The 53614-nt window shown below is 72.2% G+C and carries 54 protein-coding genes, 1 other RNA gene and 4 pseudogenes (2 of these 59 only partly in view); 22 read left to right on the top strand and 37 right to left on the bottom strand.

The window, feature by feature from the left end; all coding sequences use genetic code 11:
• The 3 genes from O1G22_RS29805 to O1G22_RS29795 form a co-directional block, all read right to left on the bottom strand.
• Positions 1 to 744, bottom strand: the 5' portion of a protein-coding gene (locus O1G22_RS29805; RefSeq protein ID WP_270084139.1) for an endonuclease/exonuclease/phosphatase family protein. Its footprint begins 306 nt before the window's first position; the window shows 744 of its 1050 coding nt (coding positions 1-744); it begins with the start codon at positions 742 to 744; the stop codon falls past the left edge of the window.
• Between the two features lie 187 nt (positions 745 to 931).
• Positions 932 to 1468, bottom strand: coding sequence for a TetR/AcrR family transcriptional regulator (locus O1G22_RS29800; RefSeq protein ID WP_263636089.1), 537 nt, complete (start codon positions 1466 to 1468; stop codon positions 932 to 934).
• A 268-nt stretch (positions 1469 to 1736) separates the two neighbouring features.
• A complete protein-coding gene (locus O1G22_RS29795; RefSeq protein ID WP_270084138.1) occupies positions 1737 to 3323 on the bottom strand; it encodes an MFS transporter in 1587 nt (528 codons plus the stop codon).
• Positions 3324 to 3522: 199 nt separating this feature from the next.
• Between O1G22_RS29795 and panB the strand changes: the two genes are divergently transcribed.
• The 3 genes from panB (at position 3523) to O1G22_RS29780 (ending at position 6458) form a co-directional block, all read left to right on the top strand.
• Positions 3523 to 4389 (top strand): 3-methyl-2-oxobutanoate hydroxymethyltransferase, encoded by an 867-nt coding sequence (gene panB, locus O1G22_RS29790; RefSeq protein WP_270084137.1) that lies wholly within the window; start codon positions 3523 to 3525, stop codon positions 4387 to 4389.
• 222 nt (positions 4390 to 4611) lie between these two features.
• Positions 4612 to 5637, top strand: a complete 1026-nt coding sequence (locus tag O1G22_RS29785; protein ID WP_270084136.1) for an ATP-binding cassette domain-containing protein — start codon at positions 4612 to 4614, stop codon at positions 5635 to 5637.
• Complete coding sequence (locus O1G22_RS29780; protein ID WP_270084135.1) at positions 5634 to 6458, top strand: ABC transporter permease; 825 nt, start codon at positions 5634 to 5636, stop codon at positions 6456 to 6458. Before O1G22_RS29785 ends, O1G22_RS29780 begins: the two co-directional genes overlap by 4 nt.
• Positions 6459 to 6468: 10 nt before the next feature.
• Here O1G22_RS29780 and O1G22_RS29775 read toward each other — a convergent pair whose 3' ends face one another.
• Positions 6469 to 9732 carry an ATP-binding protein gene (locus O1G22_RS29775; protein ID WP_270084134.1) on the bottom strand — a complete coding sequence of 1088 codons (3264 nt, stop codon included), beginning with the start codon at positions 9730 to 9732 and terminating at the stop codon, positions 6469 to 6471.
• A gap of 130 nt (positions 9733 to 9862) precedes the next feature.
• Between O1G22_RS29775 and O1G22_RS29770 the strand changes: the two genes are divergently transcribed.
• Entirely contained in the window at positions 9863 to 10663 is an 801-nt protein-coding gene (locus O1G22_RS29770) for a site-2 protease family protein (RefSeq protein ID WP_270084133.1), read from the top strand.
• Here O1G22_RS29770 and O1G22_RS29765 read toward each other — a convergent pair.
• Both O1G22_RS29765 and npdG read right to left on the bottom strand, forming a co-directional pair.
• Complete coding sequence (locus tag O1G22_RS29765) at positions 10653 to 10907, bottom strand: hypothetical protein (RefSeq protein WP_270084132.1); 255 nt, start codon at positions 10905 to 10907, stop codon at positions 10653 to 10655. The two genes, O1G22_RS29770 and O1G22_RS29765, sit on opposite strands and share 11 nt — an antisense overlap.
• Before the next feature lie 4 nt (positions 10908 to 10911).
• Complete coding sequence (gene npdG / locus O1G22_RS29760) at positions 10912 to 11628, bottom strand: NADPH-dependent F420 reductase (RefSeq protein WP_270084131.1); 717 nt, start codon at positions 11626 to 11628, stop codon at positions 10912 to 10914.
• Positions 11629 to 11738: 110 nt separating this feature from the next.
• On the opposite strand from npdG, the gene O1G22_RS29755 reads away from it, so the two are divergent.
• Positions 11739 to 12335: a hypothetical protein gene (locus O1G22_RS29755; RefSeq protein WP_270084130.1), complete on the top strand. Its 597-nt coding sequence runs from the start codon at positions 11739 to 11741 to the stop codon at positions 12333 to 12335.
• A gap of 173 nt (positions 12336 to 12508) precedes the next feature.
• A pseudogene (locus O1G22_RS29750) lies at positions 12509 to 13117 on the top strand (MFS transporter); the annotation flags it as partial.
• Here the strand turns inward: O1G22_RS29750 and O1G22_RS29745 are convergent.
• Positions 13118 to 13351, bottom strand: a complete 234-nt coding sequence (locus O1G22_RS29745; protein WP_225097102.1) for a hypothetical protein — start codon at positions 13349 to 13351, stop codon at positions 13118 to 13120. It abuts the pseudogene before it with no gap.
• Between the two features lie 58 nt (positions 13352 to 13409).
• Here O1G22_RS29745 and map point away from each other — a divergent pair, with 58 nt between their 5' ends.
• Both map and O1G22_RS29735 read left to right on the top strand, forming a co-directional pair.
• Entirely contained in the window at positions 13410 to 14267 is an 858-nt protein-coding gene (gene map, locus O1G22_RS29740; RefSeq protein WP_225097101.1) for a type I methionyl aminopeptidase, read from the top strand.
• 89 nt (positions 14268 to 14356) lie between these two features.
• Positions 14357 to 15004: a biliverdin-producing heme oxygenase gene (locus tag O1G22_RS29735; RefSeq protein ID WP_270084129.1), complete on the top strand. Its 648-nt coding sequence runs from the start codon at positions 14357 to 14359 to the stop codon at positions 15002 to 15004.
• 37 nt (positions 15005 to 15041) lie between these two features.
• On the opposite strand, the gene O1G22_RS29730 is transcribed toward O1G22_RS29735, so the two are convergent.
• Together O1G22_RS29730 and O1G22_RS29725 are read right to left on the bottom strand one after the other, a co-directional pair.
• Positions 15042 to 15698, bottom strand: coding sequence for a PhzF family phenazine biosynthesis protein (locus O1G22_RS29730; RefSeq protein ID WP_270084128.1), 657 nt, complete (start codon positions 15696 to 15698; stop codon positions 15042 to 15044).
• On the bottom strand, positions 15691 to 16590 hold the full coding sequence (locus tag O1G22_RS29725) for a hypothetical protein (RefSeq protein WP_270084127.1): 900 nt from the start codon (positions 16588 to 16590) through the stop codon (positions 15691 to 15693). The genes O1G22_RS29730 and O1G22_RS29725 overlap by 8 nt, the downstream gene beginning before the upstream one ends.
• A 28-nt stretch (positions 16591 to 16618) precedes the next feature.
• Between O1G22_RS29725 and O1G22_RS29720 the strand changes: the two are divergent.
• Positions 16619 to 16726: pseudogene (locus tag O1G22_RS29720) on the top strand (iron transporter); the annotation flags it as partial.
• The gene (locus O1G22_RS29715) at positions 16686 to 17702 is read left to right on the top strand and encodes an SCO2278 family lipoprotein (RefSeq protein ID WP_270084126.1); all 1017 of its coding nucleotides are present in this window, start codon (positions 16686 to 16688) and stop codon (positions 17700 to 17702) included. The pseudogene O1G22_RS29720 and the gene O1G22_RS29715, both read left to right, overlap by 41 nt.
• Before the next feature lie 157 nt (positions 17703 to 17859).
• On the opposite strand, the gene O1G22_RS29710 is transcribed toward O1G22_RS29715, so the two are convergent.
• The 5 genes from O1G22_RS29710 to O1G22_RS29690 form a co-directional block, all read right to left on the bottom strand.
• On the bottom strand, positions 17860 to 18591 hold the full coding sequence (locus O1G22_RS29710) for a bifunctional DNA primase/polymerase (RefSeq protein WP_270084125.1): 732 nt from the start codon (positions 18589 to 18591) through the stop codon (positions 17860 to 17862).
• 77 nt (positions 18592 to 18668) lie between these two features.
• A complete protein-coding gene (locus O1G22_RS29705; RefSeq protein ID WP_270084124.1) occupies positions 18669 to 19298 on the bottom strand; it encodes a TetR/AcrR family transcriptional regulator in 630 nt (209 codons plus the stop codon).
• A 27-nt stretch (positions 19299 to 19325) separates the two neighbouring features.
• Positions 19326 to 20324 (bottom strand): small ribosomal subunit Rsm22 family protein, encoded by a 999-nt coding sequence (locus O1G22_RS29700; RefSeq protein WP_270084123.1) that lies wholly within the window; start codon positions 20322 to 20324, stop codon positions 19326 to 19328.
• Between the two features lie 93 nt (positions 20325 to 20417).
• Positions 20418 to 21599, bottom strand: a complete 1182-nt coding sequence (locus O1G22_RS29695; RefSeq protein WP_270084122.1) for a serine hydrolase domain-containing protein — start codon at positions 21597 to 21599, stop codon at positions 20418 to 20420.
• Positions 21539 to 22843, bottom strand: a complete 1305-nt coding sequence (locus O1G22_RS29690; protein ID WP_270084121.1) for a multidrug effflux MFS transporter — start codon at positions 22841 to 22843, stop codon at positions 21539 to 21541. Before O1G22_RS29690 ends, O1G22_RS29695 begins: the two co-directional genes overlap by 61 nt.
• Positions 22844 to 22928: 85 nt before the next feature.
• On the opposite strand from O1G22_RS29690, the gene O1G22_RS29685 reads away from it, so the two are divergent.
• Together O1G22_RS29685 and O1G22_RS29680 are read left to right on the top strand one after the other, a co-directional pair.
• Positions 22929 to 23969: a Gfo/Idh/MocA family protein gene (locus tag O1G22_RS29685; protein ID WP_270084120.1), complete on the top strand. Its 1041-nt coding sequence runs from the start codon at positions 22929 to 22931 to the stop codon at positions 23967 to 23969.
• A gap of 56 nt (positions 23970 to 24025) precedes the next feature.
• Positions 24026 to 24784, top strand: a complete 759-nt coding sequence (locus tag O1G22_RS29680; RefSeq protein ID WP_270084119.1) for an SDR family oxidoreductase — start codon at positions 24026 to 24028, stop codon at positions 24782 to 24784.
• A gap of 226 nt (positions 24785 to 25010) precedes the next feature.
• Here O1G22_RS29680 and O1G22_RS29675 read toward each other — a convergent pair whose 3' ends face one another.
• The 3 genes from O1G22_RS29675 to O1G22_RS29665 all read right to left on the bottom strand — a co-directional run bounded on the left by O1G22_RS29675 (position 25011) and on the right by O1G22_RS29665 (position 27889).
• Positions 25011 to 26240 (bottom strand): D-alanyl-D-alanine carboxypeptidase family protein, encoded by a 1230-nt coding sequence (locus tag O1G22_RS29675; RefSeq protein WP_270084118.1) that lies wholly within the window; start codon positions 26238 to 26240, stop codon positions 25011 to 25013.
• 266 nt (positions 26241 to 26506) lie between these two features.
• Positions 26507 to 27493: an aldo/keto reductase gene (locus O1G22_RS29670; protein WP_270084117.1), complete on the bottom strand. Its 987-nt coding sequence runs from the start codon at positions 27491 to 27493 to the stop codon at positions 26507 to 26509.
• 69 nt (positions 27494 to 27562) lie between these two features.
• Positions 27563 to 27889 carry a nuclear transport factor 2-like protein gene (locus O1G22_RS29665; RefSeq protein WP_225097087.1) on the bottom strand — a complete coding sequence of 109 codons (327 nt, stop codon included), beginning with the start codon at positions 27887 to 27889 and terminating at the stop codon, positions 27563 to 27565.
• Between the two features lie 127 nt (positions 27890 to 28016).
• Here O1G22_RS29665 and O1G22_RS29660 point away from each other — a divergent pair, with 127 nt between their 5' ends.
• Positions 28017 to 28562 carry a DoxX family membrane protein gene (locus O1G22_RS29660; protein WP_270084116.1) on the top strand — a complete coding sequence of 182 codons (546 nt, stop codon included), beginning with the start codon at positions 28017 to 28019 and terminating at the stop codon, positions 28560 to 28562.
• A gap of 34 nt (positions 28563 to 28596) precedes the next feature.
• On the opposite strand, the gene O1G22_RS29655 is transcribed toward O1G22_RS29660, so the two are convergent.
• The 3 genes and pseudogenes from O1G22_RS29655 to O1G22_RS29645 all read right to left on the bottom strand — a co-directional run.
• Positions 28597 to 28791, bottom strand: a complete 195-nt coding sequence (locus O1G22_RS29655) for a DUF397 domain-containing protein (protein ID WP_270084115.1) — start codon at positions 28789 to 28791, stop codon at positions 28597 to 28599.
• The gene (locus O1G22_RS29650; protein WP_270086588.1) at positions 28788 to 29444 is read right to left on the bottom strand and encodes a DUF5753 domain-containing protein; all 657 of its coding nucleotides are present in this window, start codon (positions 29442 to 29444) and stop codon (positions 28788 to 28790) included. The genes O1G22_RS29655 and O1G22_RS29650 overlap by 4 nt, the downstream gene beginning before the upstream one ends.
• Before the next feature lie 24 nt (positions 29445 to 29468).
• Positions 29469 to 29639 (bottom strand): annotated as a pseudogene (locus tag O1G22_RS29645) (helix-turn-helix domain-containing protein); the annotation flags it as partial.
• Between O1G22_RS29645 and O1G22_RS29640 the strand changes: the two are divergent.
• A complete protein-coding gene (locus O1G22_RS29640) occupies positions 29597 to 29761 on the top strand; it encodes an ATP-binding protein (RefSeq protein ID WP_333492496.1) in 165 nt (54 codons plus the stop codon). The pseudogene O1G22_RS29645 and the gene O1G22_RS29640 overlap by 43 nt on opposite strands.
• Before the next feature lie 470 nt (positions 29762 to 30231).
• On the opposite strand, the gene O1G22_RS29635 is transcribed toward O1G22_RS29640, so the two are convergent.
• The 10 genes and pseudogenes from O1G22_RS29635 to O1G22_RS29585 all read right to left on the bottom strand — a co-directional run bounded on the left by O1G22_RS29635 (position 30232) and on the right by O1G22_RS29585 (position 39105).
• Positions 30232 to 30768, bottom strand: a complete 537-nt coding sequence (locus O1G22_RS29635) for a hypothetical protein (protein WP_270084114.1) — start codon at positions 30766 to 30768, stop codon at positions 30232 to 30234.
• Complete coding sequence (locus O1G22_RS29630) at positions 30746 to 32032, bottom strand: WXG100 family type VII secretion target (protein ID WP_270084113.1); 1287 nt, start codon at positions 32030 to 32032, stop codon at positions 30746 to 30748. Before O1G22_RS29630 ends, O1G22_RS29635 begins: the two co-directional genes overlap by 23 nt.
• Positions 32032 to 32334, bottom strand: a complete 303-nt coding sequence (locus O1G22_RS29625; RefSeq protein ID WP_270084112.1) for a DUF6317 family protein — start codon at positions 32332 to 32334, stop codon at positions 32032 to 32034. The genes O1G22_RS29630 and O1G22_RS29625 overlap by 1 nt, the downstream gene beginning before the upstream one ends.
• Positions 32334 to 32615, bottom strand: a complete 282-nt coding sequence (locus O1G22_RS29620; protein WP_270084111.1) for an SAV_915 family protein — start codon at positions 32613 to 32615, stop codon at positions 32334 to 32336. Before O1G22_RS29620 ends, O1G22_RS29625 begins: the two co-directional genes overlap by 1 nt.
• Positions 32616 to 33306: 691 nt before the next feature.
• The gene (locus O1G22_RS29615; protein WP_270084110.1) at positions 33307 to 34896 is read right to left on the bottom strand and encodes a S8 family serine peptidase; all 1590 of its coding nucleotides are present in this window, start codon (positions 34894 to 34896) and stop codon (positions 33307 to 33309) included.
• A gap of 296 nt (positions 34897 to 35192) precedes the next feature.
• Positions 35193 to 35660: a hypothetical protein gene (locus tag O1G22_RS29610; RefSeq protein WP_270084109.1), complete on the bottom strand. Its 468-nt coding sequence runs from the start codon at positions 35658 to 35660 to the stop codon at positions 35193 to 35195.
• Positions 35661 to 36173: 513 nt separating this feature from the next.
• Positions 36174 to 36576, bottom strand: an RNA gene (gene rnpB / locus O1G22_RS29605) — RNase P RNA component class A.
• A 118-nt stretch (positions 36577 to 36694) separates the two neighbouring features.
• Positions 36695 to 37411 (bottom strand): annotated as a pseudogene (locus O1G22_RS44925) (DMT family transporter); the annotation flags it as partial.
• 85 nt (positions 37412 to 37496) lie between these two features.
• Positions 37497 to 38318, bottom strand: coding sequence for an AraC family transcriptional regulator (locus O1G22_RS29590; RefSeq protein ID WP_270084106.1), 822 nt, complete (start codon positions 38316 to 38318; stop codon positions 37497 to 37499).
• Between the two features lie 145 nt (positions 38319 to 38463).
• The gene (locus tag O1G22_RS29585; RefSeq protein ID WP_270084105.1) at positions 38464 to 39105 is read right to left on the bottom strand and encodes a TetR/AcrR family transcriptional regulator; all 642 of its coding nucleotides are present in this window, start codon (positions 39103 to 39105) and stop codon (positions 38464 to 38466) included.
• Between the two features lie 121 nt (positions 39106 to 39226).
• On the opposite strand from O1G22_RS29585, the gene O1G22_RS29580 reads away from it, so the two are divergent.
• Positions 39227 to 39796, top strand: a complete 570-nt coding sequence (locus O1G22_RS29580) for a hypothetical protein (RefSeq protein ID WP_270084104.1) — start codon at positions 39227 to 39229, stop codon at positions 39794 to 39796.
• On the opposite strand, the gene O1G22_RS29575 is transcribed toward O1G22_RS29580, so the two are convergent.
• On the bottom strand, positions 39783 to 41228 hold the full coding sequence (locus O1G22_RS29575) for an RNB domain-containing ribonuclease (protein WP_270084103.1): 1446 nt from the start codon (positions 41226 to 41228) through the stop codon (positions 39783 to 39785). The genes O1G22_RS29580 and O1G22_RS29575 overlap by 14 nt on opposite strands.
• A 152-nt stretch (positions 41229 to 41380) precedes the next feature.
• On the opposite strand from O1G22_RS29575, the gene yaaA reads away from it, so the two are divergent.
• Together yaaA and eda are read left to right on the top strand one after the other, a co-directional pair.
• On the top strand, positions 41381 to 42163 hold the full coding sequence (gene yaaA, locus O1G22_RS29570) for a peroxide stress protein YaaA (RefSeq protein ID WP_270084102.1): 783 nt from the start codon (positions 41381 to 41383) through the stop codon (positions 42161 to 42163).
• Between the two features lie 84 nt (positions 42164 to 42247).
• Positions 42248 to 42919: a bifunctional 4-hydroxy-2-oxoglutarate aldolase/2-dehydro-3-deoxy-phosphogluconate aldolase gene (gene eda / locus O1G22_RS29565; protein ID WP_270084101.1), complete on the top strand. Its 672-nt coding sequence runs from the start codon at positions 42248 to 42250 to the stop codon at positions 42917 to 42919.
• On the opposite strand, the gene O1G22_RS29560 is transcribed toward eda, so the two are convergent.
• The 3 genes from O1G22_RS29560 to O1G22_RS29550 are packed head-to-tail and all read right to left on the bottom strand — an operon-like array spanning position 42891 to position 45819.
• On the bottom strand, positions 42891 to 44201 hold the full coding sequence (locus O1G22_RS29560; protein WP_270084100.1) for a bifunctional RNase H/acid phosphatase: 1311 nt from the start codon (positions 44199 to 44201) through the stop codon (positions 42891 to 42893). The genes eda and O1G22_RS29560 overlap by 29 nt on opposite strands.
• 21 nt (positions 44202 to 44222) lie before the next feature.
• A complete protein-coding gene (locus O1G22_RS29555) occupies positions 44223 to 44966 on the bottom strand; it encodes a zinc ribbon domain-containing protein (RefSeq protein WP_333492487.1) in 744 nt (247 codons plus the stop codon).
• 13 nt (positions 44967 to 44979) lie between these two features.
• On the bottom strand, positions 44980 to 45819 hold the full coding sequence (locus O1G22_RS29550; protein ID WP_270084098.1) for a Nif3-like dinuclear metal center hexameric protein: 840 nt from the start codon (positions 45817 to 45819) through the stop codon (positions 44980 to 44982).
• Between the two features lie 187 nt (positions 45820 to 46006).
• Between O1G22_RS29550 and O1G22_RS29545 the strand changes: the two genes are divergently transcribed.
• Positions 46007 to 47272: a hypothetical protein gene (locus O1G22_RS29545; RefSeq protein WP_270084097.1), complete on the top strand. Its 1266-nt coding sequence runs from the start codon at positions 46007 to 46009 to the stop codon at positions 47270 to 47272.
• Positions 47273 to 47368: 96 nt separating this feature from the next.
• Positions 47369 to 47527 (top strand): hypothetical protein, encoded by a 159-nt coding sequence (locus tag O1G22_RS29540; RefSeq protein ID WP_225097062.1) that lies wholly within the window; start codon positions 47369 to 47371, stop codon positions 47525 to 47527.
• A 51-nt stretch (positions 47528 to 47578) separates the two neighbouring features.
• Here the strand turns inward: O1G22_RS29540 and O1G22_RS29535 are convergent, their stop codons facing one another.
• Genes O1G22_RS29535 through O1G22_RS29525 form a run of 3 tightly spaced genes read right to left on the bottom strand, consistent with a single transcriptional unit; the run spans position 47579 to position 50513 of the window.
• Positions 47579 to 48523, bottom strand: a complete 945-nt coding sequence (locus O1G22_RS29535) for a 3-oxoacyl-ACP reductase (protein WP_270084096.1) — start codon at positions 48521 to 48523, stop codon at positions 47579 to 47581.
• A 21-nt stretch (positions 48524 to 48544) separates the two neighbouring features.
• The gene (locus O1G22_RS29530) at positions 48545 to 49621 is read right to left on the bottom strand and encodes a Zn-dependent alcohol dehydrogenase (protein WP_270084095.1); all 1077 of its coding nucleotides are present in this window, start codon (positions 49619 to 49621) and stop codon (positions 48545 to 48547) included.
• Between the two features lie 31 nt (positions 49622 to 49652).
• Positions 49653 to 50513, bottom strand: coding sequence for a MaoC/PaaZ C-terminal domain-containing protein (locus tag O1G22_RS29525; RefSeq protein ID WP_270084094.1), 861 nt, complete (start codon positions 50511 to 50513; stop codon positions 49653 to 49655).
• 240 nt (positions 50514 to 50753) lie between these two features.
• Between O1G22_RS29525 and O1G22_RS29520 the strand changes: the two genes are divergently transcribed.
• The 3 genes in view from O1G22_RS29520 to O1G22_RS29510 are tightly spaced (at most 17 nt apart) and all read left to right on the top strand, a layout consistent with a single transcriptional unit that may run on beyond the window.
• Positions 50754 to 51713 (top strand): ABC transporter ATP-binding protein, encoded by a 960-nt coding sequence (locus tag O1G22_RS29520; protein ID WP_270084093.1) that lies wholly within the window; start codon positions 50754 to 50756, stop codon positions 51711 to 51713.
• A complete protein-coding gene (locus O1G22_RS29515; RefSeq protein ID WP_270084092.1) occupies positions 51713 to 52429 on the top strand; it encodes an ABC transporter permease in 717 nt (238 codons plus the stop codon). The genes O1G22_RS29520 and O1G22_RS29515 overlap by 1 nt, the downstream gene beginning before the upstream one ends.
• Before the next feature lie 17 nt (positions 52430 to 52446).
• Positions 52447 to 53614, top strand: the 5' portion of a protein-coding gene (locus O1G22_RS29510; RefSeq protein ID WP_270084091.1) for a sensor histidine kinase. 119 nt of this gene lie beyond the right edge of the window; the window shows 1168 of its 1287 coding nt (coding positions 1-1168); the start codon lies at positions 52447 to 52449; the stop codon falls past the right edge of the window.

Here is a 53614-nt window from a genome sequence, read left to right as displayed (position 1 = left end):
CCGCTGGCGGGCGGTGAAGCCCGCCGCCATCTTCACCCGCACCGAGGGCAGGTGGGCGACGTACACCGCGATCGGGCCCTTCGGGGTCGCCACGGTGGCGCGCATCGCCCGTTCCCAGCCGAGCTTGATGTCGACGGCGTGCACGTCGCTCATCGGGTACGTGCTCCACAGCCCGACCGTGCCGACGACCGCGTGGTACCGGTACGTCGGCGCGAGCGCCTTCTCGTAGACGGGTACGGCGGTGTTCGGGATCTCCTCCAGGGCGAGCACGTCGGCGCCGGAGGAGGCGACCGCGCGGGCGGTCGCCGACGGGTCGGGGTTGTCGGCGTTGACGTTGTGGGTCGCCACCATCAGGTCGCCGCCCGTTCCCGTGCGGTCGAAGAGCAGACCCCCGAAGAGGTTCAGCCACACGATCACCGGGAGGAGGATCGCGAGGAGCGCGGTCGCCGACTTCCGGATCAGGGCGCAGAGCAGCAGCAGCGGGACGATCAGGCCCAGCCAGGGCAGGAAGGTCTCCGTGAGGCTGCCGAGGTTGCCCACCTGGTTGGGGATGCGCGAGTGCAGCAGCATCACCAGGGCCAGGAGGAGGGCGAGGACCGCCAGGACGATGCCCCGGCGCCAGATGCGCGGGTCGCCGCGCCAGCCGGAGAACAGGCGCTGTGCCAGGCGTCGGAGCCGGGATCCCGGTCGCTTCGGCCCCTTGCCGTCGCCCACCGTCTCCGAAACGTACGCCTGCTGCGCCATACCGCCTGCCTCACTGCCTGCCGTGCACCGTCGTCCCCCCGTGCCGCTGTCGACCCTAGGGGATGATCGGCTCCGTTCCCGCCGTCCCATGACGGCCGTACGGAAGTCGAGGACGAACGGCGCGGGGCTGCGAGTTCCGTTCAGCCGTGCGACCCCTGAGGTCTGTGACGAAACGCGCACATGGATGCTACGAGGCTGTCGAGCTGACGGGTCGTAGGCAGGTGAGGACCGTGTCGACGATCTCCTCCGCGAGGCCCTCGGGCAGCTCACCGTCGGGGCGCAGGATGCTGCGGACGAGCATGGGGCCGACGAACAGGTCGTTGGCCAGCTCCAGATCGATGTCCGGCCGGAGTTCGCCGCTGTCCCGCCCCCGCCGCAGCACCTCGATGACGAGGTCGCGGCGGGGGGCGATGACGCCGGCGTGGTACGCCGCCCAGACCTTGGGGCTGGATTTCATCTGGGCGTACACGTTGTGCAGGATCGCGGAGGAGCGGCTGGCGAGGCCGCGCACGCGCAGGGACTCCAGCAGGACGACGAGGTCGTCGCGCAGGCTGGTGCCGGGGAGTTCGGGGTCGGGGGGTTCGGCGGCGCGTACGACGTCGACGAACAGTTCCTCCTTGCCGCTCCAGCGGCGGTAGATGGTGGCCTTGCCGACGCCGGCCGTGCGTGCGACGCGCTCGATGGAGAGCTCGGCGAGGGGGACGCCGTCCTCCAGGAGCTTCATCACGCCTTCGAGGATGGCGCGTTCCACGGCCTCGCTGCGGGGCCTGCCCCGCACGGCACCGCAGGGTCGCGTCCGGCCGCCGACGCCGGTGTCGATGCCGGTGTCGGTGCTGGTGTCGATGCCGGTGTCGGTGTCGATGCCGGTGTCGGTGTCGATGCCGGTGTCGGCAGGGGTCACGTCGTTTCCGTCCTCTCACTGTGCTGCGGCGATTGTGCCGCAGCACCCCTCCTTCCCCCCTCGACGACCGCTGGACGACCGCTGGTCCGGGTCAGTCTCCGACCGCGACCAACTCCGGCTCCTTCCGACCCTCCTGACCCGCCGTCGGCCGGCCCGGCAGGAACAGGGCGGTCACCACGGCGCCGATCAGCGCGATGCCCGCACCGCACAGGGCGGTGACGTGCATGGCGTGCAGGAACGCGTGGTCGGCGGGGGCGACCAGGGCCTGGCCCCGCGGGCCGAGCTTGCCGGCGATGCCGAGGGTGGCCTCGATGGACTCGCCGGCCTTGTCGCGCAGGGCGGGCGGCAGCAGGCCGAGCTTGTCCTCGATGCCGCTCCGGTACGACGCGGCGAGCACCGAGCCGAGCACGGCGATGCCGAGGGCGCCGCCGACCTGGCGGAAGGTGTTGCTCAGCGCGGAGGCGGAGCCGGCCTTCTCGCGGGGCAGGGCCTGCATGATGACGACCGAGGTCGGCGTCATGATGTGCGCCATACCGGTGCCCATGAGGAAGAACACGACCTCCAGCAGCCAGATGGGCGTGTCGGCCTCGAAGCCGGCGAACGCGGCGAGCGTCGCGGCGATCAGCACCATGCCGGCCGTGGTGGTGGCACGGTTGCCGAACCGCTCGACGAGCAGCCGGGCGCGCGGTGCGAAGATCAGCTGCGCGGCGGCGAGCGGCAGCAACAGCACGCCGGATTCCAGCGGCGAGTAGCCGCGCACGCTCTGGGTGTAGAAGACGCCGAAGAACGTGACGCCCATGAGTGCGAAGAACGAGAGCGCGATGGCGCCCATGGCGGCCGAGAAGATCTTGTTCTTGAAGTAGGTGACGTCCAGGGACGGGTGGTCGCTGCGCTTCTCGAAGACGACGAAGGCGACGAGGACGGCGAGACCGGCGCCGATGGTCGCCAGCACCTTCGCGTCCGTGAAGTCGGCCAGCTCGCCGCCCTTGATCACGCCGTAGACCAGCAGGACGAGACCGACGACGGACAGGAGCACGCCGACCGGATCGAGGCGGCCGGGCTTCGGGTCGCGGGAGTCGGGCACCAGCCAGGTCATCAGGATCAGCGCGACGATCACGATCGGCACGTTCACGAAGAAGACCGAGCCCCACCAGAAGTGGTCGAGCAGGGCGCCGCCGGTGATCGGCCCGACGGCGATGGCGAGGCCGACACCGCCGGCCCAGATGCCGATGGCCTTGGGCTGCTCCTCGCGCTCGAAGACGTTCATCAGCACGGCGAGGGTGGAGGGCATGACGAAGGCGGCACCGAGGGCCATCAGGGCGCGGAAGGCGATCAGCTGGCCCGGGGAGCCGGACTCGGCGGCCAGGGCGGAGCCGATGCCGAACACGGCGATGCCGCTGATCAGCACCTTCTTGCGGCCGAGGCGGTCGCCGACGAGGCCGGCGGTGAAGAGCAGGCCGGCGAAGACGAGGGTGTAGGCGTTGATCGCCCACTCGATCTGGCCCTGACTGGCGCCGAGGCCGGTGGGCGCCGGGCTGGAGATGGTCTTGATCGCGACGTTCAGGATCGAGTTGTCGAGCACCACGATGAGCAGGCTCAGCATCAGCACACCGAGGATCGCCCACCGGCGCCGGTGCACCGCTTCCGGTATCCGGGAGGCAGGGACGGGACTTGTCATGTGTTCGAGGCTACGAGCATTTCGATACGGAACGGTCTCGTATCTAATTTCTTTACCAAGGCCTTACATGGCGGGACCGCAGCCGTTCTCGACGGGATCACAGGGGGTCCCCCTGGCCGTGCCCGGCACGAAGTGCCACCATGGAGACGATCCGGGGACGCCGTAAGGGCGCCACGAGATGACTGAAGGAGCCGTTGCAATGACGCAGCTTTCGGCTGCCCAGACGAGGCCCACCGACGGCAGCAAGGCGCTGTACGGGGGCAAGGGCACACGCCGTATCACTGTGCGCGACATCGCCCTCGCCAAGGAACGCGGCGAGAAGTGGCCCATGCTCACCGCTTACGACGCGATGACCGCGTCCGTCTTCGACGAGGCCGGGATCCCGGTGATCCTGGTCGGCGACTCGGCGGGCAACTGCCACCTGGGGTACGAGACGACCGTACCCGTCACGCTGGACGAGATGACCATGCTGTCCGCCGCCGTCGTGCGCGGCACCCAGCGCGCCCTGATCGTGGGCGACCTCCCCTTCGGCTCGTACCAGGAGGGCCCGGTGCAGGCGCTGCGCTCGGCGACCCGGCTGGTGAAGGAGGCCGGGGTCGGCGCGGTCAAGCTGGAGGGCGGCGAGCGCTCGCACGAGCAGATCCGGCTGCTGGTGGAGTCCGGCATCCCGGTGATGGCGCACATCGGGCTGACCCCGCAGTCCGTGAACGCGATGGGCTACCGCGTGCAGGGGCGCGGCGAGGAGGCGGCGCAGCAGCTGCTGCGGGACGCCAAGGCGGTGCAGGACGCGGGTGCGTTCGCCGTCGTGCTGGAGCTGGTTCCGGCGGAGCTGGCGGCCGAGGTGACGCGGGTGCTGCACATCCCGACGGTCGGTATCGGCGCCGGGCCCGAGACGGACGCGCAGGTCCTGGTCTGGACGGACATGCTGGGGCTGACCTCCGGGCGGGTCCCGAAGTTCGTCAAGAAGTACGCCGATCTGCGTGAGGTCATGTCGAACGCGGTGAAGGAGTTCGCGGAGGACGTCGTCGGCGGAACGTTCCCGCTGGAGGAGCACTCCGTCCACTAGGCGTCGCCACTGAGCCACTGCGGAAACACCCCGGGCAGCCCGCCGATCTTCCCCCGTCGGCGGGCTGCCCCCCTTTGCGCCTGAACCGGAGCCGCTCTCGCGGAGGTGGTTGCCCGCCGTCGTGGTTCCTCAATCGATGGTTGCGGTGGTCGTCGGGAGGTTGTCGGTGGCTGTCGGTGGTCTGTCGGTGGATTGTCGGCAGGCCCTGGCACCGTCTCTGCCATGACACGAATCGATGACAACCCCGTCGGCGAGAGCCGCGCAGTGACGGTGCGGGGGCTGGTCAAGCACTACGGCGAGACCAAGGCGCTGGACGGCGTCGACCTGGATGTGCGCGAGGGCACCGTGATGGGCGTGCTCGGGCCGAACGGCGCCGGCAAGACCACCCTCGTACGGATCCTGTCCACCCTGATCACCCCCGACGCCGGCCGGGCCACCGTGGCCGGCTACGACGTCGTACGCCAGCCCCGGCAGCTGCGCCGGGTCATAGGGCTCACCGGGCAGTACGCCTCCGTCGACGAGAAGCTGCCCGGCTGGGAGAACCTGTACATGATCGGGCGGCTGCTCGACCTCCCCCGCAAGGACGCCCGCGCACGGGCCGACGAGCTGCTGGAGCGGTTCTCCCTCACCGAGGCGGCCAAGCGGCCGGCAAGCACGTACTCCGGCGGTATGCGACGGCGGCTGGACCTCGCCGCGTCCATGATCGGCCGGCCGGCCGTTCTCTACCTCGACGAGCCGACCACCGGGCTGGACCCCCGCACCCGCAACGAGGTGTGGGACGAGGTCAAGGCCATGGTCGGCGACGGAGTCACCGTGCTGCTCACCACCCAGTACATGGAGGAGGCCGAACAGCTCGCCTCCGAGCTCACCGTGGTGGACCGGGGCAAGGTCATCGCGGGCGGCGGGATCGAGGAGCTGAAGGCCAAGGTCGGCGGTCGTACCCTGCGCGTGCGGCCCCTCGACCCGGCCGAGCTGCGGCCGCTCGCCGCCATGCTGGACGAGCTCGGTATCACCGGGCTCGCCACCACCACCGTGGACCCCGAGACCGGCTCGCTGCTGGTGCCGGTCCTCAGCGACGAGCAGCTGACCGCCGTGGTCGGCGCGGTCACCGCGCGCGGCATCACGATCTCCTCCATCACCACCGAACTGCCCAGCCTGGACGAGGTGTTCCTGTCCCTCACCGGCCACCGGGCCGGCACCCCGCAGCAGACCACGCCCGCCGACTCCCGCGAGGAGGTCGCCGTATGAGCGCCACGACCATGACGATCTCCCTGACCACCGACGCCGACGTACGGATCCCGCTGCGCGGGCATCTGCGGCACACCGGCGCGCTCATCCGCCGCAATCTGCTCTGGATCCGCCAGGACCCGGAGTCGATGTTCGACGCGCTGTTCATGCCGATCGTCTTCACGCTGCTGTTCGTGTACGTCTTCGGCGGCTCGATCGGCCAGGCGCTGGGCGGCGGCCAGGACCAGTACGTGCAGTACGTCATCCCCGGCATGCTGGCGATGATGAGCATGACCCTGTCCCAGGGGGTCGGCACCGGGTTCAGCCAGGACTTCAACAGCGGTGTGATGGACCGGTTCCGCACCCTGCCGATCGGACGCGGCTCGGTGCTGTTCGCGAAGATCGCCGTGGAGCTGGGGCGGATGCTGTTCGCCACGGTCATCCTGATGGTCGTCTCCGCCCTGGTGGGCTTCCACATCCACCACTGGGCCGGACTGTTCGCGACCGTGGGCCTGTCCGCGCTGTTCGCCTCCTCGATCATGTGGGTGTTCCTCACCCTCGGCGTGATGCTGAAGAACGCGCAGTCGGTGCAGGGCGTGGGCTTCCTCGTGCTGTTCCCGCTGCAGTTCGGCTCCTCGATCTTCGCGCCGACGAACTCGATGCCCGGCTGGCTGCGGCACTTCACCGACTACAACCCGCTGTCCACGCTCGCGGACGCGGCCCGCGGGCTGATGATCGGCGGCCCGGTGGCCCACGATCTGTGGGTGACCGTGGGCTGGTCGGTGGCGATCACGGCGGTCATGGGACCGATCGCCATCCACAAGTTCCGTACGAAGAGCTGACGCCCGCGCGTCACACGAGGGCGGTGGCCTCCGCGAGGGAGAGGCCACCGCCCTCGGCGTACGCGGCCGCGTACGCGGCCGCGTCGAGCCGCTCGCGGATCCGGGCCTCGGTCAGATCGTGCACCCGGCGCTCCACGCCGGAGACGACATGGCCGGGCGGCGTCACGGCGTCGGCGGCGCCCAGACAGCGGGCCCCGGCCACGGCACCCGCCTCGCCGCGCTCGGCCAGGGCCATCGCGGCGACGGTGAGGCAAACGGAGGGCAGGTGCGGGCTGATGGCCTCGGACAGCGGGTCCATGGCCAGCCGCAGCGCCTGGCGGACGCGGGCCAGGGCCGGGTCCGCCAGCCGGTCGAGGGCGTCCAGCCAGGCCTCCTGGACGAGGATCATCGCGTCGAAGACCACGAAGTGCGCGATCTTGAACTCCTCGCGCAGCAGCCGGAGTTGCTCGCGCGCCTCGCCGGTGCGGCCGTCCAGGCCGAGCCAGCAGGCGAGGAACAGCCGGGCGAAGGGCATGGCCTCGTTGAGGGCGCCGTCCTGACTGGCGATGACGTCGCGGAGCATCTGCTCGCCGCGCTCCAGTTCGCCCTGCTCCATGAGCACGCTGCCGAGCCGGGCACGCAGGATGGCCATCTGGGCGCGGGCGCCGAGGCGTTCGGCGTACGCGATGGCGGCCTGGTAGTCGGCGGCGGCGGCAGCGTAGGCGCCCTTGCGCTCATGGGCCTCGCCGCGCGCGGACAGCGCCTCGGCGGTGCCCCACGCGTCACCGAGGCGGCGGTAGATCTCCAGCGCCTCGTCGGCGTCGCGAGAGGCGTCGCCCGCCCAGGCGGTGCGGTTGGCGAGGAGGCCCGCGCGCATCTGGAGGGCGCAGGCCAGCTCCCACTCGAAACCGGGGGTGTTCCGGCAGGTCTCCACGGTGGCATCGATGATCGTGCGCAGCCGGTCCATGCCGCCGGTCAGCATCTCGGCGAAGAACCACAGCATGCCCGGGGCCCGGCAGGTCTGCGGCAGGCCGGGCTCGTACACCTCGCTGATGACCCGCAGCTTGGCCTGCGCCTCGGGGGTCTGCCAGGCCTCCAACTCGGTCTCCATGCAGGCGAGATGGGCCAGATGGACACCGCGCCGGGCCTCGGCGAGGACCTCGCCGCCGTACGGAGGCGGGGCGTCGGTGCAGCGCTCCGGCACCGGTCGGGCCGGGCGGGCCGGCGCGGCGAACGGGTCGGGGCCGAGCGCCATGACCTCCCGGCACCAGTTGCGGGTCTCGATGCGCTGGTCGCGCATCTGCCAGAACCACAGCAGGGACAGCACCAGGCACAGCGCCTCCTGCTCGTCGCCGAGGGTCACGGCGTGCCGCAGGGCGGTGCGCAGGTTCTCGTACTCCAGCTGGAACCGGTCGATGGCGGTGCGCTGTTCGGGGCCGCGCAGCAACGGGTCGGTGGCGCGGGCGAGTTCGCGGTAGTACGTCAGATGGGCGCGCTCCGCCTCGCTCCGGCGCCCGGACTCGGCGAGCCGTTCGGCGGCGTACTCGGCGACGGTCTCCAGCAGCCGGTAGCGCATCTCCCCGTCGCTCGAAGGGACGGCCACGACAAGGGACTTGTCGACCAGCGAGCCGAGCGCGTCGAGCGCGAACGGGCCGCAGACGGCCTCGGCGGCGGCCAGGTCGCAGCCGCCCGCGAACACCGACAGCCGGGCGAGGACATCGCGTTCGTCCGCGTCCAGCAGATCCCAGGACCAGTCCACGACGGCCCGCAGGGTCTGCTGGCGGGGCAGGACGGTACGGCTGCCGGAGGTGAGCAGCCGGAAGCGGTCGTCCAGCCGGGCCGCTATCTGCCCGGGGGTGAGCATGCGCAGCCGGGCCGCGGCCAGCTCGATCGCGAGGGGCAGCCCGTCGAGCCGCCGGCAGATCTCGGCGCAGCCTTCCGGATCGTCCTCGGTACGGAACCCGGGCCGGGCCGCCGCGCCCCGCTCGGCCAGCAGCCGCAGCGCGACCGGCTCCGGCAGCGGCTCCACCGGCCGCAGCAGCTCCCCCGGCACACCGAGGGGTTCGCGGCTGGTGGCGAGGACGACCAGCCCCGGGCAGCGGGACAGCAACCGGTCCACCAGTTCGGCCGCGGCCTCCACGACGTGCTCGCAGTTGTCGAGGATGATCAGCATCCGGCGCCGGGCGCAGTGCTCCAGGAGCCGCTCCAGGGGTTCGTCGTGCCGGTCGGCGACCGCGCGCATGCCCTCGACGCCGGCGCCGTGCAGCACGGTCTCGCGGGCACCTATGGCGGTGACGACGGCCTGCGGTACGGCCTCGGGGTCGTCCACGGGGGCCAGCTCGGCCAGCCACACCCCGTCCCGGACGGTGTGCCGGACCGCCTCGGCGGCCTCCAGGGACAGCCGGGTCTTGCCGGCGCCGCCCGGCCCGAGCAGGGTGACCAGCCGGGCCCGCGCGAGATCGGCGCCGATGGCCTCGATGTCGGCTTCCCGGCCCACGAAGGAGGTGAGCCGGGCGGGCAGGTTGCCCACGGCGGGCCGGGGCTCCGGTTTCGGGGGCTCCGGGGCTTCGGCGGTCAGCAACTCGGCGTGCAGGGCGCGCAGTTCGGGTCCGGGGTCGGTGCCGAGCCGGTCCGCGAGGAGGCGTCGTACGTCCTCGTGGGCGGCGAGCGCCTGGGCGGGGCGGCCGGTGTCGCGCAGGGCGCGCAGCCGCAGTGCCTGGAGCGGTTCGTCCAGCGGGTGCTCGTCGCACAGCGCGGTCAGCTCGGGCAGCGCCTGCTCGGCGTGGCCGAGGGCGAGGGCGGCCGTGTGCCGGGCGCGCAGCGCGTCCAGCCGACGGGTCTCCCAGCGGGCCGCCTCGGCGGAGTGATCGGGCAGGTCGGCGAGGGCGGGGCCGTGCCACAGGGCGAGCGCGTCGTCCAGGACGGCGGCGGCCTTGGCCGGGTCGCCGTCGGCGAGGGCCGCGAGGCCCTCGCCGGTCAGCCGGTCGAACCGGGTGAGGTCGACGTCGTCGGGCGCGGCGGTGAGCCGGTAGCCGCCGTCGGCGGAGACGACGGCGTCCGCGCCGAGGGTACGGCGCAGCCGGCCGACCAGCGCCTGGAGCGCCCCGGCGGCGTCGGCGGGCGGGTCGGCACCCCACACCTCGTCCACGAGCACGCCCACGGGCACGGCCCGCCCGGCCCGGAGCGCCAGCACACTCAGCAGGGCACGCAACCGCGCCCCGCCGACCGGGACGGGCGTACCGTCGGAGCGGAGTGCCTGGGTGGAGCCGAGAAGCGAAAAGCGCACGGGGTCCATTGTCTCCGGGGACGGCCGGGTGCCGCTCCTGGGTTCCGGACGGAACCTCTGGCCGTCCGCGGGACGTTTCCCTCACATCACCGGTACGGTCGACCCCGGCCCACCCGAGACACCAGCAGGAGCCCTGCCCATGACCACCGCCACCACCCGCCGCGGCGACCACGCCGTCAGTCCCGTGTTCCTCGGGATCCTGGCCGTGACGGCGGTGACCGGATGGGCCACCTGGACCGGGTTCGCGACGCAGCGGGGCGTGGCGATCTTCCTGTTCGTGACGGCGGCCTGGGTCGTCTCACTGTGTCTGCACGAGTACGCGCACGCGCGCACGGCCCTGCACGGCGGGGACATCACGGTGGGCGCCAAGGGCTATCTCACGCTGAACCCGCTGAAGTACACGCACGCGCAGCTGAGCATCCTGCTCCCGGTGCTCTTCCTGATCATGGGCGGGATCGGTCTGCCCGGCGGCGCGGTGTTCATCGAGCGCGACCGGATCCGGGGCCGCTGGAAGCACAGCCTGATCTCGGCGGCGGGCCCGCTGACGAACGTGCTGTTCGCGGCCGTGTGCACCGCCCCGTTCTGGCTGCACGCGCTGGACGGGGTGCCCGCGGACTTCCGGTTCGCGCTGGCGTTCCTGGGTCTGCTCCAGGTGACGGCGGCGATCCTGAACTTCCTGCCGGTGCCGGGCCTGGACGGCTACGGCGTCATCGAGCCGTGGCTGTCGTACCAGGTGAAGCGGCAGGTGGCGCCGTTCGCGCCGTTCGGGCTGCTGTTCGTGTTCGCGCTGCTGTGGGTGCCGTCGGTCAACCATGTGTTCTTCGACGCGATCGACGCGATCCTGCGCGCCCTGGGCGTCGACGACTACTCCAGCTATTGCGGCCAGGAGCTGTACCGCTTCTGGCGCGGCACCCCGGAGATCTGCGCGGTCAGCCCGTGACGGACTCGCCCTGCCCGGCGGCCCGCGCCTGCCGGCCACGCTTGGTGTAGTACCAGGCCATGTTGGACGACAGGCCCGCCAGCAGCACCCAGACGATCCCCAGCCAGCTGCCCTGGACGAAGGAGACGACGGCGGCGGCCACGGCGAGGGCGCAGACGACCAGGGCGTACAGGGCGAGTCGGGGCATCGGAGTCGCTTTCGGGTGCTGTGGGGGACACTGCTGGCGCCCACCAGTGTCCCCCATCCGCTCACACGTCGGTCAGGCGGAGCCCGGCGTGTGCCTTGTAGCGGCGGTTGACGGAGATCAGGTTCGCGACGAGCGACTCGACCTGGTGGGCGTTGCGCAGCCGCCCGGCGAAGATGCCGCGCATGCCGGGGATGCGCCCGGCGAGGGCCTGCACGATCTCCACGTCGGCCCGCTGCTCGCCGAGCACCATGACGTCGGTGTCGATCTCGTCGATCTCGGGGTCCTGGAGCAGGACGGCGGACAGGTGGTGGAAGGCGGCGGTGACCCGGGAGTCCGGCAGCAGGGCGGCGGCCTGCTCGGCGGCGCTGCCCTCCTCGGGCTTGAGGGCGTAGGCGCCCTTCTTGTCGAAGCCGAGCGGGTTGACGCAGTCGACGACGAGCTTGCCGGACAGGTCCTCGCGCAGGGCCGTCAGCGTGTCACCGTGGCCGTCCCACGGTACGGCGACGATCACGATGTCGCTGCGGCGCGCGGTCTCGGCGTTGTCGGCGCCCTCGACGCCGTGCCCGAGTTCCCCGGCGGCGGCCTGCGCCCGCTCGGCGGACCGGGAACCGATGATCACCTTCTGGCCGGCCCGGGCGAGGCGGTAGGCGAGGCCCTTGCCCTGCGGGCCGGTGCCGCCGAGGACACCGACGACGTACCCGGAGACGTCGGGCAGGTCCCAGGGGTCCTTGGCGGGGGCCTTGTCGGAAGAGGGGCCGGAAGAGGTCGTAGAGGTCATGGGCCCGACTCTACGTCCCGGATGAACTGATGGATGTCATGTCCCCGGGGCGGGCGAATTCCGGGTGAACCGGGCGTCAAAGGTGGCCGGTTGCGGCAGGATGCGGGCGCATGGACGCCGTACGGGTCGCGTTGCTGCGCGAAGTGCTCGCCGGGACGGAGTGGCTGGGGGCCACCCGGAGGTTCGCGGGGGTGCTGCGCGGATCGGTGGTGGCGCACGGGGGCGGGCTGCTGCTGGTGGGCACGCCGGAGTACGAGCCGTGGCACCTGGCGGCGCATCTGGTGGACGAGGCCGCGTGGTCGGGTACGCCGGAGCTGGCGCCGACGCTCGTACGGCACCGGGTGCGCCCCTCGGACCCGCCCCACCTGGCCGTCGGACCCGGCCGGATCGAGGCGGCACGGCGCGGTGAGACGCTGCTGGTCGTGGCGCCCGAGGAGCCCGCGCCGCTGCTGGAGCACGTGCACGCGGCTCGGCGGGCCGGGGTGACGGTGCTGGCGCTGGGCGCGGACGGGGGCGAGCTGGCCGCGATGGCCCATGAGTCGCTGGCGGTGCCGGAGGGGGCGGAGTTGGACCTGGACACGGTCCAGCACCTGGTCGGCGCGGCAGCGGGCGAGAACGGCGGCTCGCCGAGGGCTCGGCGGGGCTTCCGTGACCGCTTGTCCCGCCTGGCGGAAGCCCTGACGGCACCGCCCCCGGCCCCTTGGTGACGCGCCCGCCACCCGGCCCGGCCGAACTGCGCCCGCCCACCCGGCTCGGCCGAGGCTCGACCGAACGGCCCGAGACGGCGCGGGCGGGCGGGTGCGACGACGACGGGCCACGGCACCCGGCCGCTCCGTCGAGCCCCGCCCCACCGCTGCCTAGCTGAGCGGACCTGGTGAAGTCCACTGCGGAGCTCCTCGGGACCTACGTCGTGGACCTCGGGGCGATGTCCCTGGCCATGCCGCTCGCCGTGCTGCCGTTCCTCGCGGACGAACTGCACGCCGACTGGGCGCTCGGCCTGATGTACGCGTCCGTACCGGCCGGCTCCCTCCTCGTGAGCCTGACCAGCGGCTGGGCCTCCCGGGTGCACCGGCACGGGCTGATGGTGGTGCTGGCGGCGACGGGCTGGGGCCTGGCGGTCGCGGCGGCCGGGCTGTGCGGGAACGTGTGGCTGGTGCTGCTCTTCCTGACCGTCGGCGGCGGCTTCGACATGGTCTCCGGGATCTTCCGGGCCGCCATGTGGAACCAGACGATCCCGGACGAGCTGCGCGGCCGGCTCGCCGGGATCGAGCTGCTGTCGTACTCGGTCGGCCCTCGGCTCGGCCAGGTCCGGGCGGGCGGTCTCGCCGCCTGGGCGGGCCTGCGGACCTCGGTCGTCGCCGGCGGCCTGGCCTGCGCGGGCGCCGTCGGCCTGCTCACGCTCTGCCTGCCGGGCCTCATGACGTACGACGCCCGGACCAACGAGCACGCGGTACGCATGCGCGAGCGGCGCACGGCCGTACAGGCGTGATCACTCGTCGTCGGCGCTCCCCCGCGCGGACGCGTCGTGCCAGCGCGGGTCGTTCTCCCACTGGAGGTTGCGCTCGGCGGCGGTCTCCATCGCGTGCTCGGCCTCCTGCCGGGAGGCGTACGGCCCGAAGCGGTCCTTGGCCGGGCACTCCGGGCCCTCCTCGACCTTCTTGTGCTCCAGGCAGTAGTACCACTCACCCGGCTTGCCGACGGTGCGCTTCTTGAACAGGGCCATGAACAGCTCCTCTCGCCAACGACATGCTCCCCCATATCCGCTCGATAGACTCGCTGGCATGTCTGGCCAGTCGCTGCTCGTCCCAGGGGAGCTGTCCCCCACCCGTTCGGTGCCCGGAAACATCCGCCGGCCCGAGTACGTCGGCAAGCCCGCACCGGCGCCGTACACCGGGCCGGAGGTGCAGAGCCCCGAGACCGTCGAGGCGATGCGGATCGCCGGCCGCATCGCCGCGCAGGCGATGGAGGAGGCCGCGAAGATCATCGCGCCCGGGGTCACCACGGACCAGCTGGACAAGGTCGCGCACGACTACATGTGCGACCACGGCGCCTACCCGTCCACGCTGGGCTACCGCGGCTTCCCCAAGTCGCTGTGCACGTCGGTCAACGAGGTCATCTGCCACGGCATCCCGGACTCGACGGTCCTGAACGACGGCGACATCGTCAACCTGGACGTGACGGCGTACATCGGCGGGGTGCACGGCGACAACAACGCCACGTACCTGGTCGGGGACGTCGACGAGGAGAGCCGGCTGCTGGTGGAGCGCACCCGCGAGGCCCTGAACCGCGCGATCAAGGCGGTCAGGCCGGGCCGGCAGATCAACATCATCGGCCGGGTCATCGAGTCGTACGCCAAGCGCTTCGGCTACGGGGTGGTGCGGGACTTCACCGGCCACGGGATCAGCTCCTCCTTCCACTCCGGGCTGATCATCCCGCACTACGACAGCCCGCACGCGACGACGGTCATGCAGCCCGGCATGACGTTCACGATCGAGCCGATGCTGACGCTCGGCACGTACGAGTACGACGTGTGGGACGACGGCTGGACGGTCGTGACGAAGGACCGCAAGCGGACGGCCCAGTTCGAGCACACGCTGGTGGTCACGGACACGGGCGCGGACATCCTGACCCTGCCGTGAGCGCTGCGGGAGCCCGTCCTCTGCGGAGGGCGGGCTCTCTCTTGTAGAATTTTACCGACAGCCTGTCGGCAACGTTGGGCGGTGGCTTCATGGACTCGTTCTCGGCCCTCATCCGTACCGCATCCCACGAGCAGCACGCCGAGGCGGAGACCTCGACGTTCATGACCGATCTGCTCGGCGGCCGGCTGGGCGTGGCGGCGTACGCGCGCTACACCGAGCAGCTGTGGTTCGTGTACGAGGCACTGGAGAGCGGTGCCGGGCGGCTGGCGGCCGATCCGGTGGCCGGCCCCTTCATCCGGCCGGAGCTGCTGCGCCTCCCGGCGCTGGAGCGGGACCTGGCGCATCTGCGGGGCGCCGGCTGGCGGGCGGGGCTGAGCGCCCTGCCGGCGACCCGGGCGTACGCGGACCGGGTCCGCGCGTGCGCCGAGCGCTGGCCGGGTGGCTACGTCGCCCACCACTACACCCGCTATCTGGGCGACCTGTCCGGCGGCCAGATCATCCGGGACCGGGCGGAGCGGACGTGGGGCTTCGCGAGGAAGGGCGACGGGGTTCGGTTCTACGTCTTCGAGGGGCTCTCCAACCCGGCCGCGTTCAAGCGGAGTTACCGCGAACTGCTGGACGCGATAGCCGTTGACGACCTGGAGAAGCAGCGGATGGTCGCCGAGTGCAAGCGGGCGTTCGCCCTGAACACGGCGGTGTTCAGGGCGCTGGGTGAGGAGTTTCCGCTGAGTGCCTAGGGGGCCCGCGACGCCGGGATGATCCAAACGACACCCGCTAGCGCTCCGGCTGGCGTTCCAGGTACACCCGTCCGCCGATCTCCACCCAGCCGTGCGGCTGGGGGGCGGTGAGGATCTGGGAGCCCTTGCCCTGGGTGATGTTCAGGGCGCGGCCCAGCTGGTCGGTGAGCAGGAGTGCGGCGGCGCCGGTGGCCTCGTCCTCGTCGATGCCGTCGTCGCGGCCGGGGAAGGCACGGGCGCGGATCCGGCCGGCCGCCTCGTCCTCCCAGGCCCAGGCGTAGATCCACTCGCCGGGCAGGGGGACGTCCAGGGCGTCGACCTCGGCGGCGGTGGCGTACTGCCGCAGGGTGCGCGGCGGCGCCCACTCCGCCCGCGCCTCGATCCAGCTGAACTCGCCGTCCAGCCGGACTCCGACGACTCCGGCGGGGGTGACCAGTTCGGGCACGTCGAGCAGCCAGGCGGTGCCGACGCAGGGGTGACCGGCGAAGGGCAGCCGCAGGGTGGGGGTGTAGATGTCGATGACGCCGCGCTCGGGGTCGTCCACGAACACGGTCTCGCTGAAGCCGAGCTTGGCCGCCAGCTCCTGCCGGTCGCTCCGCTCGGGCAGCACCGAGCCGTCGCGGACGACACCGAGTTCATTGCCGTAGCCGCCGTTCGGTCCGCAGAAGACACGGAGTACGTCGTAGTCAGTCACCGGGGAATTGAAACATCGCGGCACGGGCGAGCGCGCGCCAGGCGGGGGCACCGCCGGGCAGGGGGTGGGTGCCGGTGGACACGGAGGCGTACGGCAGCTCGGCGAGCGTGTCACCGTGGGCCCGCTCCAGGAGGTCCCGCTGCCGTTCGGTCCCCGGCCCCGGGGGAAGGGCGGCGAGCCGCTTCATGTGGTGCTCGTACGCCTCCTCGATCTTCTCGGCCCCGCGCCACTGCTCGTCGGCCGCGGGCAACCGGGTCAGCACCACACAGTCCGGCCTGCGCCCCTCCGCCAGCGCCGCCACCGCCCGGTCGTGGCCGTCCAGGAGGAGCCAGCCGTCGAGGAAGGTCACCCACCACAGCAGGACAGGGGCGACCGTGCCCTCGCGGACGAGTCTGCGCTGCGCCTTGACCCGGCCGGAGTCGGACGGCGAGAGCGGGCGCAGGGGGACGACACCGTGCCAGCCGCCGCCGCAGTACAACCCGAGTTCGCCGCCCGGCCACTCCCGCACCAGATCCTCCTCCCAGATGCCGGGTGGGAATCCGGTGCGCAGGGCCAGCTCCCAGCGGCCGTCGCGCAGCGGTGTCCCGGTCGCCTCCTCCAGCCAACGGGCGTACTGGTGTGGCCAGTTGAGGGAGGACGACCGCTGCTGCGCCGCCGACAGGGGCGGCAGGGGCGAGCGGTAGCCGTCGAGGCGGTGCAGACGCAGCTCGGGGCAGCACGGGGCGCCGTCGGCGAACGAGCGGCCGAGCAGCAGCGGGCGCCCGGACTGCCGCAGCAGCAGCATCCTGCCGTCGTCCGCCGTCTCGAAGCGGAGCGACGGCGGCTCCGGCCGGTCCCTGATGTCCAGCACCAGCCGGCCGGCCCCCAGCAGCTCCCTGCGCGCGTTCCCCATGCCGGCCAGCGTCCCACGAACCGCGGACCCGGCACCCGCGGTGTTCTTCGCCCCGGTAGGGTTCGCCTCCGGGAAGGGGAAGGTGAAGGGACCCGATGAGCAGGGATCGCAGCCCGCGCAGGCTCCGCAGGCGTGACCGTGACGCGGTCGTGACGGCGCGCCGGAACGGACTCATGGCGGCCTCGCTGACCGCTTTGGCGCTGATGACGAGCGGGTGCGTGGTGGTGCACGGGGAGCGGGAGGTGCTCCCCGCCGCCACCCGTGCCGAGGCCGCCAAGGCGGTCACCGCGTTCACGACCGCGTACAACAAGGCCGACAAGGCCTTCGACAGCTCCCTGGACGCGCCCTACGTCACCGGCCCGTTCGGCGACATCGACGCCGCCCGGCTCAAGGCGGGGCACACCAACAGCCCGTCGGGCAACCCCGATCACGTGCCGCTGAAGCTGACGGACGTGCGGATCACCATCCCCAAGAAGGCGGGCTGGCCGCGCTGGTTCGTCGCCGACGCCCGGGGCAACAAGGCGGGCAACGCGCGCTGGCTGCTGGTGTTCACACGGGGCGGTCTGAACGAGCCGTGGCAGGTGGCGTATCTGACGCTGGTCGCGCCGGGCTCCGTACCGCGGTTCACGACCGACAAGGACGGCTGGGCCGAAGCCGTGCCGGCGAACTCGGCTCAGCTCGCCGTGGCGCCCGGCAGGCTGAGCGCGGACTACGTGTCGTACCTCCAGAAGGGCGGGAAGACCTTCGCCGACGGCTCGTACACGAGCGTCGAGCGCGCGAACCGCGCCCAGCGGGCCCGCAAGCCGGGTCTGGTCACCCAGTTCATCGACAAGCCGCTGACCGGCGGCGACTACCAGCCACTGGCGCTGCGGACGGCGGACGGCGGGGCGCTGGTGTTCTTCACCACGCACCACTACGAGAAGCGGACCGTCGCCGCGGGCACCACGATGCCGGCCCAGAACAAGGACGTGCAGGCCCTGACCCAGGGCGAGGTGAAGCAGTCCCTGACGCTGGAGTTCATGTCCAACGAGGTCGCCCTGGACCCGGCAGGCAGCGGCGCGGTGTCCATGCTGGGCCGGGTGCCGGGACTGACGTCGGCGCAGGGCGAGTAGAAGCGCCCCGAAGGGGCGCGGGGCTGTGCTCGACAGCGGCTTCGCCGCGATGGGGTCCCCCGGGTTCGAGCGAAGCCGAGAACACTTGGGGGAGCGACCAGCCACGACTGCGCAGCAGCCGATCGACGGCCCGTCGCGGCTGTTCCCAGCGGAGCGCCTAGTGTCGCGACGGCCAGGCGGCCGCGTGGTGTTCGGTGCCGGCGTGGCGGGCGCAGGCGTCGGTGAGGACCTCCAGGAGGCTGAGCGGGTCCGGCAGCGGCTGCTCCGGGCCGCGCACCCAGCGCACCTGCCGGTCGTCGTCGCCGGGCAGCCGGGCGGGCGGTACGAGCACGTAGGAGCCCCGGCAGTGCCAGCGCAGGCCGGGGTGCTCGTCCATGGTCTCGGGGTGGCAGTCCAGCTCGCAGGGCCACCACTCGTCCTCGTCCTCGGGGGTGCCGCGGGTGAGGGTGAAGAACAGCATGCGGCCGTCGCCGCTCTCGGCGACCGGGCCGACCTCGACACCGGCGCCGAGCAGCCGCTCCAGGGCCTCCCGGCCGGCCTCCAGGGGCACGTCGAGGACGTCGTGGGTCATCCCGGTGGCGGTGATGAAGTTGGCCTGCGGCTGGTGCCGGGCCCAGCGCTCGATCTGGGCGCGGTCGGTGGTGGACTGCGTCTGCCAGGCGAACGACACCGGGTGCCGGGCCGGGGTGGGACAGCCGACGCGGTCGCAGGAACAGCCGTAGCCGGGGGCGGGGTGCGCGGCGGGGGCGAGCGGCAGGCCCGCGGCGGCGGCGGCGAGCAGCAGGGCCTCACGGCCGTCGGTGCCGACGGCCTCCTTGGGGCGGCGTCCCCGCAGCCACTGGGAGAGTCTGCCCTGCCGGCCGGACCGGCCGCCGAACGTCGCGCTCATCTATCCCCTCGCCTCGGTGGTCGCCGCGATGGTGTCGCCTCGGTGGTGTGCGGACAGCATGCCTTATCGTCCCATCTTCATCGGCTTCGGGGTGTCTGGGGTCCGATTCCGTGCAGGGCGTAGTCGACCAGGGTGTCCGTGTAGTCGTACGAGATCGGTCCGGTCCGCTGCAGCCAGCGCTGGGCGAGCGGGGAGACGAACAGCTCCAGGGCGATGCGGGGATCGACGTCGGGCCGTACGGCCCCGGCGTCCTGCGCGGCCCGGAGCCGGTCGACGTACAGCTGGAGCTGGGGTTCGAGAAGCTTGGTGACGAACTCGCGGCCGAGCGGTTCGTTGACCACGCCCTCGGCGGTCAGGGCGCGGGCCGGTACCTCGAAGCGGGGGTCGAGGAGTTCGTCCACCGTGGCCCGCAGCACCGCCTTGAGGTCGGCGGCGAGGTCGCCCGTGTCCGGGATGGCGTACGGCTCCTGCCCGGCTTCCTCGGCCGTGCGCGTGGCCAGGTCGAGGAACGCCTCCAGCAGGACGGCGGCCTTGGACGGCCACCACCGGTAGATCGTCTGCTTGCCGACGCCGGCCCGGGCGGCGATCCCCTCGACCGTGGTCTTCGGGTACCCGACCTCGCCGACCAGGGCGAGGGCGGCGTCGTAGATCGCACGGCGCGACTTCTCGCTGCGCCGGGTGGCGTCGGGGGCGGGGTTCTTGGCCATGGCCAAGACGCTAACAAGGCCGGACGGTCACTCGGACACGTCGCCGGGCGGCCACCGGTCCCCCCACTCCGCGTCCCGTGCCGCCTTGTACAGCTCACCGTGGCGCTTGGTGACCGTCGTGCGGGTCAGCCGCTCGTCCGCCTCGCACAGATCGAGCAGCACCTGGCCCTTGCGGATCTGGGGGCGGCGGACGACCCGGGCGGGGGCCGGGGCGGCGGGCAGGCGGGTGGCGGCGACGTAGGAGAACTTCTCGTCCTCGTACGGCAGCGTGCCGCCCTTGATCCGGCGGTGCAGGGAGGAGCGGCTCACCCGGGCGGAGAAGTGGCACCAGTCCTTGCCGGGCTCGATGGGGCAGCCGGCGCTGTGCGGGCAGGGCGCGACGATGTGCAGGCCGGCGCGGATCAGGCGGTCGCGGGCCTCGATGACGCGGGCGTAGCCGGCCGGGGTGCCGGCCTCCACGATCACCACGGCCTGCGCGGCGGCGGCAGCGGCGTCGACGAGGGCGGCCCGGTCGGGCTCGGCGAGTTCGTTGAGGACGTACGACACGGTGACGAGGTCGGTGGCGTCCAGGGTGAGGTCGGCGCCGATCCGGGCGCGCTGCCAGCGGGCGCCGCGCAGGGCGGGGTTGGCGGCGGCGATCTCACGGCCGAGGGCGAGGGCGGGCTCGGCCCAGTCCAGCACGGTGACGGCGCGCTCGCCGGGCCAGGTCGCGGTGACGGCCCAGGTCGCGGCGCCGGTGCCACCGCCGACGTCGACATGGCTGCCGGGGGTCCAGTCGTCGGGGGCGGCCGCCGCGAACGCCGCCAGCGCCGCGTGGACGGCCTCGAAGGTGGCGGGCATGCGGTAGGCGGCGTAGGCGGCGACGTCGGCGCGGTCGCGGAGGATCGGCGCGTGGGTCGGGGTCTCGCCCCGGTAGTTGGCGATCAGCCGTTCCACGGCTCCGGCGGCCTGGGTGGGCGGGAGCCCGGCGAGGACGTCGTCCAGGGCGGCGCGCAGGGTGTGGGCCGGGGTCATGGGGTCGTTCACCCGCTGATTCTACGGTGGTGCGCAGATCACCGGTGGTGCGCAGATCACCGGTGGTGCGCAGATCACCGGTGGTGCTCGGATCAACGGTGGTGCTCAGATCACCGCCCTTGCCAGCCAGGTGGCGAGCGCCGCCCGTGGCTCGCTGTCCGGCGGGCGTCTTCTCGGATGGACCGTGTTCGCCAGCAGCACCAGGAAGGTGTCCGTCGCCGGGTCCAGGACCAGGGAGGTGCCGGTGAAGCCCGTGTGGCCCGCCGCGCCCTTGCCCGACAGTTCGCCCATGAACCAGGGCTGGTCCACGGCGAAGCCCAGGCCGGGCGGGGTCAGGAGCAGTTCGACGAAGTCGGGGCCGAGGATGCGGGCGGGGCCGTAGGAACCGCCGGCGAGCAGGGTGCGGCAGAAGACCGCGAGGTCGCCGGCGGTGGAGAACAGGCCCGCGTGTCCGGCGACGCCGCCGAGCGCCCACGCGTTCTCGTCGTGGACCACGCCCCGCAGCATTCCGCGGTCCGCCTTGGCCCACGGCCGCCGCTGGTCCTCGGTGGCCGCCGCGCCGGGGCAGGGGCCGAAGGCGGTCGCGGTCATGCCGAGGGGGCGGGTGATGCCGTCCGCGATCAGGACGCCGAGGCCGCGGCCGGTGATGCGCTCCAGCACGGACTGGAGCAGGAGCATGTTCAGGTCGGAGTAGACGTATCTGCCGGGCTCGGTCGTCGGGGCCTCGGCGCGCAAGCGGGACAGCCGGCTCGCGTCGTAGGGGGAGTCGTACAGCGGGAGTTCGGGGCGCAGTCCGGAGGTGTGGGTGAGGAGCTGGCGGACGGTGATGCCGTGGGCGGCCGCCGCGTGGAAGTCGGGCAGGTAGTCGCCGACCTTGGCGTCCATGCCGAGGGTGCCGCGCTCGATCTGCTGCACGGCCGCGACGGACGTGAACAGCTTGGTGAGGGAGGCCAGGTCGAAGGGGGTGTCCGTGGTCATCGGGACCCGGGCCTCGGGCGGCAGTTCCACACCGGTGTCGGTCCCGGGGTCGTAGGCGGCGTAGCGCACCGCCCAGCCGGTGGCCTCGGCCACGGCGATCACGGGTCCGCGGCCGGCGAGCACGACGGCGCCGGCCGCCCAGGGGCGGTCGCCGGAGGTGAGGGCGTGCAGCTCGCCGACCAGGTGCGCGATGGCGGCCGGGTCGAGTCCGGCCCGTTCCGGTGTGTCGGCGCGCAGTCTCGGTGCGCTCAGTGCTCGTCTCCCTCCGACCCCGCACGGGTGTTCCCCCGTGTGTTCCAGGGACGGCACATTCCCACGAAGCAGGCCGCCGCGACCAGTGCTCCCGCCAGTTGGACGAGCGCCATGGGTACGGCGGTGCGTTCGCCGGCGACGCCGACGAGCGGTGAGGCGACCGCGCCGACGAGGAAGGAGGTGGTGCCGAGGAGCGCGGAGGCGGAGCCGGCGGCGTGCCGGGTGCGCAGCAGGGCGAGGGACTGGGTGTTGGGCAGGGTGATGCCCATGGCCGTCATCAGGACGAAGAGGGCGGCGGCCGTGGGGGCCAGCCCAAGGTCTCCGAACGCTCCCGTCGACATCAGCAGCAGGGCCGTCGCGGCGAGCACGATCACCGTCAGGCCGCAGGCCAGCACCTTCTCCAGGGCGACCCGGCCGACCAGCACCTTGCCGTTGAGCTGCCCGGCGGCGACGAGGCCGACCGAGTTGAGGCCGAACAGCAGGCTGAAGGTCTGCGGGGAGGCGCCGTAGATCTCCTGGATGACGAAGGGCGACGCCGATATGTAGGCGAACAGCGCGGCGAAGGCGAAGCCGCCGGCCAGCATGTAGCCGGTGAAGGGCAGGTCGGCGAGGAGGGCGCGCAGGGCCCGCAGTGACTCCGCCGCTCCCCCGCTCTGCCGCTCCTCGGGCGCGAGCGTCTCCGGCAGCCGCAGCCAGACGAGTGCGGCGAGCAGCGCGCCGACCACGGTGAGGACTACGAACACGCCCCGCCAGTCGGTCACCCGCAGGATCTGTCCGCCGATCAGCGGGGCCACGATGGGCGCGGCCCCGGAGATCAGCATCAGGGTGGAGAAGAAGCGGGCCATGGCGTCGCCGTCGTACAGGTCGCGTACGACGGCTCGGGCGATGACGATGCCGGCCGCGCCCGCGAGGCCCTGGGCGAGACGGAAGGCGACGAGGGTCTCGACGTTCGGCGCGAGGGCGCACAGGGCGGTCGCGACGACGTAGACGGCGAGGCCGGTGAGGAGCGGGCGGCGCCGTCCCCAGCGGTCGCTCAGGGGGCCGACGACCAGCTGCCCGAGGGCCATGCCGGCCAGGCAGGCGGTGAGGGTGAGCTGGACGGTGGCGGCGGGGGCGTGCAGGGACCGGGTGACCTCGGGCAGCGAGGGGAGGTACATGTCCATCGCGAGCGGGGGTGTCGCGGTGAGGCCGCCGAGCACGAAGGTGACGAGCAGGCCGGTGCGGCGGGTGGCGGCGGAGGGGGGTGCGGGGGTGGTCGTGTGCTCCGTTTCCCGTGTGGATGCCTTCGCGCGCTCGACCATGCGTCCCTCCCTCTCCTGCAGAACCGGCACCTATGCTCTCAGCTCGTACACACTGCCGGGGCACACATGACCGAGGGGCGGGGCGATGGTGGAGCGGAAGGTGCGCTGGGGGATTCTCGCGACGGGCGGGATCGCGGCGGCGTTCGCGGCGGATCTGGTCGATCTTCCGGATGCGGAGCTCGCGGCGGTGGCCTCGCGCAGCACGGAGTCGGCGGAGGCGTTCGCCGAGCGGTTCGGGGCCGCGCGGGCGTACGGCGACTGGGCGTCGCTGGCGGCGGACCCGGACATCGATGTCGTGTACGTCGCCACCCCGCACACCGCGCACCGGGCGGCCGCCGGTCTCTGTCTGGAGGCGGGGCGGAACGTGCTGTGCGAGAAGCCGTTCACGCTGAACCTGCGCGAGACGCGGGAGCTCGTCGCGCTGGCACGGGAGCACGACCGCTTCCTGATGGAGGCGATGTGGATGTACTGCAATCCGCTGGTCCGGCGGCTGAAGGCGCTGGTGGACGACGGGGCGATCGGTGAGGTCCGCACCGTGCAGGCCGACTTCGGGCTGGCCGGTCCCTTCCCGTCGGCGCACCGGCTGCGGGACCCGGCGCTCGGCGGCGGCGCGCTGCTGGACCTGGGCGTGTACCCGGTGTCGTTCGCGCAGCTGCTGCTGGGCGAGCCGGACTCGGTCACGGCGAGCGCGCGGCTCTCGGCGGAGGGCGTCGACCTGCAGACGGGCGCACTGCTGTCGTGGGAGAGCGGGGCGCTGGCGTCGCTGCACTGTTCGATCGTCGGCGGTACGGCGGCCACGGCGTCGGTGACCGGCTCGCGCGGCCGGATCGACGTGCCGTCGGGCTTCTTCCACCCCGACCGGTTCGTGCTGCACCGCGACGGCCGTGCCCCCGACGAGTTCACCGCCGACCCGGCCGACGGGCCGCGCACCAGCCTGCGGCACGAGGCGGTCGAGGTGATGCGGGCGCTGCGGGCGGGCGAGAAGGAGTCGCCGCTGGTGCCGCTGGAGGGCTCGCTCGCGGTGATGCGGACGCTGGACGCGGTGCGGGAGCGGATCGGGGTGCGGTATCCGGGCGAGGAGCCGCTGGGGGGACCGGCGGGGGAACCTGCGACGGCCACCGTATAACCGTATGGCGGACATGGTATTCCGCATGGCGGACTTCCCGCCTACGCTGCGGAGCCATGACCGACAGGGAATCGAAGATCGCGGTGGTGACCGGCGCCGGCTCCGGCATCGGGCGGGCCGTCGCCGTGGAGCTGCTGAACGCCGGCTGGTCGGTGGCGCTGGCCGGCCGGCGCACCGGGACGCTGGAGGAGACGGCGGCGCTGGTGCCGGGGGGCGCCGCGCTCGCCGTGCCCGCCGACGTGTCCCGGCCCGAGGACGTGACGGGGCTGTTCGCGGCCACGGTGGAGCGGTTCGGGCGGGTGGACCTGCTGTTCAACAACGCGGGGACCTTCGGGCCCGGCGGGGTCCCGGTCGAGGAACTCCCCTACGACGCCTGGCGGCACGTGGTGGACACCAACCTCAACGGGGCGTTCCTGTGCGCGCAGGCGGCGTACCGGCAGATGAAGGAGCAGGATCCGCAGGGCGGACGGATCATCAACAACGGCTCGATCTCGGCCCACACGCCCCGCCCGCACTCGGTGGCCTATACGGCGACCAAGCACGCGCTGACCGGGCTGACCAAGTCGCTGTCGCTGGACGGGCGGCCGTACCGTATCGCGGTCGGGCAGATCGACATCGGTAACGCGGTCACGGACATGACGGCCCGGATGCAGACGGGCGCACTCCAGGCGAACGGGGAGGTAGCCCCGGAACCGGTGATGGATGTGGCCGATGTGGCGCGGACCGTGCGGCACATGGCCGAGCTGCCGCTGGAGGCGAACGTGCAGTTCGCGACGGTACTGGCGACGGCGATGCCCTACATCGGGCGGGGCTGAACCCCCTGGCAGAAGCGGAATTTGAACATCCGCGGTATTGCGGCCCGTCGAGGACATGTGCTCAACTTTCCTCCACGAAAGCTTCACACATGGAGCACGGGGGTTCCATAGCCATACCGAGGGGGGAAGGCGGCGGCCGTTCCACCGGACCGGAGTTGGGGGTGGACCTCGCGCAGGACGCGGGGTACACGCCGGTCGGTGGAACGGCCGCCGCACTGTCCGGTGTTCAGCGCCGGTGCCGGCCGCCCGGTTCGTTCGGCTCCGCCGCCGCCTCGGCCATCGCCGCCGCCGCGACGGCCCTGCGTCTCCGCTTCACCACCAGGAAGCCCGCCGCCGCCAGCAGCAGCGCCGTACCCCCGGCGCCCTCCACCAGCCGGCCGGTCGACGGGCCGCCGGACGAGCCGGAGCCGTCGGCCGCCGCCCGGTCCCCCTTGCTCCCCGATGCCGGACTCACCTTGGCGCCGCCCTCGCTGAGCGGGTCGACCAGCGTGCCCACGGCCTGTGCCGAACGCCCGGGCCCGAAGCCCCAGTCGAGCAGCGCGGCGGTCTGCTCGTAGACGGCGTTGCTGCCCTCGGCCGGGTGCATGACGGTCACCAGCAGGGTGCGTCCGCCCCGGGTGGCGGCGCCGGTGAAGGTGTTGCCGGCATTGCTGGTGTAGCCGTTCTTGACACCGATCAGGCCGTCGTATGTCTTCAGGCCCCATGCCCCGGTCAGCAGGCGGTCGGTGTTCTGGATCTGGAAGGTCTTCTTGCCGCCCGCCGGGAAGTCCGCGGTCCGCGTGCCGCAGTAGCCGCGGAAGTCGGCGTCCTTCAGCCCGTGCCGGGCGAAGAGCGTGAGGTCGTACGCCGAGGAGATCTGGCCCGGGTGGTCGAAGCCGTCGGGGCTGACCACATGGGTGTCCAGGGCCTGCAGGTCCGCGGCCTTGGCCTGCATCTCGGCGACCGTCTTGGCGACGCCGCCGTTCATGTGGGACAGCACGTGCACGGCGTCGTTGCCGGAGCGCAGGAACACGCCCTGCCACAGCTGCTCGACGGTGTAGGTGAGGCCGGGCTTGATGCCGACCAGGCTGGAGCCGGCCGGAATGTCGGCGAGGTCGGCGTCCTTGACCGTGTACCGCTGGGTGCGGTCGAACTTCTTCAGCACGGTGTCCGCGAACAGCATCTTCAGCGTGGACGCGGGCGCGAGCCGCCGGTGCGCGTTGAACGAGGCGAGCACCTCGCCGCTGTCGCAGTCGGCGATCAGCCACGAGCGGGCGGTGAGCTTCGCGGGCAGTCCGGAGGCACCGCGCACCTGGACGCCGGCACCGGCCAACCGCTCGCCCCCGACGACGGCGGGCTCGGCCGCGGCGGCCGGGGCGACCGTGGAGAGGGAAACGGCCGCAGCCGTGGACACGGGAAGGGCGGCGGCCGTCAGACCGAGGGCGGCACGCCGGCTGATCCGGGAACATTCACGCACTCCGGGACCGTACACCGGGCCCAGCTGCGGCTTCCGCGCGCCGGGACCGGGACGGCCGGGAATTTTGCCGCGTTATGAAAATCCGATGAGTCAGCGTCCCTTCCTGGACCCCGAAGGGCCCGACCACGAGGGGGCCCGACCGCGAGGGGGCCCGACCGCGAGGGGGCTCGACCACGAGCGGGCTCGACCACGAGCGGGCTCGACCACGAGCGGGCCCGACCACGAGCGGGCCCGACCACGAGCGGGCCCGACCGCGAGCGGGCCGCTCAGCGCCCGAGCAGGCGCTCGACCTCGCTCAACTGCCCGGCGGTGAGCGGCCCCTTCGCGAGGGCACCGGCGTTCTCCTCGGCCTGGGCGACCGAGCGGAACCCGGGGATGGGGACCGTGCGCGGACTGCGGGCCCACAGCCAGGCCAGGGCGCCCTGGGCGAGGGTGCGGCCGTCGCTCGTGAGGATGTCCCGCAGGGCGTCGATCCGGGCCAGCCATGCCTGGTCGGCGCCGGAGCCGTCCGCGTCGTACCCCGGCAGCCAGGCCGGCGGCCTGCTCCGGATGTCCCCGGCCGCGAGCGCGCCGCGCCGCTTCCCGGCCAGCAGCCCCATGGCCAGCGGGCTCCGGTTGATGCTCGCGAGCCCCCGCTCCTCGCACAGCGCCAGCATGCCGGGAGCGTCCTGCAGCACGTTGAGCGCGTGCTGGACGGCCGCGCAGTGCTCGCCTTCGGCGAAGACGGCGGCGCGGGCGGGGTCGTCGGTGCTCCAGGCGTAGGCGCGGATGAGCCCCTCTCGCACGAACTCCTCGCAGGTGTCCCGGAGTTCGGCCGCTCGCTCCGGGTCGGCGTCGGAGAGGTGGAACTGGTAGAGGTCGATGTGCTCCGTGCCCAGCCGGCGCAGCGAGGCGGTCAGCGCGCGGCGGGCGTGGGCCGGGGTGTCGTCCTGGCCGTCGGCGGTGCGGGTGCGCTCGTCGAAGAGGTTGCCCCACTTGGTGGCGACGACGACGTCGTCCCGCCGCTTGCCCAGTGCCCGGCCGAGGATCCGTTCGCTGTGCCCGGTGCCGTAGCAGTCGGCGGTGTCGAAGAAGGTGACGCCGAGGTCGAGGGCGCGGTGAACGGCCCGTACGGACTCGTCGTCGTCCACCTTCCCCCAGCCGAGCGGCTGCCCGTCCGCGGACTGCCACTCCCCGCCGATGGCCCAGCACCCGAAGCCGAGCGCGCTGACCTCGATGTGGCTGCGTCCCAGTGTCCTGCTCGTGGTCTCCATGCCCGAGGACGCTAGGAGTTGAAGCGCACACGAGGACAAGGGCCGGTGCGGCCCGGATTCACGCGGGATTCACGCCTGCCCGGTGTCGAAGCGGGAGATCCGCCCGTCCTCCTCGACGGTGAAGCGCCATGCGGTACGCATCTCGCCCCAGGTGTCGTTGCGGTAGTCGGCGACCAGTTGCCGGCCGCCGTCGGACTCGCTCTGGACGTCCATGTGGCCATGGGAGGAGAAGATCTCCCGCTCGATCCAGTCGGCGAGGTCGCGGTCGGAGCCGTCGTCGGACATCGTCGCGCCGGGGGCGAGGAGCCGCATGAAGCCCTCGCGGTCGTGGGAGTTGACGGCGTTGACGAAGGCCCGCACGGCCGGATCGCTGAGTTTGGCTGGTTTGATCGTCATGGCGCCAGGCTCACACCGCTCCCCCGGACCCGCCACCCGAACGCCCTCCCCGACGCGCCCACCGGGGTGAAACCTGCGACGGTGGACGGGCTGGAGGAACCCGTCCACCCATCTGCCGGGAGTCGCCGTGAACTGTTTCGACCGACGTGATCTGGGCCTGCTGCTGCTCCGGCTGGGCACGGGCGGGGTGCTCGCCGCGCATGGCGCGCAGAAGCTGTTCGGCTGGTTCGGCGGGCACGGGCTGGAGGGCACCGGCCAGTTCATGGAGTCCGTCGGCTACACGCCGGGCAAGGCGAGCGCGACGGCGGCGGGCCTCGCGGAGGCGGGCGGCGGCACCCTGCTGGCGCTGGGCCTGGCGACCCCGGCGGCGGGCGCGGCGGCGGCCGGCGCGATGGCGGGGGCGGCCGCGGTCCATGTGCCGAGCGGCTTCTTCGCCCAGTCGGGTGGCTACGAGTACGCGGCGAGCCTGGGCCTCGCGGCAGCCGGCCTCGCCGTCACCGGCCCGGGCCGCCTCTCCCTCGACCACGCCCTCGGCCACATCTTCGACCGCGGCTGGATGGTCCCGGCAGCCCTCGGGGCCACGGCAGCGGCCACGGCCCTGGTGGTGGGGGCACGGAACTGCCGGGTACGGGCGAGGACGGAGGGGGAGCAGGAGGCGTTGTTCGAGGAGTAGCCGGGGTTTGGCTGTACTTCCGCAGACGTGACCGTCAGCGGGTGACGGCGAACCGCACGAAGGCGGTCCACTCCGAGGCCCCGAAGGCCAGTTGAGCGCAGGCCGGGGCCTTGGAGTCGCGGACGCGGATGGTGCCGGGCGTTACGGCGGCCTCAAGGCATTCGCCGCCCTCGTTGCCGCTGTAGCTGCTCTTGAACCAGGCGAGTCGCTCGGGCTCCGGGCTGCTCATCGTTCCCCCAGCAAGTTCTCGATCAGGGCGAGGGACTCCCGCATGGTGAGCGCCTGAGCCCTGAGGCTGCCGTACCTTGCGGCCAGGATACGTACTTCCTCGGGATCCGTGATCAGCCGACTGGAGCTCTGCGCCTCGGTGTATCCGAGCTGTGGCTTCCCCTTGGGCGTGAGCAGGATGAAGGAGCCACCCATCCCCGCATGCTCGCTGCGATCAGTCGGCATCACTTGCAGTTCCACATTGCGCAGCCGTCCGAGCTTGAGGAGCTGCTCCAACTGCTCCCCGTGCACCTCCCGTCCGCCAAGAGGACGCCGCAGCACCGTCTCCTCGATGACTGAGGTAATCATGGGCGGAGGCCAGCCGGTAAGGATTTCCTGGCGGCTCATCCGAGACGCGACCCTCTGCTCGATGGTCTCCTCGTCCAGCAGCGGCTTACGCATCTCGTACAGGGCACGGATCCGCCCTTCGGTCTGCAGCAGACCGGGGACGTCGTGGTTGTTGTAGAAATTGATCTCAACGGCATCCCGCTCCAGCCGCGCGTAATCCTTGAACCACGCCGGATGCCGGACTCTCGCCTTCGCCTTGGCCTTCTCGATGTCCTCGATCGTCGCCTTCAACAACCCACCTGCGCCCAGAAGTTCATCCACCGCCACCAGAAGCTCAGGTTGCGGGTTACGCCTCCCCCGCTCCACGGAGGAGATGAGATCCTCGCTGTACCGGAGCCGGTCCCCCAGCTCCTTCTGTGTGAGCCCGGCCCGCTCCCGCAGGGCTCGCCGTCGACGCCCCGGACACGCTCCGTATCGAGGTGGCGGATCCCCGGGGCGACCGCCCGCTCCAGCCCCGTACACCCGCCCCCACTGCCGAATCCGGCCGCGGCCTCCTCCTCGTGGACGCGCTGGCGGCCGACTGGGGCAGCGCCCCGTACCCGCCCTCCGGCAAGACCGTCTGGGCATGTCTCCCACTGCCCTGACGGCGAATGCGAGACAGTCCGTCCGCAGGCGGACACATGGCGTGGACACCTCCCGGGGAGGCGGAAAGTATTCTTCGCGCGCGGCAGCGGGAACCCTGGTGACGGCTGGGACGGGCCGGGACGGTCTCCGGCCCTGCGCCCTGAAGGCCCAGGGGGCGCTCCCCGCCGTGGGGCCCGCGTTCGGTTCGGGGCTTGAGAGCGACGGGGCGCGCACGTCGTCGTGTTCCCGACGGGTGCTCTTGCAGCCAGCGTCGCGCGCCGACTTCGCTGGGGTATTCACGGACGGTGAGCACGGCGACCATCCAGCCGACGGCGAACGCGGCCAGCGCCGGGAGAACGGGTGCCGCGAGTACCACAAGACCGCGGCCGACGAGGGCCAGCCCCGTGGAGCGGCGGACTTCAGTAGCGTGCGCCGCGCTCGTACCAGCTGGTGCCGAGACCTTGCAGCGCCGGGATCTGGGCGGGTCTCGTCATGATCCGGACTGGTGCTTCTCCAGCCAACGGCGAGCGCCTGCTTCGGCGGCGGATTCCCGAACCGTCAGAACAGCAAGGAACTCGCCGATTGCGTAGGCGACCAGTGCCGGCAGGACCGGTGCTGCAAGCAGGACAAGACCGCGGCCGGCGAAGGTCAGTCCCACGTTACGACGAGCCCGGTCGCGTTTGGCCTGACGGGTCTGCTCAGGCGTGGGCGGGTTCAAGAGGGCCTCACGGTGACGGCGGCGCTGAGCCACCCACCCCCAGACGACCGTCACGCAGGATGCCGCGGCCAGCACCGAATTCCACACAGTTCGCGCAGTTGACGACATACCACTGACGAACCCCACGTAGACGCCGAGCAAGAACCAGAAGGCGAACACCAGAACGGCGAGCCAGAGAATCCCTGAGAGCACCCGGCGCAGCCAGTAGCGTGCGCCACGTTCGTACCACGTGGTGCCGAGCCCCGGCAGCGAGGGGATCTGGACGGAGGAGGCGGGAACGGGCGCCTCAGAGGAAGCTTGTGACACCATGCCAGACACTCTTTCCGAAACCCTTGACGTCGTTTCCATATCGCTTGGCGTCGCCCCACGTGTCTGACATGACGTTGCCGGTGCCGTGCAGAAGACCGCCGACCACGCCGTGGTCGTGGATGTCCTCGCTCCAGTGCTCGTGGAAGGCGTGGTCGAAGACGCTGGTAACACCAACGATCACCCCCGTGCCCACCACGCAGACACCGACGGCACCCTCCACTGGCAGCAACGCTGTGATGCCCGCGCCGACGGCCAGACCGCCGAGCGCGACGCCGCCGTCCACGACGACGGAGTGCTGCCAGGACCAGCCCTTGTCGTGATCGTCCTTCGCCTCCAGCAGGCCACATGCTCCTGCCGCGGCAACGTCCAGGACGGGGACTTCCTTAAGAAAGTCCGGAAGTTTCTCGACACCCTCTCCGAGACGCAACGCATGGGCCGCGTCGACCATCTTGATGTTCAGCGCGCGGTCGTACGGCAGCTTGTCGCCGCCGTGGTCGGCGGCCAGGATGTCGTCCTCCAGCGTCTTGACCTTGCTCACCGCGTCGTCGTAGGCGCTCTTGGCAGGAAGATCGTCAGGCATCTTGCGGCCCTGTTGCTGAAACACCCTGCGTTCAGCTTTGAGTTCCTTCTTGGCAGCCTGCGCCTCGGCCCTGGCCGCGTCAATCTCGGCGCGGGCATTCTTGCCGCCGACCCTGGTGTCCTCGGCAGCGGAGGCGTACAGGCCGCGCAGGAAATCCGCAATGGTGACCTTGTCGCCCGTAGGTACCGATGAGTCCTTCTTCGTGACCTGCAGGTACAACCCTTGCAACTTGTCCGCTGCCACCAGCCGGGCATGCTGCGCGGTGTGCTGGATCTCGGTGCAGGCCGCCTCGTACTCCTTCAGTGCGGCGGCCGTCTCGGGGTCGGAGGTGACGATCGGCGCGACGACGCCCTTGTCGGCCATCGGAAGGCCCTGGCGCGTGGCGACGTGCTCGGCGTTCTTCAGGGCGGTGTCACAGGTGGAAAGGGCGTCGGCGAGGTCGCCGAGTATCTTGCCCGCGTCGTACACGAGGGTGGCGAACGCGCCGGCCGTGATCGCGTCGGCGGTCCACTGCGCACGGAAGGTGCTCGCGGCATCGCCCTTCCAGCTCGCGTCGGTGGCCAGTTTGTCGACGACGCTGGTGAGCGGCTTCACCACGCCGTCCAGCTTGTCCTTGGCGTTCTTGTACGAGTCGGACATCGCACGCAGCGTGCCGATGTCGCCGCCGACCCAGCTGTCGGCCATCAGCCTTTCTCCAGGTCCAGGTCGTCGAACAGCCCATGCACGTCGATGTCGTGCCGGTGGAAGGAGTCCCGCGCGTATCCGACCTTGTCCCCGTGCTCGTCCAGCTTGTCCGCCAGGCCGATGTGCAGCCCGAGGATGAGGTCGGCGACCTCCTTGATCGCGTGGTCCAGTCCCGGATCGCCGCCACTGCCTATGGGCGGCGCCACGTCGCTGTGCAGCTTGCGCCAGTCGGTGGCCTGGTCGTGGAACGTCTTCGCCATCGTGCTGAGGTCGTCGTAGATCACCTTGAAGTCGGCCGACATCAGCGCACCTCCTGCGCATAGGCGGCAGCGTCGTCCGGCTGCCAGTTGTGCTGTCCGGGGACGACTCGCGGGTCGAGGAGGACACCGACGCCCTGTTCGCGGACACCCTCGGAGAGCGGGCCGATTGACGTGGCGACCCACGGCTGCGACTCCCCGAGCGCCTCCACCAACTTTTCCAGCGTGGTGAAAGCGAAGGCCACGGTGCCGTGTGAGGGGTGGGCGAAGAGCTCGTAGACGATGAACGGCACACGGGCCAGGCGGCCCCTGGCGCCCGTCGTCACCACAGACCTTGGATGGGCCGGGACGAACACCGGCGTGTGATAAGCCAGAACACCTGGCTTCGGCCCCGGACGGTCGTCTGCGTTCCGCCGCCCGGACGGCGCCTCCTCAACGAAGTCCAGCAGACGCGAACGCTGCGGCTCGGGTGCCGTTTCTGAAGGAGCGGTCGGACCCGGCTCGACGTAGTCGAACAGACGTGAGCGTATCGGCGCTCCCACCGCCGTCACCTCTTCCCCATGGTTCCCCGTGGATGCTGGAGCCCGACCACACTAGCCAGCGGACGCCGGGGCAAATCCCCTCATGTCAGGTCACTGATCAGGGAACACACGGAATCCCTACTGCGGTTTGGCGATACGCCGATCAGACCTTGACCTGATGATGAACCAGCGCGGAATGGTCCGAGAGCGCGCGGAGGACGACCGGCAAAGCCTGGCTCGCTGCCTTGTCGACCCATCGGCATAGCCACCGACTCGGCGGCATCGTTCGTCTTGCAGATGCCCCTTGCCACCGCGATGCAGGGTGACGGTGCGGCAGGCAGGAGACGGACCACAGCTCTGATGGACGGCACACTCGCCGAGCGCGCCCGTCCGCACGGATCCGGCGGCCGGGAGACAGTGGTGACAGCACGGCCGAAGTCGATCGGCACCCGCTCCCTCGGGGCGGATGCCGATCCGTGTGCGTGGCCGTGAGGGGCTAACCGGCCATGGACGGGGCGTAAGGCGCCAGGGCCGGGGCGAGCTGGATTCCTGGGGCCAGGCCGAGGGCGACGAGTGCGTCGGGCAGGCCGCGGCCGACGCGTGCCGCCTCCAGCGTGCCGTGTGCGGCCAGTGGGCGGCAGCTGGCGGCGACGATCTCGAACAGGTGCTGGACCCTGCCCGGTCCGCGAGGCAGCAGTTGGCCGTGGAAGTCCTCGTGGTGGGCGAGAACGAGGGCAGCCAGCCCGGCGACGTGGGCCGAGGCCGTGCCGGTGCCGTCGAGCGCCGTGTACCCGCCCTGCGACGCGCAGGACAGGACCGCAACACCGGGTGCGGCCGCATCGACTCCGGGGCCGTGGCAGCTGAAGGGTGCGGCGAACAGTCCTTCTGGGCTCAACTGCGGCCCCGTGTGGGTGGCTTGGGAGGTGTCCAGCGGGTAGGTGCCGAAGGCTCCCAGCGCACCCACCGTGAACACGGTGGGCAGCGAACCCGGGAAGGCGACCGGCCCGCCGGTATCGCCCGCCGGCGCGACGCAGGCGATGCCCGCCCCGTAGGCGTCGGCGAGCTTTCGTGACACGAGCGCCGAAGAGTACGGGGCCGCCACCGCGATGTGGGCGATGTCGACCTCGCGATCGATGCAGTGGTCCAGCGCGGCGATCAGGTCACTGAAATGCCCGTCGGGCATCACCTGGCAGACGTCGATCTCGGCGTCGACCGCGATGCCGATGACGCCCTTGCCGGTGTCCGCTCCGGCGATGATGCCCGCCGCATGGGTACCGTTGCCCAGCGTGTCGTGCGCCCAGCCCCCGTCCGTGCCGCGCACCACGTCGACGCCCGAGCGCACCCGTTCCTTCAGATCGGGATGTTCGGCACTGACACCCGATCCGATGGCCGCGATCCTGATGCCGAACGCGCGGAAGGTGGGGGGCAGCCGGTCCAGCCGCATCGCCTGCTGACCCCAGCCGTACTGCTGGCGCTGCTCCAGTTCCGGGTACACCTGGCCGAGCGGGGCGAGAGTGACGAGGTTCTCCTGGGTTGCCGAGAGGTCGGGGCGGGAGATCCAGCGGTCCGTGTAACCGCCCGCGGGCCGCACGTACAGGGACTCGATCGACTCCGCCGTCTCCGTCGCGAGCGTGACGGTGACCGTCCCGTCGGTCCCGGTGATGCCCTGGGCCGGCCAGGTCGCACCGATCAGGAACACCCCTGCGCCGGCCAGCGGTTCGCCGTCCGGGCCGCAGACGCGCAGCGCGATCTCCACGGGTTCTTCCAGGGGCATGACCAGCCCCGGGTCACGCAGCGGCAGCATCCCCGTCGTGGGCACGGAGGCGGGCCCGGTCCCGGCCAGCGGCAGGTCCGGCTCGATGTGCACGTGCAGTGACCGCATCGCCGGCACCTGGTCCTCGGCCGCCTCGACGACCACGACGTCCGGGCAGGAGGGATACAGTCCGGCGGCCTTCAGCTTCTCCGACGGCCGGAGCCTGCGGACCACCGTGACCTCGGGCATCTGCTCCAACCGGTCGCACACCGCGTCCATGCCCATCTCGGGCAACCCCGGTGGCAGCAGGTGCTGCGGCAGCGGCGTGACCATGTACCGCCCCCGGCGCGCCTGCACCGTGATCGGTGACGGTGCGCCCGCCTTGCGTGGTTGTGCTTCCCTGTCCTCGGGTCCCGGCCCACCGGCCCCCGATCCCTCTGATCCGCTCTCGCGGTTGTTTCGGGGTTTGCTCCCGGGCCTTTCCTTGACCATTACGTCCACCTTCACCACGTCCGCATGTCTACGTCGTCCACTGCTCCTGATCCGGTGCCGGGCGGCTCGCGCTTCCGCGGTGATGCGGTGTGCCCAGGACCGAGTCCTGGGCACACCGCATCACGTGCCGCCGGATGTCAGCCGATGCCGAAGGGCTGGCCCATCGGACCGAAGCCGAAGCCGGGCTGCTGGTACTGCGGGAACGGCTGGCCGTACGACTGCGGGCCGTACCCGCCGCCCCACGGCTGCTGGCCCTGCATGCCCTGGACGCCCTGCTGGCTCTGCTGGAGCAGCGTCACGATCGCCGTCGGCAGCGCCTGCTGCACGGACTGCTCCACGGCGCTGCGAACGCCCTGGTGGAGTGTGTGGTGCAGCGCGACCGCGAGGTAGGGGTGCGCGTGGTGGGCCAGGCCCTGCTGCTGCAGCTGCTGCTGGACCTGCTGGATCTGCTGCAGCGCCTGCTGCATGCGCTGCGCGATCTGCTGGCTCGCCTGCTGACACGCCTGCTGGATGGCCTGCTGGACCACCTGTGCGAGCTGGCCCTGCGGGGCGCCGATCTGCTGGCCGAACTGCTGCTGGGGCTGGATACCGGTCATCACCGACATGGATGCTCCGTTCGATGCCATGGGAAGGTCAACATACGGAATGATGTTGGCCTTATCGGAACAAAACCGACGTCCTGAAGCTAAGTTCACGAGGTTGCGACCGCAATCGGACGGGCCGCTACTGGAGAGGAACCCCCCGATCGGAGCCGGAGGCTGGAGGACCGTGAGCGCATCGGCAGGAGGGTGACCGCTGATGAAGGCGGTGGACGATGACCTTCTGGGCGCCCGTGTCGTAGAAGGGCAGAGCCAGGTGGTGCGGAGGACTGTCGGGACCCTGGGTGCAGACCCGGACGGCAACGCCCGCAGCTTTGTGATCCCCGACCCGTTCGGCTGAACCGTGGTGGCGATGAGATCAGAAAGCCGCCGCCCGGCGTGTGCAGCGGGTGCCCCAGCGTCGGGTGAGTTCGGATTTCAGGAGCGTGTCCGCCGGGCTTCCTGCCATAGAGGCGAGCACTCACCCCAGACGCACCAAGGCCCCGACCAGGTCGTTTCCCCTGGTCAGGGCCCACATGGCAGACGAGTCGGGCTGTACGCCGGGTTCTGTTCCCCGGGACCCTCGCGGGTGCCGGGGCGACGGCCATCCATCTAGGGCCGGCGTTGCCGTCGGCCTCGTGCGGTCTACCCGCGGACTCGGGCGGGCAGCCCTCGGACGTCCGCGCAGAAACACCGAGGTGCTTCCTTTTGACCTTGCTCCGGGTGGGGTTTACCTAGCTGCCCAGGTCACCCTGGGCACTGGTGGTCTCTTACACCGCCGTTTCACCCTTACCCAGCGCCTGAGCGCCGGGCGGTTTGCTTTCTGTGGCACTGTCCCGCGGGTCACCCCGGGTGGCCGTTAGCCACCACCCTGCCCTGTGGAGCCCGGACGTTCCTCGGGAAGCCCCCTAGGGGGACTCCACGCGGCCGTCCGCCCGGCTCGTCTGCCGTGTGGACCATGGTACCGGGCGCTTGGAGCGGCGCGGACCGGTGGACGCCGTCGCCAGGACCGAGCCCGTCAGGATCAGGGCGAAGGCCGCCAGGATGGTGGGGGTCAGGGACTCGTTCAGGAAGAGCGCGCCCGCCGCCACCGCGACCGCCGGGTTGACGTACGTGATCACCGTCGCCCGGGTCGGGCCCGCCTCCTTGATCAGCTCCAGGAAGGCGACGAAGGCCACCGCCGTGCAGATCACGCCCAGGCCGGCCAGCGCGGCCAGCGCGTGGGCGGAGGGGAGGGAGGACGGGTGGGTCGCGGCCGCCACCGGGGCGTAGACCACGGCCGCCAGGGACAGGCAGGCCGCCGTCAGGTGCAGGGAGGGGACGTCCTTCATGCGGCGGGCGGCGATCACGGGGGCGGTCGCGTAGCCGATGACCGTCACCAGCACCTCGGCCAGGGAACGCCCGTCGCCGCCGGTCAGGTGCGGGAGGGTGAGGACCGTTACGCCGCCCAGGCCCAGGGCGAGACCCGCGAGACGCCGGGCGCCCAGGTGTTCCGTGTCGCCGAGCAGGCGAGTGACCACCACGCCCACGATCGGCACGCCCGCGATCAGCAGGCCGGCCGTGGAGCTGGACAGGTGCCGTTCGGCGTCGGTGAGGGTGAACCAGGGGACGATGATCTCCAGGACCGCGAAGGCCAGCATGGGGCGCCAGTGGGCCCGTATCGTCGCGGGCAGGCCGCCCTGGCGCAGGGCGAAGGGGAGGAGTATGAGCGCGCCGAGCACGCAGCGCGTGAACACCACCACCGGCGGGGACACCTCGTCCACCGCCACCTTGATCATCAGATAGGGAATGCCCCAGATCACTCCCATCAGGGAGAACAGGAACCAGCCGCGTGCAGTCATGCGCTGAGTTTCGGCCGCCCTGTCATGGCGTGTCTTGAACGCTGTTGCGGTACACGGCCGGGGTCACCCCGAGCACCCGGCGGAACCAGCGGGTCAGATGCGCCTGGTCGGCGAAGCCCACCAGCCCGGCGACCTCGGCGGGGCGCAGGCCGGCGGCGAGCAGCGCGCGGGCCCGGGTCACCCGGTGCTGGGCGAGCCAGGCGTACGGGGGTATGCCCATCGTCGTACGGAAGGCCCGCAGGAGCTGGTAGCGGGACAGGCCCAGGTCGGCGGCCAGGGAGGCGAGGCTCGGCGGGTCCGTCAGCTCGTCGGCCAGGCGGTCGCGGACCGTCCGGGCGATGGTGGCCGCGCCCGGGACCAGGTCCGCACCGGACCGGGCCGTGGAGTGGCGGCGGGCCAGGGCCGTCAGCAGCCAGGGGATGCGGGACTCCGCCTCCAACGGGTCGGGGCAGACGCTGAGGTCGGTGTGGGCGTGGCGCAGCGCGGCGACGAGTGCGGGGTCCTGGACGAGCGGCTCGCGGAAGTACGGCAGCCCGCCGAGGACGCCGTCGGCCAGCAGGGACGGCTCGGCGTACAGGGCGCGGTAGGCGTAGCCGTCGGTGTCGTTGCCGGGGCCGCCGGTGTGCATCTCGCCGGGTTCGAGGACGATGATCGCGCCCGGTCCGGTACGGATGTGACCGCCCCGGTAGTCGATGATCTCGCTGCCGCCGACGCAGACGCCGATCGTGTACTCGTCATGGGCGTGCGGGGCGTACACGTGCTGCCGGAAGTTCGCGGTCAGCAGATCCAGCGCAGGCCCGCACCGGCCCAGCCGCGCCCTGGTCCACAGCGCCTGCTCCGCCATGGGCACCTCCTTGTCCGTCCGTTCAGCCCGTTCCGCACTCGTCGGTGCAACGCGTTCCGGCCGGAATTCGATGCCAGGGGAGGCCTGGGGAGCCAGGGGAGCCAGGGGAGGCCAGGGAAGGACCCAGGTGCCGGTGACCGCATCGTCAGCCGCCGGAGGCCGTCCCCTCCGCCCGCTCCAGGGCCGTGAACGCCGTCGCCAGCCGTGCCCGGTGGTCCCGGGCCACCTCGGCCACGGGGTCGCCGGCCAGCAGGCGGCGCGCGGAGGTGACGAAGACCGTGCGGTAGGCGGCCACGGTCAGGGCGGCCAGGAGCTGCGGATCCGCCGTACCCGCCGCGGCGAGGGCGGCGGCCAGCGCCCGTTCCACCTCCTCCACGCACTCGCGGGCGCGGGCGCGCAGGGACGGGGAGGCGAGGACGATCCGGTAGAAGCGCGGGAACCGCTCCCCCACGCCGCTCAGCGGGTGTCCCTCGTCCAGGAGTCGCAGCGCCAGGCGGCGCAGGGCCGTGAGCGGGGACTCGTCGGGCGCGCGGTCGTGCACGGCGGCGGCGAAGAGTTCGGCGGCCTGCGGGATGCGGTCGAGGAACAGGTCCTCTTTGCGCGGGAAGTAGTTGAAGACCGTCATGGGGGACACCCCGGCCGCCCGCGCGACCTCGGCGACCGTCACCGCGTCGAAACCGCGCTCGGCGAACAGGCCCGTGGCGATGTCCGAGATCCGCTGTCGCGTCTCCCGCTTCTTACGCTCGCGCAGGGGGAGCTCGTCGTCACGCGCACGTTCGTCGTTCATATGAAAACTATAGCCGCCCAAAACTTTTAGTGACTACATCTAGAACGGCGAGGGCGGCAAGGACGCGGAATCCAAGCTCCCGGTGTGCGTTGAATATCCTTTCAGAGGAAGGGAGTTGAGCATGGTGGAGAAACTGAGGCGGCTCGCCGGGCACGAGCTGCGGCTCTACGCCAGCCTCGCCCTGTGGCTGGGTCGGCGTACCCAAGGGACCGCGGGCGGGCGGGCGTTCGGGTATGCGCGGGGACAGGGCGCGACGATGTTCGGGCTGGCGTTCGTGTGCGTGGTCGAGACGGTCGGCGTCTCCTTCATGCTGCGCGACATGCCCACCGCGCACGACGTGCTGCTGGTGCTGGACGTCTACACCGTGCTGCTCGTCGTCGGCGTGTACGCAGCCTGCGTGGTCCGCCCGCACGTGGTGACACCGGACGCGCTCCGGGTGCGCTACGGCGCCCACGTGGACCTGCGGATCCCGCTGTCCGCGATCGGCGCCGTACGCCGCGAGACCCGGATGACGCACACGCCGGCCGAGGGCGCGCTGGATCTCGCGGTCGGCTCGCAGACCTCGGTCACCCTCGAACTCACCGAGCCCGTCCGTCACTTGACGCTGCTCGGCCGGCGCAGGGACGTGAGTGTCGTACGGCTGCACGCCGACGACCCGGGCGCCCTCGTCCAGGCGCTCACGCGGCCGTGAACAGGATCTTCGCCGCCCCGGAGCCGGCCGCCGGTTCGGCCCGGACGAGCCGTACCCGCAGGCGTTCGCCGAGCGGGAGGTGGTCGCCCTCGATCCGCCCGATGACCGCCGGTGACAGCAACTGCACGGTGCCGACGGACGGTTGACGCTCCTCGACGTCCACCACGCACCCCTCGAAGACCTCCCCGATCCGGTCCTTGAGCAGGGCCGCCTCCACAAGGTCGATGCACTCCCGCTCGACCGTCCCGGCGATGCGGGCGCCCTCGGCCATCCGCCGGGGCAGCGCGTCGAGGCCGGCGAGCACCCAGTCGGGCACGGCCTGCCCGGCGACGGCCGCGAGGCAGATCTCCGAGGAGTACCGGTCCGCCAGACGGCGCAGGGGGGCCGTGCAGTGGGTGTAGGGAGCGGCGACGGCGGCGTGCGTGGTGATCGCGGGCAGGTCGCCGCCCCGGAAGACGGTGTAGCCGGCGCCGCGCAGCAGGGTCGTGCACTCCTGGAGGAAGGCCGCGTGCCGCGGGGTGTGCGGGTCCAGGGAGCGGATCAGGGCCGCGTAGGACACATGGTGCGGCCAGTCGATGTGCAGGGCTACGGCGGTACGGCGAAGGCGGGCGACGGCGCCGTCGGGGGCCGCCGGGAGGGTGCGCAGCACTCCGGTGCCGTGGGTGAGCATCAGCTCGGCGGCGGCCATGCCGGTGAGCAGGGAGAGCTGGGCGTTCCAGCCGTCGGCGGGCAGCGGGGCGCGGTAGCCGAGGACGTAGGTGTGGTCCTGGGCGGTGATCTCCTGCTCGGGCACGTTCAGCGAGATGCCACCGCGTGCCGCCTCCAGCCGTTCCCGGGCCTCGCCGATCTCTCTCAGCAGCGCGACGGGCTCCTCCGCGGTCCCGGTCTCGATCGCCTTCTGCACGCCCGCGTAGTCGAGTTTGGCGCGGCTGCGGACCAGGGCGCGGCGCACGTCCACGGCGACGGTCCCGCCGTCCGCGTCCAGGTCGAGCGTCCACAGCACCGCCAGGCGCACCTGGTCCGGCAGCAGGCTGGCGGCGCCCTCGCTGAGCACGACGGGGTGCAGCGGGACCTTCCCGTCCGGGAAGTACAGGGTGTCGACCCGCCGGTGCGCCTCCGCGTCCAGCGCGCCGCCGGGTGCGACGAAGGCGGCGACGTCGGCGATGGCGTACCGGACCCGGTAGCCGGTGCGGCGCCGGGAGAGATGGGCTGCCTGGTCGAGGTCGGTGGAGGCCGGGGGGTCGAGGGTGAAGAAGGGGATGTCGGTGGCGTCGTACGACGGCAGCGCCGGGGCCTTCGCCGCCCGCTCGGCCTCCTCCAGCACCTCGGGCGGGAACGCGCCCGGGACGCCGAGCTCGGCGCGCAGCGCGGCGAGCGCGGCCCGGAGCGGGGCCTCGGGGGCACCGGTCACGCGGATCGTGCGGCGGGGCATACAGCGAGCGTAGGTCGCGGCCGGGGGCCCGGCACGCCGTACGCTGTCGCGGAGGTCCAGGGGGTGTCGTTCGGATCAGCTTGGCCGTGACGAACGGTGCCTTGTGGACGCCAGGATGATCCGAACGACACCCCCTAGGTGAGGAGTATGTGGTGCTGGTCCTGCTGCCGCCGTCCGAAGGCAAGGCGAACTCGGGCGCGGGTGTCCCGCTGAAGCTGGAGTCCCTGTCGCTGCCCGGGCTGACCGCTGCACGGGAGGCGGTGCTCACCGAGCTCGTCGAGCTGTGCGCCGGGGACGAGGAGAAGGCGCGCGAGGTGCTGGGGCTGAGCGAGGGGCTGCGCGGCGAGGTCGCGAAGAACGCCGGCCTGCCGGCGGCGGGCGCCCGCCCGGCCGGGGAGATCTACACCGGTGTGCTCTACGACGCCCTCGGCCTGGCCACGCTGGACACGGCGGCGAAGCGGCGGGCGGCGCGCTCGCTGCTGGTCTTCTCCGGTCTGTGGGGCGCTGTGCGCGTGACGGACCGGATCCCCTCCTACCGTTGCTCGATGGGCGTGAAGCTGCCCGGCCTCGGCGCGCTGGGCGCGCACTGGCGGGCGCCGATGGCCGAGGTGCTGCCCGAGGCGGCCAGGGCCGGCCTGGTCCTGGACCTGCGGTCGGCGGCGTACGCGGCGGCCTGGAAGCCGAAGGGCGAGGTCGCGGGGCGGACGGCGACGGTACGGGTGCTGCACGCGCCGACCCGGAAGGTGGTCAGCCACTTCAACAAGGCGACCAAGGGCCGGATGGTGCGCGCCCTGCTGACGGCCGGCGCCGCGCCGAAGGACCCCGCCGAGCTGGTGGCGGTGCTGCGGGACCTGGGGTACGTCGTGGAGGCGGAGGCGCCGCGGAAGGCGGGCACGGCGTGGTCGCTGGATGTGCTGGTGGAGGAGATCCACTGACGTTCGCTCGGAGCGCTCGCAGGATGCATTGCAACATGCGCAACGCTCATTGCACACAATGGAGCGGCTGGGCACGATGAGGGCATGACCTCACCGCTGCCCTCGCCCTCGGCTGCCTCCGCACTGGATCTCGCACCCGTAGTCCCCGTGGTGGTCGTCTCCGCCGCCGCCGACGCCGTACCGCTGGCGCGGGCCCTGGTGGCGGGCGGGCTGCCCGCGATCGAGGTGACGCTGCGGACGCCGGCGGCGCTGGACGCGATCCGCGCGATCGCCGACGAGGTGCCGTCGGCGGTGGTCGGCGCGGGCACGGTGCTCACGCCGGAACAGGTCGGCGCGTGTACGGCGGCGGGGGCGCGGTTCCTGGTCAGCCCCGGGTGGACGCAGGGGCTGCTGGCGGCCATGCGCGGGTCGGGGGTGCCGTTCCTGCCCGGGGTGTCGACCGCCTCGGAGGTCGTCGCGCTGCTGGAGCGCGGGGTGCGGGAGATGAAATTCTTCCCGGCGCAGGCGGCGGGCGGTACGGCGTATCTGAGGTCGCTGGCCGGGCCGTTGCCGCAGGCTCGTTTCTGCCCCACGGGCGGGATCGGTCCGGCGACCGCACCGGAATACCTTTCGCTGCCCAACGTCGGGTGTGTGGGCGGGAGTTGGATGATCCCGGCGGACGCGGTGGCCGCCGGGGACTGGCCGCGGATCGAGGAGCTGGCGCGGAGCGCCGCGCGGCTCGGCGGGGTCAGGGACGCAGGTGGGACGTGTCGTTGAAGAGCCGGACACTGGCGTTGCCGTCGGCGTAGTACGCCACCGCCGACAGGGAGGCCGCCGACAGCTCCATGCGGAACAGGGACTCGGGCGGGGCACCGAGGGCGAGCCGGACCAGGGTCTTGATCGGGGTGACGTGGGTGACGAGCAGCACCGTGCGGCCCGCGTACGCGGCGATCAGCTTGTCCCGGGTGACGGCGAGTCTGGTGGCCGTCTCGGCGAAGCTCTCGCCGCCGCCGGTGGGGTGGGCCTCCGGGTCGGCGAGCCAGGCGTTCAGATCGTCCGGGTAGCGGTCGCGGACCTCGCCGAAGGTGAGTCCCTCCCAGGCGCCGAAGTCCGTCTCGCGCAGGCCGTCCTCGATCGTCACGTCCAGGCCCAGGCGGGCGGCGACGACGCCGGCGGTCTCGCGGGTGCGGGTGAGGGGGGAGGCGAGGATGGTCTGGATGGTCCCGCGCCGCGCGAGCGCCTCCGCGACCCGGCGGGCCTGCTCGCGGCCGGCCTCGGAGAGGGAGGGGTCGGTGCCGCCGCTGCCCGAGAAGCGCTTCTGGGGGGTCAGGGGGGTTTCGCCGTGGCGGAGCAGCACGAAGGTGGCGGGGGCGCCGAGGTCTGGGGCGCTGCTCCAGCCGGGGGCACTGGAAAGTCGCTGCTCGTCCAGGGTTTCCCCGCCGGCACTGGAAGGCTGCTGCTCGTTCGGGGTTTCCCCGCCGGCGCCGGAAAGCTGCTGCTCGTTCGGGGTTTTCAGGCGCTGCTCGCTGGGAGGTGCCGCTGCGCCCACCCGTGCCGCCCCAGCGGCACGACTGCCCGCAGCTGCGGCGGGCTTGCCGCTGTCCGACGCTGCGGCCGCGGCTCGGGATGCGGGCGGGGACCACGGCTCGCCCTTCGCCCCCGCGTCCATCGCCTCGTTGGCCAAGCGGTCCGCGTGCTTGTTCTGTTCCCTCGGGATCCACTCGTAGGTGACCTGGTCCGGGGGGAAGATCGAGCGGGACTGGGTGGCCAGGGGCTTCATGTCGGGGTGTTTGATCTTCCAGCGGCCCGACATCTGCTCGACGACCAGCTTGGAGTCCATGCGGACGCGGACCGTGGCCGTCGGATCGAGGGCGTGGGCGGCGCGCAGGCCGGCCAGGAGACCGCGGTACTCGGCGACGTTGTTGGTCACGACGCCGAGGTACTCGGCCTCCTCCGCCAGGATCTCCCCCGTCGCCGCGTCGGTGACCACGGCGCCGTAACCGGCCGGCCCGGGGTTGCCTCGCGACCCGCCGTCCGCCTCGACGATGAACTCCCGCACCCCACAAGCCCCTTACGACTCTTACAGACCCGACTCGGCCGTACGCACCAGGATGCGGCGGCAGTTCTCGCAGCGTACGACGGTGTCCGGCGCGGCCGCGCGGATCTCGTTCAGCTCGGTGATGGCCAGCTCCTGGCGGCAGCCCTGGCAGGTGCGGGCGTACAGCTTGGCCGCGCCGATGCCGCCCTGCTGCTCGCGCAGCTTGTCGTAGAGCTTCAGCAGATCAGCGGGCACAGAACCCGCCACGACCTCGCGTTCCTTCGTCACCGTGGCCACCTCGCCGTCGATCTCCTCGAAGGCGGCGGCCCGGCGGGCGGTCGCGTCGTCGATCTTCGACTGCACCGACGCGACCCGCTCGGTCAGCTCCGTCACCCGCTCCTGCGCGGCCTCGCGGCGCTCCATGACCTCCAGGACCACGTCCTCCAGGTCACCCTGGCGCTTGGCGAGGGAGGCGATCTCGTGCTGGAGGTTGGACAGGTCCTTCGGCGAGGTGACCGCGCCGGAGTCCAGGCGCTGCTGGTCGCGGGCGGCGCGCTGGCGCACCTGGTCCACGTCCTGCTCGGCCTTGGTCTGCTCGCGGGCGGTGTCGCTCTCCTCGGTCTGCGCGGCCACCAGCAGGTCGCGCAGCTGCGTGAGGTCCTTGTTCAGCGCGTCGATCTCGGCGTGCTCGGGCAGCGACTTCCGCTTGTGCGCGAGCTGCTGGAGGCGGACGTCGAGGGCCTGGACGTCGAGGAGGCGGATCTGGTCGGCGGGCGCGGCGTTCAGTTGGGGGCTCCTGTTAGTTGCTCGGGGTGGTGGACGCCGCGTGGGCGGTCCAGGGGTCGGTGACCGTCGTGGAGACGTGGACGCGCAGGTCCCAGCCGTGGCGGTCGGAGATCTCGTCGAGCTGGCTCGCGGCCAGCTCGCACCAGGGCCACTCGGTGGCCCAGTGCGCCGCGTCGAGCAGCGCGAGGGGGCTCTGGGCGACGGCCTCGCTCGCCGGGTGGTGGCGCAGGTCGGCCGTGAGGAAGGCGTCGACGCCGGCCGCGCGGACCTGGTCGAAGAGGCTGTCGCCGGAGCCGCCGCTGACGGCGACCGTGCGGACGAGGGCCTCGGGGTCGCCGGCCACCCGGATGCCCTGCGCGGTGGCGGGCAGCCGCTCGGCGGCGCGGGCGGCCAGCTCGCGGACGGTCAGGGGGTGGTCCAGCTCGCAGATCCGGCCCAGGCCCCGGCGGCCGGCCGGGTCGGTCGGGTCCGGGACGAGGGGGCGTACGACCCGCAGGTCCAGCGCGCCGGCGAGGGCGTCCGAGACACCCGGGTCCGCGGTGTCGGCATTCGTGTGGGCCACGTGCAACGCGATGTCGTTCTTGATCAGCGTGTGCACGACGCGGCCCTTGAAGTGGCTCGCCGCCACCGTCGTCGTACCCCGCAGATAGAGCGGGTGGTGGGTGACCAGCAGGTCGGCGCCGAGCTTCAGCGCCTCGTCGACGATCTCCTGGACGGGGTCGACGGCGAACAGGACCCGGGTGACCTCCTGGCCGGGGTCGCCCACGACCGTGCCGACCGCGTCCCAGGACTCGGCCCGCTCGGCGGGCCACAGGGTCTCCAGCGCGGCGATGACTTCAGACAGACGGGGCACGCAGCAAAGGCTACCTGGCTGTTCGGCGGCGCCACACCGCATCCGTCAGGTCTGGCCCCGCTCAGCACAATCGCCCCGGTTTCCTCAGGTGAATCGCTTCTGCGCCACCCGTATGTGTGAAGCGGGCAGGGCCGGTCCCACGCCTGTGCGTGCGAAAACTAGCTTCGTCGCCGGAGGTGACCGAACGATGACGGCCTGTGCGATCGAATCCCCGTCCACCGGCGCGGACGACGGAGGGAGCGGAGGGAGCGGATGCGCCCTCACGGCCGACGGGGCGTACGCCGCCCGGCTCGCGCCCGCCGGCGACTGCTGGTTCCCGGAGCGCTGGACGCTGGACGGCCCCGAGCCGTACGCGGTGCCGCTGCCCGGCAACCAGCCGGAGGAGCCCGGCACGGAGGTGCAGCCGCTGGCCGACGGCCGGGTGCTCATCCACCGGCTGATCGAGCGGCGGCACGCCTTCTCGCTGCTGTACCCGACCGGGCCCGGCACCGGCGAGCTGCCGCTGGGCGCGGTGGAGTGCCCCGAGCCCGGCACCCGGCTCACGCTGCTGCCGCCCGCGCCGGAGGGCACGCGGGCCTACGCCCTCGCCGTCGGCCCGCGCTCCAGCACGGTCTGGCTGGTGGCGGGCGGCGCCTTCGGTCCCGAGCGGCTCGCCGAGGTGCCGGGGCGCTGCTCGGGCGGGGTGTGGCTGGATCGCGCCGGGCGGATGCTGGCGCTGGACCGGGAGCCGGCCGGCGGCCCGGTGAAGGCGGTCGTGGTGGATCTGGAGCGCGCGGTTGTCTCGCCCCTGCTGCAGATCACGCCCGCGAGCGACGACCGGCTGCTGCTCGCCGACCCCGACAGCGGGCTGCTGCTCATCTCCTCGGACGCACCCTCGCCGGGGCAGGAACGATTGGGCTGGGGTGTCCTCGGCAGCACGCTGCCGGTGCGCTTCCCGGAGTCCCTGCGGCTGCCGGACTGCGCGGTGACACCGTTCGCGATCCAGCCGGGGCAGGTGCTGATGCCGGAGAACTGCGCGGTGGCGCTGCGCGTCGACGGGCCGCTCGGCAGCTGGGTGGGCGTCTGGCGGCCGGCCGGGCGGCAGGTGAGCCACTTCCCGGCGCCCGCGGGCTGGCTGACCGGCGCCGGGCTGTGGACGCGGGACGGGGTGCTGCGGCTGCCGTACGCCACGGAGGAGACTCCGTGCGGCGTGGCGGAGCTGACGGCGCCCTGGGGGGAGACGGGGGGTGCGGGGGCCGCGGGAAGCGGTACGGCCGTGGCCCCGGGGGAGGCGGGTCCGGAGGGTCCGGTCCGGGACGGCACGGCTGCCGGGGCGCCCGAAGCGTCACCGGAGCCGACGGAACCGGACCCTCCGGAACCTGTGGAACCGCAGCCTCCGCTGTCTCCGGAGCCCGTGATGGCACGTCCGGTGCCCTTGCAGCAGGCACCGCTGGGGCGTCTTGTAACGAACTAGTGCCGGTTGGCGTGTGCGCCTGGATTCGGCCCGTGGTGTGCCGGTTACACTCGCCGGGCTGTACGAAAGATCATGTTGACGGGGTGAATTCTTCCGATGAGCGACACCAGCACCAACGAGCAGCTGTCTGCCGACTCTCAGGACGCGTCCGGCCACGGCCGGCACCGGGGCCAGGTCTCGGCCCAGGAGAGTGAGACGGCTCCGCACGGCAAGCACCGCAAGCCGGCCGCGGAGAGCGCCGAAATGGCCGCCTGACGGTCATGGACGAAGAGGGGGTGCCCACGGGGCACCCCCTCTTTTCGTGTCTCAGCTCCGCTTGAGTCCCAGCACCTCCGCCGCCGCGAACGTCTCCCCCGGCGGCCGGTCCGCGTAGTGCGGGGTGAGCAGCGCGTCGAGCTCGTCGTAGGTGAAGGTCTCCTGCTTGCTGTCGAACTTGGCCCGCACCCGCGGCCGTTCGACGATCGCGACCATGCCGCCGTGTACGACGAGGAGCTGGCCGTTGACGCGGGCGGCGGCCGGTGCGGCCAGATAGCCGACGAGCGGGGCGACGTGCTCGGGGGCCAGCGGGTCCAGCCGCTCCTCGTCCGGTTCCTGGAAGCCGGCGAAGACGTCCGCGGTCATCCGGGTGCGGGCGCGCGGGCAGATCGCGTTGGCCGTGACGCCGTACTTGGCCAGGGCGAGGGCGGTGGAGGTGGTCAGGCCGACGATGCCGCCCTTCGCGGCGGCGTAGTTGGGCTGTCCGGCGGAACCGGCCAGGAACGCCTCCGAGGAGGTGTTCACGATCCGCCCGTAGACCCTCTCCCCGCCGGCCGCCTTGGACCGCTCCCGCCAGTGCGCGGCGGCGAAGTGGGTGGTGTTGAAGTGGCCCTTGAGGTGCACCCGGATCACCGAGTCCCACTCGTCCTCGGTCATGGAGAAGACCATGCGGTCGCGCAGGATGCCCGCGTTGTTGACGAGGATGTCGAGCTTGCCGTACTCGGCGATGGCGGACTCGACGAGTTCCCCGGCCTGTTCGAAGTCGGCGACGTCCCCGGTGTGGGCGAGCGCCCGGCCGCCCCGGGCCCGTATCTCGGCGACGACGTCCTCGGCGGGCCCGGCCGAGGCCGCGCCGGAGCCGTCCCGGCCGGGTTGTCCGTAGTCGTTGACGACGACGGCCGCGCCGAGCCGGGCGAGTTCGAGGGCCTCGGCCCGGCCGAGCCCGCGCCCCGCGCCGGTGACGACGGCCGCCATCCCCTCCAGTGGCAGTGACATCGGTGAAAGTCCTCGGGTCTCTCAGATCTCGATGCACGTACGCAGGGCGGTCCCGGTACGCATCTGGTCCAGTGCCTCGTTGATCTCCGCCAGCGGCACCCGGTGGGTGATCAGGCCCGCGAGGTCGATCCGGCCCGCCCGCCACAGGGCGATCGCGCGTTCGTAGGAGCGCAGCACGTCCCCGCCGCCGTACATGGACGGCAGGATGCGTTTCTCGTCGAAGAACAGCTCGAACATGTTGAGCTGGAGGAAGTCGTCCAGGGCGCCGGCGCCGACCACGACGAGGGTGCCGCCGCGCCGGGTGTGCTCGTAGGCCGTGCGGGCGGTGGCGGACTTCCCGACGACCTCGAAGACGTAGTCGAAGCCCTCGCCGCCGGTGACCTGCTGCTTGGCGTCGGCCAGTTCATCGGGTGAGACGGCCTTCGTGGCACCGAACCTGAGGGCGGCGTCGCGGCGGGAGGCGACCGGGTCCACGGCGACGATCTCGGCGGCGCCCTTCAGCCGCGCACCCTGCACCGCCGAGATGCCGACGCCACCGCACCCGATGACGGCCACGGACGAACCGGCCTGCACATCTGCGGTGTTGAGCGCGGCACCGAGTCCCGTCGTGACCCCGCAGCCGATCAAGGCGGCGATGTCGAAGGGCACGTCCTCGGGGATGGGCACGGCACAGCCGGCGTCGACCACGACCTCCTCGGCGAAGGTGCCGGTGCCCGCGAAGCCGAAGACATCACCGGCCGTCCGCCTGAAGTTGGGGGTGCCGGCGTTCATGAACCCGGCCAGGCACAGCTGGGTCTGGCCGCGCTTGCAGGCCGGACAGGCGCCGCAGGCGGGCAGCCAGCAGATCACCACCCGGTCCCCGGGCTTCAAGCCCCGTACCCCGTCCCCGACTTCGAGGATCTCGCCCGCGCCCTCATGGCCGGGCACGAACGGCGCGGGCTGCGGCAGCACCCCGCTCATCGCGGACAGGTCGGAGTGGCACAGCCCGGTGGCGCGCACCCGGACCCTGACCTTGCCGGGCCCGAAGCCCACGGCCTCGACATCATCGTGGACGTCGAGCTTTTCCTGGCCGATCTCGTGCAGTACGGCTGCGCGCATGGTGCGGCTCTCCCCTCGACTACGGTCTGGATCAGGAGTGCTGGACGACGGTGTCGGCGAGGACGGGCGCGTCCTCCCGCTCGACGGCGCTCACGGCCACCCGGACGGCACCCCCCTCCCCCTGCCACATGCGGATGCGCAGGGTCTCCCCCGGGAACACGACCCCGGCGAACCGGGTGGCGTACGACCGCACCCGGCTCACGTCCCCGCCGAGCAGCGTGTCCACGACCGCCTTGAGCGTGATGCCGTAGGTGCACAGCCCGTGCAGGATGGGCCGGTCGAACCCGGCGCGCTTGGCGAAGTCGGGGTCGGCGTGCAGCGGGTTCCAGTCGCCGGAGAGGCGGTAGAGCAGGGCCTGGTCCTCGCGGATGTGCCGTTCGACGGTCCGGTCGGGCTCACCGGCGGGCGGTTCGAGGCGTGTGGAAGGGCCGCGGTCGCCACCCCAGCCGCCCTCCCCGCGTACGAAGATCTGGGCGTCGTTGGTCCACAGCGGGCCGTCGGCGTCGGCGACCTCGGTGCGCATGACCAGGACGGCCGCCTTGCCCTTGTCGTACACGGCGGCGATGCGCCCGGTGGCGGTGGCGGTGCCCTGGGCGGGGATCGGCCGGTGGATCTCCAGGCTCTGCCCGCCGTGCAGGACCCTGGCGAGATCGACCTGCACGCCCGGCATGGACAGTCCGCTGATCACGCCGGGCGAGCCGGCGCCCGCGACGGTGGCGAAGCTGGGCAGGACGTGCAGCCGGGACTCCAGGGTGTAGCGCAGCTCGTCGGGATCGGTGGCGGGGATGCCGGCGCCGATGCCCAGGTGGTAGAGCTGCACGTCCTTGGTGGTCCAGGAGATCTCGCCGGTCCGGGGTTCGGCCGCGAGGGCTCGGCTTGCGTCGATGGGCATACGGCTCCTGCAGGGTCTCAAGACCTCGGTGCGGACGTCCGCACCGTCGGCCGCACCGAGGTCGTCCACGGGCGGGATCTAGAACGCGTTCCAGTCCGGCGCCCCCTGTATAGCCGAGCGCTCCTGACTTGTGAAGGCTCCTGACACTGTGTCAGGTTCGCTCGGCAGTGACATTTGTACTGCCCGAGTCCGTACATGCGCATCTGCCGGAGGCGGGGCCGGGCTCGTAGCGTCGTAGGCATGACACAACGGGGACAACAACGGGGACAACGGGGACAACGGGGAAGCGCCGTCTCCTTCACGGGGGCGGTCAGGACGTACGGCGCGGTGCGCGCGGTGGACGGGGTGGACCTGGACATCGCGCCCGGCGAGACCGTGGCCCTGCTCGGCCGCAACGGCGCCGGAAAGTCCACCACGATCGGGCTGCTGCTCGGGCTGTACGAGCCCGACGCGGGCGCCGTGGAGCTGTTCGGGGCGCCGCCGGAGCGGTCGGTGCGGGCGGGACGGGTGGGCGCGATGCTCCAGGACGCGCGGCCGGTGCCCCGAGTCACGGTGGGCGAGCTGGTGACCTTCGTCGCCTCCCGCTACCCGGCGCCGATGCCGGTGGCGCGGGCGCTGGAGCTGGCCGGGATCGCGGGCCTGGCCGGGCGCAGGGTGGACCGGCTGTCCGGAGGGCAGGTTCAGCGGGTGCGGTTCGCGCTCGCGCTGGCCGGGGATCCGGCGCTGCTGGTGCTGGACGAGCCGACGGCGGCGCTGGACGTGGAGGCCCGGCACGCCTTCTGGGACTCCATGCGCGCCTACGCCCGACGCGGCCACACCGTGCTGTTCTCCACGCACTACCTGGAGGAGGCCGACGCCCACGCCGACCGCATCGTGATCCTCGACCGGGGCCGGATCGTCGCCGACGGCACGGGCGAGGACCTGCGCCGCGCGGCGGGCGGCAACCTGGTCGGCATCGACCTGGCGGGACGGGACCCGGATTCCCTCGCCCTGCTGCCCGGGGTCCGCTCGGTGGACGTACAGGACGGCAGGGCCCTCCTGCGCACGGACGACTCGGACGCGACGGTGATCGCGCTGGCGGAGCTGGGGGCGATCAGGGGGCTGGAGGTGACTCCGGCTTCGCTGGACGACTCGTTCCTGGCACTGACGGCGGCCGGCCCCGAAACCCTCACCGAATCCCACGACTTGGAGCCCCGCTGATGCTCGCCTACGTACGCCTCGAAATCCGCCGCACCCTGCGCGACACGGGCTTCGTCATCGGCGGAATCGCCATGCCGGTGATGATGTACCTGCTGTTCACGAACCTCGGCGGAGCCGACACCGGCTGGCGCACCGCGGGGATGGTCGGCATGGCGGCCTACGGCGCCGTGGGCTGCGCGCTGAACACCGGCGGAGCGGTGGCCGAGGACCGCGCCGTCGGCTGGCTGCGGCAGCTGCGCGTGACCCCGATGACCCCGCGCGAGGTGGTGCAGGGACGGACGCTGACCGGCGCGGTGACGGTGCTGCCCGCGATCGTCGCCGTGCTCGCGGCGGGCGGTCTGGTCAACGGGGTGCGGCTGGCGGCCTGGCAGTGGGCCGCGCTGGTGCTGCTGCTATGGCTCGGCTCCCTGCCGTTCACGCTGCTCGGCCTCGGCAACGGCTACCGGCTGACGGGGCCCGCGACCGGTGTCGCCAACATGCTCCTCAGCCTGGGGCTCTCGGTGCTCGGCGGTCTGTGGTTCCCGGTCAGCCTGTTCCCGGGCTGGCTGCGCGCCCTGTCGGCGTACACCCCGACCCGCCGGTTCGCCGAGCTGGGCACCGCCGTCTCGGACGGGCACGCTCCCGGGGCCGGTGCCATCATCGTGCTGACGGTGTGGCTGGGACTGTTCGGTTCGTACGCTGTGCTGTCGTACCGCCGCAGGGCGGGGACCATCTGATCGGGGGACATACGGGCATGACGGTGTGGAGCAGAGTGCGGTGCCAGGCACGGGCCTGGCAGACGGCGCGGATCGAGTGGAAGGCGGAGCACGAGCGGTTCAAGGCCGCGCAGCGGGCCGCCCGGGAGAAGGGCGGGGCCCCGGACGTCGACCACCCGGGCCCGCCGCCCACCGGCTTCGCGCTGCTGCCCTGGCTGCTGATGGGGATGGGCTCCTTCTCCAATCTCCTCCAGGGCAAGACCCCGAACCCCCTGATCGGCGGCCTGGGTCTGTTCCTCTTCAACTCCCTGTACATCTACATCACGTTCCGCTCCTTCGACCGGGACAAGCGCGAGGCCGTCTCCACACGGGTCGCCCTGCTGCTGATGGGCCTGCTGACCACAGGCCTGGCCCTCGGGTACGGCGGCAACTGGCTGATGTTCTTCCCGCTGCTGGGCCTGGCCACGGGTGCCACCCTGCGCGGCCCCTGGCTGGGCCGTACGGGCCTGCTGCTCGCCGCGTACGCGGCCGCGATCTCCGGCCTGCGCGGTGGCTGGAACGATGCGGCGAACATCGGCTACGCCACCTTCCTGTCCAGCATGGTGACCGCCGCGATCCTCGGTCTGTCCGAGGCGGTGCGGGAACTGCGGGCCGCGCGCGAGGAACTGGCCCGGCGGGCGGTGGAGAAGGAGCGGCTGCGGTTCTCGCGGGATCTGCACGATCTGCTGGGGCACACGCTGTCGGTGATCGTGGTGAAGTCGGAGGCGGCCCGGCGGCTTGCCCCGCGGAACATGGACGCGGCGCTGGGGCAGATCGCGGACATCGAGTCGGTGGGCCGGCAGGCGCTCACCGAGATCCGCGAGGCGGTGACCGGCTACCGCGAGGGGAGCCTCGCCACCGAGCTGACCCGGGCCCGCTCGGCGCTGTCCGCGGCGAGCGTGGAGCCGGTGATCCGGCAGTCCGGCACGCCGCTGGCCCCGCAGACCGAGGCGCTGCTCGGCTGGGTGGTGCGCGAGGCGGTCACCAACGTGGTCCGGCACAGTGACGCGAGCCGCTGCGAGATCACCGTCGAGAGCGGTACCGAACAGGCCCGGCTCACCGTCACCGACAACGGCACCGGTGAGCCGGTCAGCCGGCCCCGGGAGGGCATCGGCGGCACGGGCCTGAAGGGGCTGACCGAGCGCCTCGCGGCGGCGGGCGGCTCGC

This window comes from Streptomyces camelliae, assembly GCF_027625935.1.
Classification (GTDB): Bacteria; Actinomycetota; Actinomycetes; order Streptomycetales; family Streptomycetaceae; genus Streptomyces; species Streptomyces camelliae.
The sequence above is the reverse complement of the archived record's forward strand: the minus strand, read 5'-3'. Positions and strand labels throughout refer to the sequence as shown.

Excerpts from the sequence above, each read along its gene's own strand:
- O1G22_RS29800 (WP_263636089.1), bottom strand. The coding sequence starts at position 1,468 with ATGAAGCTCCTGGAGGACGGCGTCCCCCTCGCCGAGCTCTCCATCGAG.
- O1G22_RS29795 (WP_270084138.1), bottom strand. The coding sequence starts at position 3,323 with ATGACAAGTCCCGTCCCTGCCTCCCGGATACCGGAAGCGGTGCACCGG.
- panB (WP_270084137.1), top strand. The coding sequence starts at position 3,523 with ATGACGCAGCTTTCGGCTGCCCAGACGAGGCCCACCGACGGCAGCAAG.
- O1G22_RS29785 (WP_270084136.1), top strand. The coding sequence starts at position 4,612 with ATGACACGAATCGATGACAACCCCGTCGGCGAGAGCCGCGCAGTGACG.
- O1G22_RS29780 (WP_270084135.1), top strand. The coding sequence starts at position 5,634 with ATGAGCGCCACGACCATGACGATCTCCCTGACCACCGACGCCGACGTA.
- O1G22_RS29775 (WP_270084134.1), bottom strand. The coding sequence starts at position 9,732 with ATGGACCCCGTGCGCTTTTCGCTTCTCGGCTCCACCCAGGCACTCCGC.
- O1G22_RS29770 (WP_270084133.1), top strand. The coding sequence starts at position 9,863 with ATGACCACCGCCACCACCCGCCGCGGCGACCACGCCGTCAGTCCCGTG.
- O1G22_RS29765 (WP_270084132.1), bottom strand. The coding sequence starts at position 10,907 with ATGGGGGACACTGGTGGGCGCCAGCAGTGTCCCCCACAGCACCCGAAA.
- npdG (WP_270084131.1), bottom strand. The coding sequence starts at position 11,628 with ATGACCTCTACGACCTCTTCCGGCCCCTCTTCCGACAAGGCCCCCGCC.
- O1G22_RS29755 (WP_270084130.1), top strand. The coding sequence starts at position 11,739 with ATGGACGCCGTACGGGTCGCGTTGCTGCGCGAAGTGCTCGCCGGGACG.
- O1G22_RS29745 (WP_225097102.1), bottom strand. The coding sequence starts at position 13,351 with ATGGCCCTGTTCAAGAAGCGCACCGTCGGCAAGCCGGGTGAGTGGTAC.
- map (WP_225097101.1), top strand. The coding sequence starts at position 13,410 with ATGTCTGGCCAGTCGCTGCTCGTCCCAGGGGAGCTGTCCCCCACCCGT.
- O1G22_RS29735 (WP_270084129.1), top strand. The coding sequence starts at position 14,357 with ATGGACTCGTTCTCGGCCCTCATCCGTACCGCATCCCACGAGCAGCAC.
- O1G22_RS29725 (WP_270084127.1), bottom strand. The coding sequence starts at position 16,590 with ATGGGGAACGCGCGCAGGGAGCTGCTGGGGGCCGGCCGGCTGGTGCTG.
- O1G22_RS29715 (WP_270084126.1), top strand. The coding sequence starts at position 16,686 with ATGAGCAGGGATCGCAGCCCGCGCAGGCTCCGCAGGCGTGACCGTGAC.
- O1G22_RS29710 (WP_270084125.1), bottom strand. The coding sequence starts at position 18,591 with ATGAGCGCGACGTTCGGCGGCCGGTCCGGCCGGCAGGGCAGACTCTCC.
- O1G22_RS29705 (WP_270084124.1), bottom strand. The coding sequence starts at position 19,298 with ATGGCCAAGAACCCCGCCCCCGACGCCACCCGGCGCAGCGAGAAGTCG.
- O1G22_RS29690 (WP_270084121.1), bottom strand. The coding sequence starts at position 22,843 with ATGGTCGAGCGCGCGAAGGCATCCACACGGGAAACGGAGCACACGACC.
- O1G22_RS29685 (WP_270084120.1), top strand. The coding sequence starts at position 22,929 with ATGGTGGAGCGGAAGGTGCGCTGGGGGATTCTCGCGACGGGCGGGATC.
- O1G22_RS29680 (WP_270084119.1), top strand. The coding sequence starts at position 24,026 with ATGACCGACAGGGAATCGAAGATCGCGGTGGTGACCGGCGCCGGCTCC.
- O1G22_RS29670 (WP_270084117.1), bottom strand. The coding sequence starts at position 27,493 with ATGGAGACCACGAGCAGGACACTGGGACGCAGCCACATCGAGGTCAGC.
- O1G22_RS29665 (WP_225097087.1), bottom strand. The coding sequence starts at position 27,889 with ATGACGATCAAACCAGCCAAACTCAGCGATCCGGCCGTGCGGGCCTTC.
- O1G22_RS29655 (WP_270084115.1), bottom strand. The coding sequence starts at position 28,791 with ATGAGCAGCCCGGAGCCCGAGCGACTCGCCTGGTTCAAGAGCAGCTAC.
- O1G22_RS29635 (WP_270084114.1), bottom strand. The coding sequence starts at position 30,768 with ATGGTGTCACAAGCTTCCTCTGAGGCGCCCGTTCCCGCCTCCTCCGTC.
- O1G22_RS29630 (WP_270084113.1), bottom strand. The coding sequence starts at position 32,032 with ATGGCCGACAGCTGGGTCGGCGGCGACATCGGCACGCTGCGTGCGATG.
- O1G22_RS29625 (WP_270084112.1), bottom strand. The coding sequence starts at position 32,334 with ATGTCGGCCGACTTCAAGGTGATCTACGACGACCTCAGCACGATGGCG.
- O1G22_RS29615 (WP_270084110.1), bottom strand. The coding sequence starts at position 34,896 with ATGGTCACGCCGCTGCCGCAGCACCTGCTGCCACCGGGGTTGCCCGAG.
- O1G22_RS29610 (WP_270084109.1), bottom strand. The coding sequence starts at position 35,660 with ATGTCGGTGATGACCGGTATCCAGCCCCAGCAGCAGTTCGGCCAGCAG.
- O1G22_RS29590 (WP_270084106.1), bottom strand. The coding sequence starts at position 38,318 with ATGGCGGAGCAGGCGCTGTGGACCAGGGCGCGGCTGGGCCGGTGCGGG.
- O1G22_RS29585 (WP_270084105.1), bottom strand. The coding sequence starts at position 39,105 with ATGAACGACGAACGTGCGCGTGACGACGAGCTCCCCCTGCGCGAGCGT.
- O1G22_RS29580 (WP_270084104.1), top strand. The coding sequence starts at position 39,227 with ATGGTGGAGAAACTGAGGCGGCTCGCCGGGCACGAGCTGCGGCTCTAC.
- O1G22_RS29575 (WP_270084103.1), bottom strand. The coding sequence starts at position 41,228 with ATGCCCCGCCGCACGATCCGCGTGACCGGTGCCCCCGAGGCCCCGCTC.
- eda (WP_270084101.1), top strand. The coding sequence starts at position 42,248 with ATGACCTCACCGCTGCCCTCGCCCTCGGCTGCCTCCGCACTGGATCTC.
- O1G22_RS29545 (WP_270084097.1), top strand. The coding sequence starts at position 46,007 with ATGACGGCCTGTGCGATCGAATCCCCGTCCACCGGCGCGGACGACGGA.
- O1G22_RS29540 (WP_225097062.1), top strand. The coding sequence starts at position 47,369 with ATGAGCGACACCAGCACCAACGAGCAGCTGTCTGCCGACTCTCAGGAC.
- O1G22_RS29535 (WP_270084096.1), bottom strand. The coding sequence starts at position 48,523 with ATGTCACTGCCACTGGAGGGGATGGCGGCCGTCGTCACCGGCGCGGGG.
- O1G22_RS29530 (WP_270084095.1), bottom strand. The coding sequence starts at position 49,621 with ATGCGCGCAGCCGTACTGCACGAGATCGGCCAGGAAAAGCTCGACGTC.
- O1G22_RS29525 (WP_270084094.1), bottom strand. The coding sequence starts at position 50,513 with ATGCCCATCGACGCAAGCCGAGCCCTCGCGGCCGAACCCCGGACCGGC.
- O1G22_RS29520 (WP_270084093.1), top strand. The coding sequence starts at position 50,754 with ATGACACAACGGGGACAACAACGGGGACAACGGGGACAACGGGGAAGC.
- O1G22_RS29515 (WP_270084092.1), top strand. The coding sequence starts at position 51,713 with ATGCTCGCCTACGTACGCCTCGAAATCCGCCGCACCCTGCGCGACACG.